The organism is Streptomyces sp. So13.3, assembly GCF_005860785.2.
Classification (GTDB): Bacteria; Actinomycetota; Actinomycetes; order Streptomycetales; family Streptomycetaceae; genus Actinacidiphila; species Actinacidiphila fildesensis.
Genome location: NZ_CP048835.1, coordinates 5,563,032 through 5,618,892 on the forward strand (window position 1 = coordinate 5,563,032; position 55,861 = coordinate 5,618,892).

At 70.3% G+C, this 55,861-nt stretch carries 53 protein-coding genes, 3 tRNA genes and 1 pseudogene (2 of these 57 only partly in view); 36 read left to right on the top strand and 21 right to left on the bottom strand.

Going from position 1 to position 55,861, the window contains the following annotated elements; genetic code table 11:
* The 10 genes in view from nuoE to nuoN are tightly spaced (at most 26 nt apart) and all read left to right on the top strand, a layout consistent with a single transcriptional unit that may run on beyond the window.
* On the top strand, positions 1 to 178 hold the end of the coding sequence (nuoE, locus tag C8250_RS25125) for an NADH-quinone oxidoreductase subunit NuoE (protein ID WP_138357559.1). Its footprint begins 698 nt before the window's first position; only the last 178 of its 876 coding nucleotides appear in the window; its start codon lies beyond the left edge, outside the window; the stop codon is at positions 176 to 178.
* Positions 175 to 1,515 carry an NADH-quinone oxidoreductase subunit NuoF gene (nuoF, locus tag C8250_RS25130; RefSeq protein WP_138357558.1) on the top strand — a complete coding sequence of 447 codons (1,341 nt, stop codon included), beginning with the start codon at positions 175 to 177 and terminating at the stop codon, positions 1,513 to 1,515. The genes nuoE and nuoF overlap by 4 nt, the downstream gene beginning before the upstream one ends.
* Positions 1,512 to 4,001 carry an NADH-quinone oxidoreductase subunit G gene (locus tag C8250_RS25135; RefSeq protein WP_138357557.1) on the top strand — a complete coding sequence of 830 codons (2,490 nt, stop codon included), beginning with the start codon at positions 1,512 to 1,514 and terminating at the stop codon, positions 3,999 to 4,001. Before nuoF ends, C8250_RS25135 begins: the two co-directional genes overlap by 4 nt.
* 26 nt (positions 4,002 to 4,027) lie before the next feature.
* Entirely contained in the window at positions 4,028 to 5,356 is a 1,329-nt protein-coding gene (nuoH, locus tag C8250_RS25140; RefSeq protein WP_138357576.1) for an NADH-quinone oxidoreductase subunit NuoH, read from the top strand.
* Positions 5,349 to 5,912, top strand: coding sequence for an NADH-quinone oxidoreductase subunit NuoI (gene nuoI, locus C8250_RS25145; RefSeq protein ID WP_164296565.1), 564 nt, complete (start codon positions 5,349 to 5,351; stop codon positions 5,910 to 5,912). Before nuoH (C8250_RS25140) ends, nuoI begins: the two co-directional genes overlap by 8 nt.
* Complete coding sequence (locus C8250_RS25150) at positions 5,909 to 6,745, top strand: NADH-quinone oxidoreductase subunit J (RefSeq protein WP_138357555.1); 837 nt, start codon at positions 5,909 to 5,911, stop codon at positions 6,743 to 6,745. Before nuoI ends, C8250_RS25150 begins: the two co-directional genes overlap by 4 nt.
* Entirely contained in the window at positions 6,742 to 7,041 is a 300-nt protein-coding gene (gene nuoK, locus C8250_RS25155; RefSeq protein ID WP_138357554.1) for an NADH-quinone oxidoreductase subunit NuoK, read from the top strand. Before C8250_RS25150 ends, nuoK (C8250_RS25155) begins: the two co-directional genes overlap by 4 nt.
* Positions 7,042 to 7,053: 12 nt before the next feature.
* Entirely contained in the window at positions 7,054 to 8,949 is a 1,896-nt protein-coding gene (nuoL, locus tag C8250_RS25160; RefSeq protein WP_138357553.1) for an NADH-quinone oxidoreductase subunit L, read from the top strand.
* A gap of 6 nt (positions 8,950 to 8,955) precedes the next feature.
* A complete protein-coding gene (locus C8250_RS25165; protein WP_138357552.1) occupies positions 8,956 to 10,551 on the top strand; it encodes an NADH-quinone oxidoreductase subunit M in 1,596 nt (531 codons plus the stop codon).
* On the top strand, positions 10,548 to 12,194 hold the full coding sequence (nuoN, locus tag C8250_RS25170) for an NADH-quinone oxidoreductase subunit NuoN (protein WP_138357551.1): 1,647 nt from the start codon (positions 10,548 to 10,550) through the stop codon (positions 12,192 to 12,194). The genes C8250_RS25165 and nuoN overlap by 4 nt, the downstream gene beginning before the upstream one ends.
* A gap of 60 nt (positions 12,195 to 12,254) precedes the next feature.
* Here nuoN and C8250_RS25175 read toward each other — a convergent pair whose 3' ends face one another.
* The gene (locus C8250_RS25175; protein ID WP_138357550.1) at positions 12,255 to 14,255 is read right to left on the bottom strand and encodes a CocE/NonD family hydrolase; all 2,001 of its coding nucleotides are present in this window, start codon (positions 14,253 to 14,255) and stop codon (positions 12,255 to 12,257) included.
* 307 nt (positions 14,256 to 14,562) lie between these two features.
* On the opposite strand from C8250_RS25175, the gene C8250_RS25180 reads away from it, so the two are divergent.
* Entirely contained in the window at positions 14,563 to 15,582 is a 1,020-nt protein-coding gene (locus C8250_RS25180; protein WP_138357549.1) for a polyprenyl synthetase family protein, read from the top strand.
* 93 nt (positions 15,583 to 15,675) lie between these two features.
* Here C8250_RS25180 and C8250_RS25185 read toward each other — a convergent pair whose 3' ends face one another.
* The 3 genes from C8250_RS25185 to C8250_RS25195 all read right to left on the bottom strand — a co-directional run bounded on the left by C8250_RS25185 (position 15,676) and on the right by C8250_RS25195 (position 17,621).
* A complete protein-coding gene (locus tag C8250_RS25185) occupies positions 15,676 to 16,434 on the bottom strand; it encodes a zf-HC2 domain-containing protein (protein WP_138357548.1) in 759 nt (252 codons plus the stop codon).
* Entirely contained in the window at positions 16,431 to 16,949 is a 519-nt protein-coding gene (locus C8250_RS25190) for a sigma-70 family RNA polymerase sigma factor (RefSeq protein ID WP_274599403.1), read from the bottom strand. Before C8250_RS25190 ends, C8250_RS25185 begins: the two co-directional genes overlap by 4 nt.
* A gap of 75 nt (positions 16,950 to 17,024) precedes the next feature.
* Positions 17,025 to 17,621: a hypothetical protein gene (locus tag C8250_RS25195; RefSeq protein ID WP_138357547.1), complete on the bottom strand. Its 597-nt coding sequence runs from the start codon at positions 17,619 to 17,621 to the stop codon at positions 17,025 to 17,027.
* A gap of 288 nt (positions 17,622 to 17,909) precedes the next feature.
* On the opposite strand from C8250_RS25195, the gene C8250_RS25200 reads away from it, so the two are divergent.
* The 4 genes from C8250_RS25200 to C8250_RS25215 all read left to right on the top strand — a co-directional run bounded on the left by C8250_RS25200 (position 17,910) and on the right by C8250_RS25215 (position 22,600).
* The gene (locus C8250_RS25200) at positions 17,910 to 18,989 is read left to right on the top strand and encodes a CHRD domain-containing protein (RefSeq protein ID WP_138357546.1); all 1,080 of its coding nucleotides are present in this window, start codon (positions 17,910 to 17,912) and stop codon (positions 18,987 to 18,989) included.
* Positions 18,990 to 19,296: 307 nt separating this feature from the next.
* The gene (locus C8250_RS25205) at positions 19,297 to 20,586 is read left to right on the top strand and encodes a DUF2092 domain-containing protein (RefSeq protein ID WP_138357545.1); all 1,290 of its coding nucleotides are present in this window, start codon (positions 19,297 to 19,299) and stop codon (positions 20,584 to 20,586) included.
* 66 nt (positions 20,587 to 20,652) lie between these two features.
* Entirely contained in the window at positions 20,653 to 21,714 is a 1,062-nt protein-coding gene (locus tag C8250_RS25210) for an ABC transporter ATP-binding protein (RefSeq protein WP_138357544.1), read from the top strand.
* Entirely contained in the window at positions 21,701 to 22,600 is a 900-nt protein-coding gene (locus C8250_RS25215; protein WP_187144978.1) for an ABC transporter permease, read from the top strand. Before C8250_RS25210 ends, C8250_RS25215 begins: the two co-directional genes overlap by 14 nt.
* A 57-nt stretch (positions 22,601 to 22,657) precedes the next feature.
* Here C8250_RS25215 and C8250_RS25220 read toward each other — a convergent pair whose 3' ends face one another.
* The 5 genes from C8250_RS25220 to C8250_RS25240 all read right to left on the bottom strand — a co-directional run bounded on the left by C8250_RS25220 (position 22,658) and on the right by C8250_RS25240 (position 27,218).
* Positions 22,658 to 23,215 (bottom strand): NAD(P)H-dependent oxidoreductase, encoded by a 558-nt coding sequence (locus tag C8250_RS25220; protein WP_138357543.1) that lies wholly within the window; start codon positions 23,213 to 23,215, stop codon positions 22,658 to 22,660.
* A gap of 473 nt (positions 23,216 to 23,688) precedes the next feature.
* On the bottom strand, positions 23,689 to 24,363 hold the full coding sequence (locus C8250_RS25225; protein ID WP_138357542.1) for a hypothetical protein: 675 nt from the start codon (positions 24,361 to 24,363) through the stop codon (positions 23,689 to 23,691).
* A 75-nt stretch (positions 24,364 to 24,438) separates the two neighbouring features.
* Positions 24,439 to 25,200 carry a class I SAM-dependent methyltransferase gene (locus tag C8250_RS25230; protein WP_138357541.1) on the bottom strand — a complete coding sequence of 254 codons (762 nt, stop codon included), beginning with the start codon at positions 25,198 to 25,200 and terminating at the stop codon, positions 24,439 to 24,441.
* A gap of 62 nt (positions 25,201 to 25,262) precedes the next feature.
* Complete coding sequence (gene rarD / locus C8250_RS25235; RefSeq protein ID WP_232484681.1) at positions 25,263 to 26,210, bottom strand: EamA family transporter RarD; 948 nt, start codon at positions 26,208 to 26,210, stop codon at positions 25,263 to 25,265.
* Between the two features lie 150 nt (positions 26,211 to 26,360).
* On the bottom strand, positions 26,361 to 27,218 hold the full coding sequence (locus C8250_RS25240) for an SDR family oxidoreductase (protein WP_138357540.1): 858 nt from the start codon (positions 27,216 to 27,218) through the stop codon (positions 26,361 to 26,363).
* A gap of 117 nt (positions 27,219 to 27,335) precedes the next feature.
* On the opposite strand from C8250_RS25240, the gene C8250_RS25245 reads away from it, so the two are divergent.
* Positions 27,336 to 27,752: a helix-turn-helix domain-containing protein gene (locus C8250_RS25245; protein WP_138357539.1), complete on the top strand. Its 417-nt coding sequence runs from the start codon at positions 27,336 to 27,338 to the stop codon at positions 27,750 to 27,752.
* A gap of 200 nt (positions 27,753 to 27,952) precedes the next feature.
* Here C8250_RS25245 and C8250_RS25250 read toward each other — a convergent pair whose 3' ends face one another.
* The 5 genes from C8250_RS25250 to C8250_RS25270 all read right to left on the bottom strand — a co-directional run bounded on the left by C8250_RS25250 (position 27,953) and on the right by C8250_RS25270 (position 34,839).
* Complete coding sequence (locus C8250_RS25250) at positions 27,953 to 29,053, bottom strand: 2-oxoacid:ferredoxin oxidoreductase subunit beta (RefSeq protein ID WP_187144979.1); 1,101 nt, start codon at positions 29,051 to 29,053, stop codon at positions 27,953 to 27,955.
* A complete protein-coding gene (locus C8250_RS25255) occupies positions 29,046 to 30,983 on the bottom strand; it encodes a 2-oxoacid:acceptor oxidoreductase subunit alpha (protein WP_164296594.1) in 1,938 nt (645 codons plus the stop codon). The genes C8250_RS25250 and C8250_RS25255 overlap by 8 nt, the downstream gene beginning before the upstream one ends.
* Before the next feature lie 325 nt (positions 30,984 to 31,308).
* Positions 31,309 to 31,968, bottom strand: coding sequence for a response regulator transcription factor (locus C8250_RS25260; protein ID WP_275946681.1), 660 nt, complete (start codon positions 31,966 to 31,968; stop codon positions 31,309 to 31,311).
* 231 nt (positions 31,969 to 32,199) lie between these two features.
* Complete coding sequence (locus C8250_RS25265) at positions 32,200 to 33,513, bottom strand: sensor histidine kinase (RefSeq protein ID WP_138359469.1); 1,314 nt, start codon at positions 33,511 to 33,513, stop codon at positions 32,200 to 32,202.
* Positions 33,514 to 33,618: 105 nt separating this feature from the next.
* Entirely contained in the window at positions 33,619 to 34,839 is a 1,221-nt protein-coding gene (locus C8250_RS25270) for a sensor domain-containing protein (RefSeq protein WP_138359467.1), read from the bottom strand.
* Between the two features lie 190 nt (positions 34,840 to 35,029).
* On the opposite strand from C8250_RS25270, the gene C8250_RS25275 reads away from it, so the two are divergent.
* The 12 genes and pseudogenes from C8250_RS25275 to C8250_RS25330 all read left to right on the top strand — a co-directional run bounded on the left by C8250_RS25275 (position 35,030) and on the right by C8250_RS25330 (position 46,368).
* Positions 35,030 to 35,398 (top strand): NADH-quinone oxidoreductase subunit A, encoded by a 369-nt coding sequence (locus C8250_RS25275; protein WP_138359465.1) that lies wholly within the window; start codon positions 35,030 to 35,032, stop codon positions 35,396 to 35,398.
* Positions 35,389 to 36,057 carry an NADH-quinone oxidoreductase subunit B gene (locus C8250_RS25280; protein WP_138359463.1) on the top strand — a complete coding sequence of 223 codons (669 nt, stop codon included), beginning with the start codon at positions 35,389 to 35,391 and terminating at the stop codon, positions 36,055 to 36,057. Before C8250_RS25275 ends, C8250_RS25280 begins: the two co-directional genes overlap by 10 nt.
* 263 nt (positions 36,058 to 36,320) lie before the next feature.
* Positions 36,321 to 36,884 (top strand): annotated as a pseudogene (locus C8250_RS25285) (NADH-quinone oxidoreductase subunit C); the annotation flags it as partial.
* Between the two features lie 340 nt (positions 36,885 to 37,224).
* Positions 37,225 to 38,187 (top strand): NADH-quinone oxidoreductase subunit NuoH, encoded by a 963-nt coding sequence (nuoH, locus tag C8250_RS25290; protein WP_138352859.1) that lies wholly within the window; start codon positions 37,225 to 37,227, stop codon positions 38,185 to 38,187.
* 107 nt (positions 38,188 to 38,294) lie between these two features.
* Positions 38,295 to 38,861, top strand: a complete 567-nt coding sequence (locus C8250_RS25295; protein WP_138352860.1) for a 4Fe-4S binding protein — start codon at positions 38,295 to 38,297, stop codon at positions 38,859 to 38,861.
* The gene (locus tag C8250_RS25300; protein ID WP_138352861.1) at positions 38,858 to 39,421 is read left to right on the top strand and encodes an NADH-quinone oxidoreductase subunit J; all 564 of its coding nucleotides are present in this window, start codon (positions 38,858 to 38,860) and stop codon (positions 39,419 to 39,421) included. Before C8250_RS25295 ends, C8250_RS25300 begins: the two co-directional genes overlap by 4 nt.
* Positions 39,421 to 39,807 carry an NADH-quinone oxidoreductase subunit NuoK gene (gene nuoK, locus C8250_RS25305; protein WP_138352862.1) on the top strand — a complete coding sequence of 129 codons (387 nt, stop codon included), beginning with the start codon at positions 39,421 to 39,423 and terminating at the stop codon, positions 39,805 to 39,807. The genes C8250_RS25300 and nuoK (C8250_RS25305) overlap by 1 nt, the downstream gene beginning before the upstream one ends.
* A complete protein-coding gene (locus C8250_RS25310; RefSeq protein ID WP_138352863.1) occupies positions 39,804 to 41,801 on the top strand; it encodes an NADH-quinone oxidoreductase subunit L in 1,998 nt (665 codons plus the stop codon). The genes nuoK (C8250_RS25305) and C8250_RS25310 overlap by 4 nt, the downstream gene beginning before the upstream one ends.
* A 3-nt stretch (positions 41,802 to 41,804) precedes the next feature.
* Entirely contained in the window at positions 41,805 to 43,373 is a 1,569-nt protein-coding gene (locus C8250_RS25315; protein ID WP_138352864.1) for an NADH-quinone oxidoreductase subunit M, read from the top strand.
* Positions 43,373 to 45,001: an NADH-quinone oxidoreductase subunit N gene (locus C8250_RS25320; RefSeq protein ID WP_138352865.1), complete on the top strand. Its 1,629-nt coding sequence runs from the start codon at positions 43,373 to 43,375 to the stop codon at positions 44,999 to 45,001. Before C8250_RS25315 ends, C8250_RS25320 begins: the two co-directional genes overlap by 1 nt.
* 117 nt (positions 45,002 to 45,118) lie before the next feature.
* Positions 45,119 to 45,979, top strand: coding sequence for a zinc metalloprotease HtpX (gene htpX, locus C8250_RS25325; protein WP_138352866.1), 861 nt, complete (start codon positions 45,119 to 45,121; stop codon positions 45,977 to 45,979).
* Positions 45,976 to 46,368 (top strand): YccF domain-containing protein, encoded by a 393-nt coding sequence (locus C8250_RS25330; RefSeq protein WP_138352867.1) that lies wholly within the window; start codon positions 45,976 to 45,978, stop codon positions 46,366 to 46,368. Before htpX ends, C8250_RS25330 begins: the two co-directional genes overlap by 4 nt.
* A gap of 26 nt (positions 46,369 to 46,394) precedes the next feature.
* Here C8250_RS25330 and C8250_RS25335 read toward each other — a convergent pair whose 3' ends face one another.
* Positions 46,395 to 46,694, bottom strand: a complete 300-nt coding sequence (locus tag C8250_RS25335; RefSeq protein ID WP_138352985.1) for a hypothetical protein — start codon at positions 46,692 to 46,694, stop codon at positions 46,395 to 46,397.
* 32 nt (positions 46,695 to 46,726) lie between these two features.
* Positions 46,727 to 47,584, bottom strand: coding sequence for a phytanoyl-CoA dioxygenase family protein (locus tag C8250_RS25340; protein ID WP_187144980.1), 858 nt, complete (start codon positions 47,582 to 47,584; stop codon positions 46,727 to 46,729).
* Between the two features lie 70 nt (positions 47,585 to 47,654).
* Between C8250_RS25340 and C8250_RS25345 the strand changes: the two genes are divergently transcribed.
* Positions 47,655 to 48,449: an AraC family transcriptional regulator gene (locus tag C8250_RS25345; protein ID WP_138352868.1), complete on the top strand. Its 795-nt coding sequence runs from the start codon at positions 47,655 to 47,657 to the stop codon at positions 48,447 to 48,449.
* Positions 48,450 to 48,543: 94 nt separating this feature from the next.
* On the opposite strand, the gene C8250_RS25350 is transcribed toward C8250_RS25345, so the two are convergent.
* Positions 48,544 to 49,032, bottom strand: coding sequence for a YajQ family cyclic di-GMP-binding protein (locus tag C8250_RS25350; RefSeq protein ID WP_138352869.1), 489 nt, complete (start codon positions 49,030 to 49,032; stop codon positions 48,544 to 48,546).
* Between the two features lie 185 nt (positions 49,033 to 49,217).
* On the opposite strand from C8250_RS25350, the gene C8250_RS25355 reads away from it, so the two are divergent.
* The 3 genes from C8250_RS25355 (at position 49,218) to C8250_RS25365 (ending at position 50,584) form a co-directional block, all read left to right on the top strand.
* A tRNA-Tyr gene (locus C8250_RS25355) sits at positions 49,218 to 49,299 on the top strand.
* A 453-nt stretch (positions 49,300 to 49,752) separates the two neighbouring features.
* Complete coding sequence (locus C8250_RS25360; RefSeq protein WP_187144981.1) at positions 49,753 to 50,184, top strand: hypothetical protein; 432 nt, start codon at positions 49,753 to 49,755, stop codon at positions 50,182 to 50,184.
* A 160-nt stretch (positions 50,185 to 50,344) separates the two neighbouring features.
* Positions 50,345 to 50,584, top strand: coding sequence for a hypothetical protein (locus C8250_RS25365; protein ID WP_232484679.1), 240 nt, complete (start codon positions 50,345 to 50,347; stop codon positions 50,582 to 50,584).
* Positions 50,585 to 50,596: 12 nt separating this feature from the next.
* Here the strand turns inward: C8250_RS25365 and C8250_RS25370 are convergent, their stop codons facing one another.
* From C8250_RS25370 to C8250_RS25385, 4 genes are all read right to left on the bottom strand, one after another.
* Entirely contained in the window at positions 50,597 to 51,397 is an 801-nt protein-coding gene (locus C8250_RS25370; protein WP_138352870.1) for a hypothetical protein, read from the bottom strand.
* 166 nt (positions 51,398 to 51,563) lie between these two features.
* Positions 51,564 to 52,268: a hypothetical protein gene (locus tag C8250_RS25375; RefSeq protein ID WP_244809350.1), complete on the bottom strand. Its 705-nt coding sequence runs from the start codon at positions 52,266 to 52,268 to the stop codon at positions 51,564 to 51,566.
* Positions 52,269 to 52,522: 254 nt separating this feature from the next.
* Positions 52,523 to 53,185 (bottom strand): NAD(P)H-binding protein, encoded by a 663-nt coding sequence (locus tag C8250_RS25380; RefSeq protein ID WP_138352871.1) that lies wholly within the window; start codon positions 53,183 to 53,185, stop codon positions 52,523 to 52,525.
* 137 nt (positions 53,186 to 53,322) lie between these two features.
* Positions 53,323 to 54,594, bottom strand: coding sequence for an amidohydrolase family protein (locus tag C8250_RS25385; RefSeq protein WP_138352872.1), 1,272 nt, complete (start codon positions 54,592 to 54,594; stop codon positions 53,323 to 53,325).
* A 284-nt stretch (positions 54,595 to 54,878) separates the two neighbouring features.
* On the opposite strand from C8250_RS25385, the gene C8250_RS25390 reads away from it, so the two are divergent.
* From C8250_RS25390 to C8250_RS25405, 4 genes are all read left to right on the top strand, one after another.
* Positions 54,879 to 54,951: transfer RNA gene (locus tag C8250_RS25390), tRNA-Thr, on the top strand.
* Positions 54,952 to 54,996: 45 nt separating this feature from the next.
* Positions 54,997 to 55,069 (top strand) — tRNA-Met (locus C8250_RS25395).
* A 93-nt stretch (positions 55,070 to 55,162) separates the two neighbouring features.
* Positions 55,163 to 55,327 carry a 50S ribosomal protein L33 gene (gene rpmG, locus C8250_RS25400; protein ID WP_004571794.1) on the top strand — a complete coding sequence of 55 codons (165 nt, stop codon included), beginning with the start codon at positions 55,163 to 55,165 and terminating at the stop codon, positions 55,325 to 55,327.
* 279 nt (positions 55,328 to 55,606) lie between these two features.
* Positions 55,607 to 55,861: the 5' portion of a MaoC family dehydratase N-terminal domain-containing protein gene (locus tag C8250_RS25405; protein ID WP_138352873.1), read on the top strand. 198 nt of this gene lie beyond the right edge of the window; the window shows 255 of its 453 coding nt (coding positions 1-255); it begins with the start codon at positions 55,607 to 55,609; the stop codon falls past the right edge of the window.

Consider the following 55,861-nt stretch of genomic DNA (forward strand, 5'->3'; position numbering starts at 1 on the left):
CGGACAGCCGGCCCGCCGGTCGTCCGTACCGCCGCAGGGCGAGACGCCGGCCGCGCCGTCGGGCACCCCCGGGCAGCCCAGCCCCGCCGAGCACGCCAGCTCGCACGACGCACCGCAGGAGACCGCCGTGTCGGACCCCGCCAACCCGGCAGGACCTGAGAGCGAGGAGGGCAAATGATGACCGTGTCGCCCGAGAAGCTGCTCACCCCTGTCCTGTCGGCCTTCTGGGACGACCCGCAGTCGTGGACGCTCGACACCTACCGCCGTCATGAGGGCTACGAGGGCCTGCGCAAGGCCCTCGCGATGCCGCCGGACGACGTCATCGCGTATGTGAAGGACGCCGGACTGCGCGGCCGTGGCGGCGCCGGCTTCCCGACCGGTATGAAGTGGCAGTTCATCCCGCAGGGTGACGGCAAGCCGCACTACCTGGTCGTCAACGCCGACGAGTCGGAACCGGGTACCTGCAAGGACATCCCGCTGCTGTTCGCGAACCCGCACTCGCTCATCGAGGGCATGGTGATCGCCTGCCACGCGATCCGCTCCAACCACGCCTTCATCTATCTGCGCGGCGAGGTCGTCCCGGTGCTGCGCCGGCTGCACGAGGCGGTGCGCGAGGCGTACGAGGCCGGCTACCTCGGCAAGAACATCCAGGGCAGCGGCTTCGATCTGGAGCTGACCGTTCACGCCGGGGCCGGCGCGTACATCTGCGGCGAGGAGACGGCGCTGCTGGACTCGCTCGAAGGACGCCGCGGCCAGCCCCGGCTGCGCCCGCCGTTCCCGGCGGTCGAGGGCCTGTACGCCTGCCCGACCGTCGTCAACAACGTCGAGTCCATCGCCTCGGTGCCCGCGATCATGCAGCGCGGCAAGGACTGGTTCAAGTCGATGGGCAGCGAGAAGTCCCCGGGCTTCACGCTGTACTCGCTGTCCGGGCACGTCGTCAGCCCCGGCCAGTACGAGGCCCCGCTCGGCATCACGCTGCGCCAGCTGCTCGACATGAGCGGCGGTATCCGGCCGGGCCACCGGCTGAAGTTCTGGACCCCCGGCGGCTCGTCGACCCCGATGTTCACCGACGAGCACCTGGACGTACCGCTCGACTACGAGGGCGTGGGCGCCGCCGGCTCCATGCTCGGCACCAAGGCGCTGCAGTGCTTCGACGAGACGACGTGCGTGGTGCGGGCGGTGACGCGCTGGACGGAGTTCTACGCCCACGAGTCCTGCGGCAAGTGCACGCCGTGCCGTGAGGGCACGTACTGGCTGGTCCAGTTGCTGCGGGACATCGAGGCCGGCAAGGGCAAGCTGTCCGACCTCGACAAGCTCAACGACATCGCCGACAACATCAACGGCAAGTCCTTCTGTGCGCTCGGCGACGGCGCCGCCAGCCCGATCTTCTCCTCCCTCAAGTACTTCCGCGAGGAGTACGAGGAGCACATCGAGCGCAAGGGCTGCCCCTTCGACCCGGCCGCCTCGACCGTATGGGCCGACGCCGGAACGTCTCACCTGGAGGTGAACGCATGACAGTCACCACGTCTGCCCCCTCCGGAGGGGGAGAGGCGGCGGTTCCGCCGGAGGATCTCGTCGCCGTCACGATCGACGGCGTCGCGCTCTCGGTCCCCAAGGGGACCCTGGTGATCCGTGCGGCGGAGCTGCTGGGCATCGAGATCCCGCGGTTCTGCGACCACCCGCTCCTCGACCCGGCCGGCGCCTGCCGGCAGTGCATCGTCGAGGTCGAGGGCCAGCGCAAGCCGATGGCGTCCTGCACGATCACGTGCACCGACGGCATGGTCGTCAAGACCCATCTCACCTCGCCGGTCGCCGAGAAGGCGCAGCGCGGGGTGATGGAGCTGCTGCTCATCAACCACCCGCTGGACTGCCCGGTCTGCGACAAGGGCGGCGAGTGCCCGCTGCAGAACCAGGCGATGAGCACCGGCCAGGCGGACACCCGCTTCGAGGGCAAGAAGCGCACGTACGAGAAGCCGGTGCCGATCTCCACGCAGGTGCTGCTGGACCGGGAGCGCTGTGTGCTGTGCGCGCGCTGCACCCGGTTCTCGGAGCAGATCGCGGGCGACCCGTTCATCGAGCTCATCGAGCGCGGCGCCCTCCAGCAGGTCGGAATCGGCGACGGCGACCCGTTCGCCTCGTACTTCTCCGGCAACACCATCCAGATCTGTCCGGTGGGCGCGCTGACCTCGGCGGCGTACCGCTTCCGGTCCCGGCCGTTCGACCTGGTGTCGTCGCCGTCGGTCTGCGAGCACTGCGCGGGCGGCTGCGCGACGCGCACCGACCACCGACGCGGCAAGGTCATGCGGCGGCTGGCCGCCGACGACCCCCAGGTCAACGAGGAATGGGTGTGCGACAAGGGGCGCTTCGGCTTCCGCTACGCACAGCGCCCCGACCGCCTCAAGCACCCGCTGCTCCGTAACAAGGAGACCGGTGAGCTGGAGCCGGCGAGCTGGCCCGAGGCACTGGCGGCCGCGGCCGCCGGGATCGCGGCGGCCGGCGGCCGCACCGCGGTACTGGCCGGCGGCCGGCTGACCGTCGAGGACGCCTACGCCTACGCCAAGTTCGCGCGGGTCGCCCTCGACACCAACGACGTCGACTTCCGGGCCCGCGTGCACAGCGCCGAGGAGGCCGACTTCCTGGCCTCGCAGGTGGCGGGACGCGGCCGGGACCTGGACGGCGACGGCATCACGTACACGACGCTGGAGAAGGCGCCGGCCGTCCTGCTCGTCGGTCTCGAGGCCGAGGAGGAGGCTCCGGGGATCTTCCTCCGGCTTCGCAAAGCGAACCAGAAGCGGCGCCAGCGGACCTTCGCACTGGCGCCGTTCGCGACCCGTGGCCTGACGAAGGCGGGCGGCACGCTGCTGCCCGCCGCACCCGGCACCGAGCCCGAGTGGCTGGACGCGCTCGCCGGCGGTGTCGGTCTCGACGAGGCGGGCGAGAAGGCCGCCGAGGCGCTGCGTGCCGAAGGGTCGGTGATCCTGGTCGGCGAACGGCTGGCCGCCGTACCCGGCGCGCTGACCGCGGCGATCCGCTTCGCCACGGCGAGCGGCGCGAAGCTCGCGTGGATCCCGCGCCGCGCGGGTGAGCGCGGAGCGGTCGAGGCGGGCGCGCTGCCGGGGCTGCTGCCCGGTGGCCGGCCGGTCACCGACCCGCGGGCCCGCGACGAGGTCGCCCGGGTCTGGGGACTGGCCGAACTCCCGCACCGCTTCGGGCGCGACACCGGCCAGATCGTCGAGGCGGCCGCGAGCGGCGAGCTGGCGGCGCTGGTCGTCGGCGGCGTCGAGGTCGCGGACCTGCCGGACCCGGCCCGCGCCCGGCTCGCGCTGGACGCGGTCGGCTTCGTCGTCAGCCTGGAACTGCGGCCCTCCGAGGTCACCGACCGGGCGGATGTCGTCCTGCCGGTGGCCGCGGTCGCCGAGAAGGCCGGCACCTTCCTCAACTGGGAGGGCAGGGCTCGGCTGTTCGACGCGGCCATCAAGCCGGACCAGGTCGTCAACCGGCACCAGCTGCCGGACGCCCGGGTCCTGACGATGCTCGCCGACGCGCTCGGCGTCAGCCTCGGACTGGGCGACGTCCGCGCCGCCCGCACCGAACTGAACCGGCTCTCCCCCTGGGACGGGCCGCACGCCTCCCAGCCGCTGGAGACGTCCCGGACGCTGCCCGTGCCCGCCGCGGGCGAGGCGGTGCTCGCCGGGCACCGGCTGCTGCTCGACCAGGGCAAGCTCCAGGAGGGCGACGACGCGCTGGCCGGCACCCGGCACGAGGCGGTGGTGCGGCTGTCGGCCGCGACCGCCGCGGAGGCCGGGCTCGCCAACGGCGACCTCACCGAGGTCTCCGGGCCCGCCGGTTCGGTACGGCTGCCGCTGCGCATCACTCCGATGCCCGACCGGGTGGTGTGGCTGCCGCTGAACTCCACGGGCGGGGGCGTCGCCAGCGATACCGGCGCGCTGCCCGGCCAGGTCGTCAAGGTCGGCGCCGCTGCCACGGAGGTGGCCCAGTGAACAACCTCTCCGCCGAAGATCTGTCGATGTTCGGCACCGATCCGTGGTGGCTGATCCTCCTCAAGGCGGTCTTCTGCTTCGCCTTCGCCATGCTGACCGTGCTGTTCTCGATCGTCTGGGAGCGCAAGGTCGTGGCGTGGATGCAGCTGCGCATCGGCCCCAACCGGCACGGCCCGTGGGGCATGCTCCAGTCGCTCGCCGACGGCATCAAGCTGATGCTGAAGGAAGACATCATCGTCAAGCGCGCGGACAAGGTGGTGTACATCCTCGCGCCGATCGTCGCGGCGATCCCCGCCTTCATGTCCTTCGCGGTGATCCCCTTCGGCCCGGCCGACAACGAGGTGTCGATCTTCGGCACCCGCACCGCGCTGCAGCTCACCGATCTCCCGATCGGCGTCCTGTACATCCTGGCCACCGCGTCCGTCGGCATCTACGGCATCGTGCTCGCGGGCTGGTCCTCCGGCTCGACGTACCCGCTGCTCGGCGGATTGCGCGCCTCGGCCCAGATGATCTCCTACGAGATCGCGATGGGGCTGTCCTTCGCGGCGGTCTTCCTCTACTCCGGGTCGATGTCCACCTCGGCGATCGTCGAGGCGCAGCACGACCGCTGGTTCGCGGTGCTGCTGCCGGTCTCGCTGCTGATCTACATCGTGGCGATGGTCGGTGAGACCAACCGCGCACCGTTCGACATGCCGGAGTCGGAGGGCGACCTGGTCGGCGGCTTCAACACCGAGTACTCGTCGATCAAGTTCGCGCTCTTCATGCTCGCCGAGTACGTGAACATGGTGACGGTCTCGGCGGTGGCGACCACCCTCTTCCTGGGCGGCTGGCGGGCCCCGTGGCCGATCAGCACCTTCTGGGAGGGCGCGAACCACGGCTGGTGGCCGATGCTCTGGTTCACGGTCAAGGTCCAGCTGCTGCTGTTCTTCTTCATCTGGCTGCGCGGCACGCTGCCGCGGGTGCGTTACGACCAGTTCATGAAGCTGGGCTGGAAGGTCCTCATCCCGGTCTCGATGGTCTGGCTGATGCTGGTCGCGACCGTCCGGGCGATGCGGAACGAGAACTACGGCCTGCGCGACATCGTGCTGTACGTCGGCGGGGCCGTCGTCGGCCTGCTGCTGATCTCCCTCGTGGTCGATGTGTTCCGCGACCGCGGGCGGAAGAAGGACGAGGCGGAAGCCGCCGCGGCACCGCCGGAACCGTTCGATCCGATGGCGGGCGGCTTCCCCGTACCGCCGTTGCCGGGGCAGACGCTGCCACCGGTGCCGCGCCGTCGCAGCCGCAGCCTTGGCGAGCCGCAGCTCGTCGGTGCCCCGGACACCCCGGACAATGACAAGGAGGCCGACGATGCCTGAGTTCCTGGGCCCGGTCGCGGGCTTCGGCGTGACCTTCAAGGCCATGTTCAAGAAGCGGCTGACCGAGCAGTACCCCGAGGAGAAGAAGCCGACCGCGCCGCGCTTCCACGGCCGGCACCAGCTCAACCGGCACCCGGACGGGCTGGAGAAGTGCGTCGGCTGCGAACTGTGCGCCTGGGCCTGCCCGGCCGACGCGATCTACGTGGAGGGCGCGGACAACACCGAGGAGGAGCGCTACTCCCCGGGTGAGCGCTACGGCCGCGTCTACCAGATCAACTACGCCCGCTGCATCCTGTGCGGGCTGTGCATCGAGGCGTGCCCCACCCGGGCGCTGACGATGACCAACGAGTACGAACTCGCCGACAGCAGCCGTGAGTCGCTGATCTTCACCAAGGAGCAGCTGCTCGCCGGCCTGGAGGAGGGCATGGTCGAGGCACCGCACTCGATCTTCCCCGGCACCGACGAGCAGGACTACTACCGGGGACTGGTCAGTGAGGCCGCGCCCGGCACCGTCACCCAGGAGCGCACTCCTGCGGAGAAGGAGGTGGAGGCGTGAGCACGTTCGCCGCCGCCGCTTCCACCACCTCGACGGGTGAGGCGTTCCAGTTCTGGGTGCTCGCCGTCGTCGCCGTGCTGGGTGCGCTGGGCACCGTACTGAGCAAGAAGACGGTGCACAGCGCGCTCTGTCTGGCCGGGACCATGATCATCCTGGCTGTCTTCTACCTGGCGCAGGGCGCGTACTTCCTCGGGGTCGTCCAGATCGTCGTCTACACCGGCGCGATCATGATGCTCTTCCTCTTCGTCGTCATGCTGGTCGGCATCACCGCCGCCGACTCGCTGAAGGAGACGCTGAAGGGCCAGCGCTGGCTGGCCGCGGGATGCGGTCTCGGCTTCGGGATCCTGCTGATCGCGGGCATCGGCAACGCCTCGCTCGACACCTTCGCCGGCCTCGGCCAGGCGAACGCGGGCGGCAACGTCGAGGGCCTGGCGCGGCTCATCTTCACCAAGTACGTCTGGGCCTTCGAGATCACCGGCGCGCTGCTGATCACGGCGGTCGTCGGCGCGATGGTGCTGACGCACCGCGAGCGGACCGAGGAGCGCAGCACGCAGCGCGAGCTGTCGATCGCGCGGGTCCGCGCGGGCACCCAGGTGCCGCCGCTGCCCGCACCCGGCGTCTACGCCCGGCACAACGCGGTGGACGTCCCCGGCCTGCTGCCGGACGGCACCACCTCGGACCTGTCGGTCAGCGCCACGCTGCGGGACCGCGGCCAGATCCGTGATGTGTCGAACGAGGCCCTGGCCGATCTCGCCGAGCTGGAACAGCGCTCGGAGAGCTGGCTGGAACGGTCCGCGCCCGAGGTCACAGCGCCAGAGGAGGCGAGCAAGTGAATCCGGTCAACTACCTGTACCTGGCCGCGCTGCTGTTCACCATCGGCGCCGCCGGGGTGCTGATCCGGCGCAACGCGATCATCGTCTTCATGTGCGTCGAGCTGATGCTGAACGCCTGCAACCTGGCGTTCGTCACCTTCTCCCGGATGCACGGCAACCTCGACGGCCAGATCATCGCCTTCTTCACGATGGTGGTCGCCGCCGCCGAGGTCGTGGTCGGGCTCGCGATCATCGTGACGATGTTCCGCTCCCGGCACTCGGCCTCGGTCGACGACGCCAATCTGATGAAGCTGTAAGGGGTAGCGACAGTGGAGAACCTCATCGGATTGCTCGTCGCGGTACCGCTGCTCGGCGCGGCGATCCTGCTGACCGGCGGCCGCCGGCTGGACCGTATCGGCCACTGGCTCGGCACGATCCTCGCGGCGGTGTCCTTCGGTATCGGCGCCGTGCTCTTCTTCGACATGCTCGGCAAGAGCGGCGAAGACCGCGCGATGTACTCGCACCTGTTCAGCTGGGTGCCGGTCGGCGGCTTCCAGGCCGACATCGGCTTCCAGCTCGACCAGTTGTCGATGACCTTCGTGCTGCTGATCAGCGGTGTGGGCACGTTGATCCACATCTACTCGATCGGGTACATGGAGCACGACGAGCGGCGCCGCCGCTTCTTCGGCTATCTCAACCTGTTCGTGGCGGCGATGCTGCTGCTGGTCATCGCGGACAACTACTTCCTGCTGTACGTCGGCTGGGAGGGCGTCGGCCTCGCCTCGTACCTGCTGATCGGCTTCTGGCAGAACAAGCCGAGCGCGGCCACGGCGGCGAAGAAGGCGTTCCTCGTCAACCGTGTCGGTGACGTCGGTCTGTCCATCGCGATCATGCTGATGTTCACGACCTTCGGGACGTTCAGCTTCCAGCCGGTGCTGGCGCACGCGGGCGACGCGAGCGAGGGCAAGCTGACGGCCATCGGCCTGATGCTGCTGCTCGCCGCGTGCGGCAAGTCCGCCCAGGTGCCGCTGCAGTCCTGGCTCGGCGACGCGATGGAGGGCCCGACCCCGGTCTCGGCCCTGATCCACGCGGCGACGATGGTGACGGCGGGCGTGTATCTCATCACCCGGTCCGGCGCGATCTTCAACGGTGCCCCGGACGCGCAGGTAGCGGTGGTCACGGTCGGCGCGGTCACGCTGCTGTTCGGTGCGATCGTCGGTTGCGCGAAGGACGACATCAAGAAGGCCCTGGCGGGCTCGACGATGTCGCAGATCGGCTACATGATCATGGCGGCCGGGCTCGGCCCGATCGGCTATGTCTTCGCGATCATGCACTTGGTCACCCACGGCTTCTTCAAGGCCGGGCTCTTCCTCGGCGCCGGATCGGTCATGCACGGCATGAACGACGAGGTCGACATGCGGAAGTACGGGGGCCTGCGCACGTACATGCCGGTCACGTTCATCACGTTCGGCCTCGGCTATCTGGCGATCATCGGCTTCCCGGGTCTGTCCGGCTTCTTCTCCAAGGACAAGATCATCGAGGCGGCCTTCGCCAAGGGCGGCACCGAGGGCTGGATCCTCGGCGGCGCGGCCCTGCTGGGTGCCGCGATCACCGCGTTCTACATGACGCGCGTGATGCTGATGACGTTCTTCGGCGAGAAGCGCTGGGAGGCCGACGCGGAAGGCCACGAGCCGCACCCGCACGAGTCGCCCAAGTCGATGACCATCCCGATGATCGTGCTGGCCTTCGGCTCGGTCTTCGCGGGCGGGCTGTTCAGTCTGAACAGCTCCTTCCTGAAGTGGCTGGAGCCGGTCACCGGACACGAGGAGGGGCACTCGCCCCTCAGCGCCACGACGGTGACGGCCGGCACGATGGTCGTGCTGGTCATCGGGGTCGCGCTGGCCTGGCTGATGTACGGGCGCAGGGCCGTACCGGCCGTCGCTCCGCGCGGCTCGCTGCTGACCCGCGCCGCCCGGCGCGATCTGCTCCAGGACGACTTCAACCACGTCGTGCTGGTCCGGGGCGGCGAACACCTCACCCGCAGCCTGGTCTACCTGGACCACTCCCTGGTGGACGGTGCGGTCAACGGCACCGCCGCCGGGGTCGGCGGCCTCTCCGGCCGCATGCGCAAGCTGCAGAACGGCTACGTCCGCTCGTACGCGGTGTCGATGCTGGGTGGCACGGCGGTCCTGATCGCCGCGACTCTCCTGATGAGGGCGGTCTGATAACTCATGTCCTTTCCCCTCCTTACCGTCACGGCCGCCCTTCCGGCGGTCGGCGCGATCGCCACCGCCGCCGTACCGGCCGCGAAGCGCACCGTCGCCAAGTGGTCGGCGCTGGGCTTCTCGGTCGCGACGTTCGTACTGGCCGTGATCGTCCTCGTCCGGTTCGAACCGGGCGGTGAGCGCTACCAGCTCACCGAGTCCCACGCGTGGATCAAGGACTTCGGGGTCCGCTACGAACTCGGCGTGGACGGCATCGGCGTTTCGCTGGTCGCGCTGACCGCGCTCCTGATCCCGTTCATCATCGCGGCGGGCTGGCACGACGCCGACCCCCTCGAAGACAAGAACCCCAACCGCCGCTGGCGGCCCACCCAGGGCTTCTTCGCCCTGATCCTGGCCGTCGAGGCGATGGTGGTGGTCTCGTTCGAGGCCACCGACGTCTTCCTCTTCTACATCTTCTTCGAAGCCATGCTCATCCCGATGTACTTCCTCATCGGCGGCTTCGGGGACCAGGCGCACGAGCACGGCGACGACGAGGCGGCCAAGCAGCGCTCGTACGCCGCCGTGAAGTTCCTGCTCTACAACCTGGTCGGCGGCCTCGTCATGCTGGCCGCCGTCATCGGGCTGTACGCGGCCAGTGCCGACCAGCTCGGGCACGGCACGTTCTCGCTCCAGGAGATCCTCCAGGCGCGCGCGGCCGGCAAGTTCGACCTGGCCTCCTCCACCGAGCGGTGGCTCTTCCTCGGCTTCTTCTTCGCCTTCGCGGTGAAGGCGCCGCTGTGGCCGCTGCACACCTGGCTGCCGAACGCGATGGGGGAGTCGACCGCGCCGGTCGCGGTGCTCATCACCGCGGTCGTCGACAAGGTCGGCACCTTCGCGATGCTGCGCTACTGCCTCCAGCTCTTCCCGGAGGCCAGCAAGTGGGCGACGCCGGTGATCCTGGTGCTCGCGGTGATCAGCATCATCTACGGTGCCCTGCTGGCCGTCGGCCAGCGCGACATCAAGCGGCTGATCGCCTACGCGTCCATCTCGCACTTCGGCTTCATCATCATGGGCATCTTCGCGATGACCACCCAGGGACAGAGCGGCGCCGCGCTCTACATGGTCAACCACGGGATCTCGACCGCCGCGCTGCTGCTGGTGGCCGGCTTCCTGATCAGCCGGCGCGGCTCGCGGCTCATCGCCGACTTCGGCGGTGTGCAGAAGGTGGCGCCGGTGCTCGCGGGCACCTTCCTGATCGGCGGACTGGCGACGCTGTCGCTGCCGGGGCTCGCCCCGTTCGTCTCCGAGTTCCTGGTGCTCGTCGGCACGTTCAGCCGCTACCCGGCGCTCGGCATCATCGCGACCGTCGGCATCGTGCTCGCCGCGCTCTACGTCCTCGTCCTGTACCAGCGGACGATGACCGGGCCGGTGAAGGCGGGCGTCGAGGGGATGAAGGACCTCAAGGTCCGTGAGATCGCCGTGGTGGCTCCGCTGATCGCGCTGCTGCTCTTCCTCGGCGTGTACCCGAAGCCGCTCACGGACATCGTCAATCCGGCGGTCGGCCAGACGCTCTCCGACGTGCACAAGACCGACCCCAAGCCCGCGCTGGAGGCGACCAAGTGAGCGGAACAGCCGTCCACAGCCTGTGGACAATGGCGGCCCCCGCCGCAGACAAGATCCCCGCCCCGAAGATCGAGTACACCCAGCTGTCGCCGGTCCTGATCGTCTTCGGGGCAGCCGTCGTCGGGATCCTCGTCGAGGCGTTCCTGCCCCGTAAGTCCCGCTACCTGGGACAGATCGCGGTCAGCGTCATCGGCCTCGCCGCCGCCTTCGCCGCCGTGGTGGCGCTGGCGGCCAGGGGCTACGGCACCACCAAGGCGCATGTCGCGGCCATGGGAGCCGTCGCCGTCGACGGCCCCGCGCTCTTCCTGCAGGGCACGATCCTGCTGGTCGGGCTGGTCGCGGTGTTCACCTTCGCGGAACGCCGGCTCGACCCGAAGGCGCACGGTCGCAAGGTCGACTCCTTCGCCGCCCAGGGCTCCGCCGTTCCCGGCGGCGACGCCGAGAAGGCCGCGGTCAAGGCCGGGTTCACCACCACCGAGGTCTTCCCGCTGCTGCTCTTCGCGGTCGGCGGCATGCTGATCTTCCCGGCCGCGTCCGACCTGCTGACGCTCTTCGTCGCGCTCGAGGTCTTCTCGCTGCCGCTGTACCTGCTCTGCGCGCTGGCCCGCCGCCGGCGCTTCATGTCGCAGGAAGCCGCGATGAAGTACTTCCTGCTGGGAGCCTTCTCGTCGGCCTTCCTGCTGTTCGGCATCGCGCTGCTCTACGGCTACGCGGGCACCGTCTCGTACTCCGGCATCGCCGCCGTCGTCGACGGCACCGCCAAGATGACCCCGGCGCTCGCCGCCACCACCGGCAACGACGCGCTGCTGCTCATCGGCACCGCGATGGTCGCGATGGGGCTGCTGTTCAAGGTCGGCGCCGTGCCGTTCCACATGTGGACCCCGGACGTCTATCAGGGCGCCCCGACCCCGGTGACCGGCTTCATGGCCGCCGCCACCAAGGTCGCCGCCTTCGGCGCGCTGCTGCGGCTGCTGTACGTGGTCCTGCCGGGCATGCGCTGGGACTGGCGGCCGGTGATGTGGGGCGTCGCGATCCTGACGATGCTGGTCGGCGCGATCGTCGCCGTCACCCAGACCGATGTGAAGCGACTGCTGGCGTACTCGTCGATCGCGCACGCCGGGTTCATCCTCGCGGGTGTCATCGCCACCACGCCGGACGGCGTCTCGTCGGTGCTCTTCTACCTCGCGGCGTACTCCTTCGTGACGCTCGGCGCCTTCGCCGTCGTCACCCTGGTCCGCGACGCGGGCGGCGAAGCCACCCACCTGTCCCACTGGGCCGGCCTCGGCCGCCGCTCGCCGCTGGTCGCGGCGGTCTTCGCGGTGTTCCTGCTGGCCTTCGCGGGCATCCCGCTGACCTCCGGCTTCGCCGGAAAGTTCGCGGTCTTCAAGGCGGCGGCCCAGGGCGGCGCGATGCCGCTGGTCATCGTGGGTGTGCTCTCCTCGGCCATCGCCGCGTTCTTCTACATCCGCGTGATCGTGCTGATGTTCTTCAGCGAACCGAAGCCCGACGGCCCCACCGTCGCCGTCCCGAGCGCCTGGACCTCCACGGCCATCGGCATCGGCGTGGCGGTGACGCTCGCGCTGGGCGTCATGCCGCAGTACTTCCTGGACCTCGCCGACAAGGCGGGCGTCTTCGTCCGCTGAACAACGACACCACGGGAACGGCCGTCGAACGCTTCAGGCGTTCGGCGGCCGTTCCTCGTTTCAGCCCGCCGTGCGCGGGATGCGGCGGTTCCAGGTGCGGTGGAAGACGGTCTCGTCGCCGGAGTGGCAGGTGACCTCGTTGAAGGTGACGAAGTGCGTCGCGTCCGCCTGGATCTCGGATCTGGTGTCGACGCTGACGTCCCAGCCGAGGTCCGGGCGGCGCAGCCGGACGTGCCACAGGGAGCGGGTGGCGGCGGAGAGCGGGTCACCGGACTCGATGCGGTAGGTCTCCAGGGCGTCCTCGGTGAATTCGAGGCCGTCGGGGTAGATCCGGGTACCGCCGTGGCGCGGGTCGACGTCCAGCTGCCAGGCACCGGTCGCGACATCGCGGGTGACGAGCCGTTCGGGGCGCGGCTCGGGTGCGCCGGGGAAGATCACGGGGAGCGGTGGAGCCTGTTCCGGTTCCTCGAAGTACAGCGGGATCGCGGACGGCGACGGGGCGCGGACCGGCAGGTCGAGGGCGCTGTCGGCAGCCTCGATGGTGAAGCCGGAGGCGTGCTCGGGCTGCGGGTGCGGCCAGATCCACGGCCAGTAGGCGGAGGACAGGGCGAGCCGGATGCGGTGGCCGTGCGGGAACGCGTGGCCGATGCCGTTGAGCTCGAACGCGATGTCCTCGGTGTGGCCCGGGGTCCACTCCACCGCCCGGTCCCGGCCGTGCCGCGCCAGCAGGTTGAGGGCGCCACGGGTGACGAGCGTGGAGGAGCCGTCCGGGGCCACGTCGCAGACCCGGGCGATGACCTGGCCGCGCGGCGCGTCGCAGCGCAGCCGCAGCCGGACCCGGGGGCGGCCGAGGACCTCGACACGGTCGGTGAGCGGCGCGGAGTCGAAGCAGACCGAGCGGCCGTCCTCCTCGCGCTGCTCCGGCGGCAGGTCGGCGTCGTTGCCGAACGGGAAGAAGCGGCCGGCGTCGATCCCGGTGTGCTGCGGGGAGTCGACCCGCACCGGGCCGCCGGGCAGCGCGTACGGGGTGTAGGTGACGGCGGGCGACGGCCAGCTGTCCTCGCCGACCCAGCGGCCCGGCAGTTCGTCGTAGACCGTGGCCGGCGGGTGCGACTCGCTGATCCAGGCGCGCAGCAGGGGATCGTCCATCACCCCCGTGGCCTTGTCCTTCAGCCAGTGGTCCCACCAGCGCAGTGTCTCCTGGAGGAAGCCGATGGCGGGCCCGGGCGGCCGCCCCCGGTCGGGGTACTGGTGGGACCAGGGGCCGATCAACCCGCGGACGGGTGCGTCCAGATGTTCGACAAGGCGCAGCACGGTGTCCCGGTACGGGTCGTGCCAGCCGCCGACGGTGAGGACGGCCGCCTTGACGGCGGAGTAGTCCTCGCACACGCTGCCGTGCTGCCAGTACGCGTCACGGCTCTGGTGGCCGAGCCACGTATGGATGAACGGATCGACGGCTTCGAGCCGTTCGAGCCACATCTGCCGCCAGCTGTCGCCGACCGCCGTGGGATCGGGCGGCCGGCAGACGAAGGCGAGCATCGTCGCGGCCCAGGCGTGCATGTCGACGGCGAGGACCGAGCCGCCCATGTAGTGCACATCGTTGTCGTAGCGGTCGTCGGTGGAGCAGACGGTGACGACGGCCTGGAGGGCCGGTGGCGCGAGCGCGGCGATCTGCAGGCTGTTGAAGCCGCCCCAGGAGATGCCGAACATTCCGACCCGGCCGGTGCACCAGGACTGCGCGGCCAGCCATTCGACGACCGCGACGCCGTCCGCGAGCTCCGCGGCGTCGTACTCGTCGCCCGGCAGCCCCTCGGAGTTGCCGTGGCCCCGTACATCCACCCGCACGGAGGCGTAGCCGTGACCCGCGTACCAGGGGTGCCGCTGCGAATCGCGCGGCGCCGTCCAGTCGTACAGCCGGTACGGGAGGTACTCCAGCAGCGCGGGCACCGGTTCGTCGGCGTACGGCCGCCAGATGCGCGCGTACAGCCGGGTGCCGTCGGGCAGCGGGATCCGGACGTCCTCGACGAAGGTCGTGTAGGGGAAATCGGTACGGATGCGCATCGGCGGGGCTCCCTTCGACGTCGGCGGCGGATCGGTGGACGGGGTCGGTGTGCGGGTCAGCGGGCGGTTTCCGTGGGACGGGGTGCCTCGTGCGGCGCAGCCAGGGCGAGATAGGCCTCCCGATCGGTCGGAATAAATGGCATCAATACGGATCATATGAGGCAAGATCCCGAACGGCCTGATGTGTATGACCTGTCCCGGCCATATAGGGGCGATGCCCCGGCAAAGATCGAGAGGGGACCGGCTACGCTGCCCGTGTAAGCAGTGCCACCCCTCAGACGCCATCTCAGCGAATGGAGTACCCCTCGTGAACGTCGTCGGGCCGTTCGGGTTGAGCGTGCGGGACGAGGCTCTCGAAGCCGACGTCCGGGCCGGGCTGTTTGCCGTGGAGGAGGGCCTCCTGGAGGCCACCAAGAGCGACGTCCCCTTCATCACCGGCGCCGCGCGCCATCTGGCCCGTGCGGGGGGCAAGCGGTTCCGGCCGCTGCTGGTCATGCTGGGCGCCCAGTTCGGCGACCCGAACGCGCCGGGCATCGTGCCGGCCGCGGTGGTCGTGGAGCTCACCCACCTCGCGACGCTCTACCACGACGACGTCATGGACGAGGCGGACGTACGCCGCGGCGTCCCCAGTGCCAACGCCCGCTGGGACAACTCGGTGGCCGTTCTCACCGGGGACTTCCTGTTCGCCCGCGCCTCGCACATACTGGCCGACCTCGGCCCCGAGGCCGTCCGCGTCCAGGCCGAGGCCTTCGAGCGGCTGGTGACCGGCCAGATCCTGGAGACCGCGGGACCGGCCGACGACCGCGACCCGATCGACCACTACCTCGACGTGATCGGCGGGAAGACCGGCTCGCTCATCGCCGTCTCCTGCCGCTTCGGGGCCATGATGTCCGGCGCGGACGAGTCGGTCGTCGACATCCTCACCCAGTACGGCGAGCGCATCGGCACCGCCTTCCAGCTCGCCGACGACGTCCTCGACATCGCCAGCGACAGCCACGAGTCGGGCAAGACCCCCGGCACCGACCTGCGCGAAGGCATCCCCACCCTCCCGGTGCTGCATCTGCGCACCCGGGTCGCCGCGGCCAACGGCTCGGCCTCCCCGGCCGACCGCCACCTCGTCGACCTCCTCGCGGGCGACCTCACCGACGACCACCGGCACGCCGAGGCACTGCGCCTGCTGCGCGCCCACCCGGCGCTGGAGCAGGCCCGCCGCGACACCGTCCGGTACGCCGACGAAGCCCGCGCCACCCTCGCCCCGCTCCCGGACTGTGCCGCGAAGCAGGCCCTGGAGGGCCTGTGCGACGCGGTGGTGTACCGCGCGGGCTGACCCCCGCCCTCGCTTCAGCCGCGGACACCCGAACGGCCGTCGAACGCCTGAGGCGCTCGACGGCCGTTCTCGCACCGGCCCCGCGAGGGGATCTCACGCCTTGACGTCCACCAGCGTTCTGCCGTCCAGGGTCCGCACCTCGTAGTGGTCGACCTCGTTCGGCTGCATGGCCGCGCCGCCGTGCATGTAGAGCGGGGTGCGCGCGGTTTCGTGCGGGCTGTCGGGGATGCCGTATCCCCAGGGGCCGACCGCCCAGGTGGTGACGGTCTGCTGGTCGCCGTTCTTGCCGACGGCGACGAGGCTGCAGCGCAGCGGGCCCTTCACGTTGCCGAGTTGGAGGACGACGTGGCTGCCCCAGGCCTTCTTCTCGACGCCGATCGTGGCGCTGACCTTGGTGGCGGGGTCGGTGCCGGAGACCTTGGCGGAGGCCGGTATCAGGTTGAAGGCGTCCTCGGCGGGCCCGCCGTGGGCATGTTCGGCGACCGCCGAGGTCCTGTCGCCGGAGGTGGCCTGGACGGCGATCAGCGGGCCGCCGATGATCAGGACGGCGGCGGCCGCGACCAGGAACATCCGGCGGCGCCGCGTCCTGGCGCGGACCTCGGCGACCTCGTCGAGCAGCCGGCCCAGCAGGGCGTCGTCGGTACTGCCGGGAACGGGAAGGAACGCGCCGGGGCCGGGGGTCGCCGCCGCGTACTCGGCGAGCAGGGGTTCGAGGCCCGCGAGCGAGTCGAGTTCCGCCATGCAGAGCTCGCAGCCGGCCAGATGTGTCTCGAACCGGGTGGCGTCCGCGTCGTCGAGGAGCCCGAGGGCGTACGCCCCCACGTCCGCGTGCTGCTCCTGCGGCGACGTCATGATGTCGTCACTCCTCGTTCCTCGAGCGCCAGTTTGAGCGAGCGCAGCGCGTAGAAGATCCTCGACCGCACTGTTCCGGCGGGTATGCCGAGCACCGCGGCGGCGTCCTCGACGGTGCGCCCCCGCAGATAGGTCTCGGCGAGCACCTGCCGGTGGGCGGCCGTCAGATCGGCCATCGCGTCGGAGATGGTCATGAACCGGAGCACCTTGTCCATCTCGTCCTGGGCAGGCAGCAGCTCCAGGGGGCCGGGATCGACCTCCTGGGGGCGGGCCTGCCGGCTGCGATGGCCGTCGATGACCAGCCGGCGCGCCACCGTCACCAGCCAGGGACGGACGGATCCGGTGGCGCGCTCCAACTGGTCGCTGTTGCGCCAGGCGCGCAACAGCGTTTCCTGCACGACGTCCTCGGCCCGGTGCCGGTCCCCCGCGACCAGCCGCAGTACATAGGCGAGCAGGGGTCCTGCGTGCTCCTTGTAGAGCGTCCGCATCAGCTCTTCGCTCGGTTCCGTGGCCACGGGCGAATCCTTCCGCACCCGATCCTCCAGGTCGAGACCGTCTGGGGATTGATCAACAGCGGATGAGTATCCGGATCAGTATCCGGAGGTGTCGCCGCCGGTGCTCATGCCGGCGCTGCTCGCCGCCTTCTTGCCCTGCGGGCTGCTCACGAACCACGTCCCGCCGACCCCCTGACCGAGGGTGTCGCCGGCCTTGGTGTCCTTGGCGAAGCGGTAGAGCGGCCAGCCGCCGAGGGTGAGCTGCTTGCTGCCGTCGGCGCGGGTGACGGTGGAGACCAGGCTCTTGTCGATGCCGGTCACGGTCACGCTGTCCTTGGCGAGGGCCGGCGGCCACTTCACGGCGCAGTCGCCCGAGCAGTTCGACGCCGACGGGTGCGCGGTGTCCTTGTCGAAGCGGTAGAGCGTGCGGCCCTGGTCGTCGGTGACCATCGCGGCGAAGGACGGGGTCTTCGCGGCGATCAGGGCGCCGGTGGGCGCGGGCTGCTGCGCTGCGGGCTTGCCCGCGGGCTGCTGCGAGCCCGGCTGCGAGGTGGCCGGCGGCGTCGAGGGCTGGTCCTGCGCACCCGACGCGTCGGAGTCCGTCGGGCCGCAGGCGGTGACGGCGAGCGCGAGAACCGCGATTCCGGAAGCGGCGAAGAGACGGATACGGCTGGTGCGAATGGACTTGGACATGGCGGTTCCCCCTGGTGGCAGTGCGTGGATGCTGCGACGTTCGCCTCCATCCATACGCAGCGGCCGCGCCCGCCCACTCAACGATCCGCGAAAAAAGTTTTGGGAGATTCGCTCAACAACCCATCCTGGCCCGGCGATTGTGCGGTATACGCAAACGGCTCCCGTCCGACTCAACGCCGGAGCCGTGATTCTCACCGCACTTCCGCGTTGAGCGACGGCCGCCGGAGGGCGCGTATGAACCCCTGAGACGCCGGGGCGTGGGGCACCGGCCACAGGGGAGGACTTTTCATGAACGGCATCAGGAACCGCATCGGGAACCGTCGCACCGCGATCGCGCTCGCCGTCACCGCCGCCGCGGTCGCGGGCGGCGTCTCGCTGGCCGTGCTGCCCGCCTCCGCGGACGGCAACGCGGCCGGGAACGGGAACGCGGGCCACGACATGAGCTCCATGGCGTCGATGGCGATGCCCGGGTCGGCCGGATGGGGCGACGACAGCATCAGCACGCAGAGCGGCAGCGGCGGGAGCAGCGGCGGTGCCGACCGCGGCAAGGCCGTCTACTTCGTGGCGAGTCTGACCGGTGCCAACGAGGTGCCGGTGGCGAACGGCCCCGCGGTCGGCGACAAGGACGGCAAGGCCGTGGAGTTCCTGAAGATCCAGGGCAACCAGGTCTCGTTCGCCATGAAGTGGAAGGGCATCGCCCCGCCCACCGCCGCGCACATCCATCAGGGCGCCGCCGGTAGCAACGGCGGTGTGAAGATCCCGTTCTTCGCCGAGAAGCTGCCCGGCAGCGTCTACTCGGTGACCGGCTCGGTCACCGTCGACGACGCGAAGCTCCTCTCCGACCTGCGGACGAACCCGGGCGGCTTCTACGCCAATCTGCACACCGCCGAGTTCCCGGGAGGTGCGGTCCGCGGCCAGCTGCACGCGCTCAGCTCGTCGATCGACTTCTCCAAGGCGCTCTCCGACCTGCAGGCTTCCGTGGTCAAGGGCCAGCAGATCTACGCGTGCACCAAGCAGCCGGGTGGCGGGTACGCGTTCACCCAGGACAACGTGAAGGCGCACCTCGGCGCCGGTATCGAACACTCCTTCGTGCGGCCCGCGGCCGGTCCGCCGCAGTGGATCGCCCCCGACGGCAGCGCGGTCACCGGCGCGGTCCTGACCAGGACGCCGAACGGCCAGGGCAACATCCCCGAGCTGGACCTGCGGGCCACCCAGTCGGGCAAGCGGGACGGCGTGCTCGCCGGCACCCAGGAGATCCTGCGGCTCAACACGGCCGGCGGCGTGGCCCCGGCCGGCAGCTGCGACCCGTACAAGACCCCCAGGGTCGGGGTGGACTACCGCGCCGACTACCTCTTCATCGGCAAGTGAGGGTTGCCCCTGAGCTCCTGGGCGCCGGAGGGCCGGCCGAACCCGGCTGAACGGGTGCGAATGCCTCCGAACGGGGCCCCCGCCGGGCTCTCCGGTACCTCCGGGCGTTCCACCGACCCGTGTACGCCCTCGGGGTTCGTCATCCCGGGGGCGTACACAGGGTTGCTCCCGGCGGCTGATGTGCTGGGGCTTCCGGTTTGGTGGGATTGGTATCACCACCTCAGGGGCGGATCGGGTGACAATGGACCCGAGAGGTGGACGAGTGCACGGCATCGTGGCCGCCGCTGACGACGGAGGTAGGAACGCAATGGCACGGATCCAACCGACGCAGGTCCCGGAAGCGGGAGACACCGGAGGCACCGGGGGAGAGGGCAGAGGTCCAGGTCGCCGCAAGGCGATGCGGTACGCGGTCCCTGTCGCGGTGGCGGGGGTGGCGGCGGCGACCATCAGCCTCGTCCCGGCTCTCGCCGACTCCGGTAACCCCGATCTGCCGAAGATCACGGCAGAGCAGTTGCTGACGAAGATAGCCGCGTCCGACACCCAGACGGTCTCGGGCTCGGTCAAGATCACCACAGACCTCGGACTGCCGTCCTTCCTCGGCGGCGCCACCGGCGGCGGCAGCCCCTTCGGCGGTGCGGGCGGGGACGACAGCGGCAAGGGCCGCAAGGGCAGCGGTTCCGCCGCCGACCCCAAGGCGCAGCTCACCCAGCTGCTGGCCGGCAGCCACACGCTGCACATCGCGGCCGACGGACCGGACAAGCAGCGCGTCTCGATCATCGAGAAGGCCGCCGAGTACAGCGTCATCCACAACGGTGACCAGGTCTGGGCGTACGACAGTTCGTCCAACCAGGCGTACCACTCGACGCTGCCGAAGTCCGCGGGCAAGGCCGGCACCGATCACGCCAAGCAGCTGCCCGACGACTTCCCGAGCACCCCGCAGGCCGCGGCCCAGCAGGCGCTCAAGGCGGCGGGCCCCCACACGTCCGTCTCCGTCGACGGCACGGCGAAGGTCGCCGGGCGCAACGCCTACCAGCTTCTCGTCCAGCCCAAGGGCGGCGACTCCACGGTCGGCACGATCCGTGTCGCGGTGGACGCGTCGACCGGGGTGCCGCTGAAGTTCACGCTGACGCCGAAGACCGGTGGCAAGGCCGCGATCGACATCGGCTTCACCAAGGTGGACTTCGGCAAGCCCGAGGCCGGCACCTTCCAGTTCACCCCGCCCAAGGGCGCCAAGGTGACGGAGGACAAGGCCGACGGGGCCGCGCTGAACGACAAGCGGGCGGGCAAGGACGGCGCGTCCGCCCTCGAAGGCCTGAACGTCCTGGGCGCGGACTGGAATGCGGTCGCCGAGATCAAGGCGCCCAAGGGCGCCCTGCCCGGGTCCGACTCCGGATCGCAGTCCGGGCGCGGCCGGAACGACAAGAACGTGCAGGGGCTGATCGACAGCTTCGGCAAGCACGTCACCGGAAGGTTCGGTTCCGGCACGGTCTTCTCCACCCGGCTCGTCAACGCCCTGATCACCGACAACGGCACCGTGTACGTCGGTGCTGTCAACCAGGACGCTCTGCTCAAGGCCGCCAACGCGGCTGCCAAGTAAGCCCCTTCGTCCGCCCGGCCGTGTCACCGGCCGGGCGGGCTCTTGTCCTCCTGCAGAGGAAGTGCGATGGAAGAGCCGTCCGCCGGGACCGGTACCGGGAGGCCCGGGACCGCGGCCGATGCCGAGGCCGTGATCGAGACCCGTGGTCTGACGAAGCAGTACCGGGGGACGCTCGCCGTGGACGGCCTGGACCTCACGGTGCCGCGCGGCAGCGTCTTCGGCTTTCTCGGGCCCAACGGCTCGGGCAAGACGACCACCATCCGGATGCTGATGGGCCTGATCGAGCCGACGGCCGGGACGGCCGCGGTGCTGGGCCGCCCGATGCCGCGCGCCGGGCGCACGGTGCTCCCGAAGGTCGGCGCGCTGATCGAGGGACCGGCGCTCTACGGCTTTCTGTCCGGCCGCGACAACCTGGTGCGGTACGACTCCGCCGATCCCACGGCGGACCCCCGCACGCGCACCGCGCGGGTCGGGGACGCGCTCGACCGGGTCGGCCTGGCGGCCGCCGCGGGCAAGAAGGCGCGGGCGTACTCGCTCGGCATGAAGCAGCGGCTCGGCCTCGCGTCCGCGCTGCTGCAACCGCGCGAGCTGCTGGTGCTGGACGAGCCGACGAACGGCCTCGACCCGCAGGGAATGCGCGAGATCCGGTCCCTGATCAGGGAGTTGGCGGCAGACGGCACGACCGTGTTCCTCTCCTCGCATCTGCTCGACGAGATCGAGCAGGTGTGCTCGCACGTCGCCGTCATGGCACGCGGCCGGCTCATCACCCAGGGGACCGTCGCGGAACTGGCGGCCGGCACGCGCGGCCGGCTCGCCGTGACGACCCCCGATCCGGCGGACGCGGTACGGATTCTCAAGGAGCACGGCGTGACAGATCTGATCGTCCTGGACGACAAGGTCACCGGCGAGCTGCCGCCCGACCCGCCGGACGCCCCCGATCCGTCCGATCCGTCCGATCCGTCAGCGCCGTCCGAAGCGGCGGCACCGGCCGGACCGCTGGACCTCGCGGACCTCAACGCGGCCCTGGTGGCCGCCGGGGTGCGGGTCCGCGGCTTCGGAGTCGAACGGGCCTCGCTGGAGGACGCGTTCGTGGCACTGACCGGGGAGGGCTTCGATGTCGCGGGCTGAGGCCGGAACGGTCCCCGTCGTCCGCCCGCTGAGCAGCGCCCTCTGGTCGCTGGGGCTGTTCCGCAGCGAGCTGACGATCGTCTTCCGCCGCTGGCGGACCGTGGCGCTGCTGGCGGTGCTCGCCGGCGTGCCGCTGCTGGTCGGTATCGCGGTGAAGATCGAGACCCGCAACGGCGGTTCGGCCGGCAGAGGCGGCGGCGGGGGAGACGGCGCCGGTCCTGCGTTCATCTCGCAGGTCAGCAACAACGGCCTGTTCCTGAGCTTCGCCTCGCTCGCCGCGACCCTCCCGGTCTTCCTCCCGATGGCGGTCGGCGTGATCGCCGGTGACTCCGTCGCCGGCGAGGCGAACTCCGGCACGCTGCGCTATCTGCTGGTGGCCCCCGCCGGCCGGACCCGGCTGCTGCTCGCCAAGTTCACCGCCGTGGCCGCCTTCTGCGCGGTGGCGACGCTGGTCGTGGCGGGCGCGGCACTGGCGGTCGGCGCGGCGCTCTTCCCGCTGGGGGACGTGACGCTGCTGTCGGGCACGACCATCTCGTTCTCCGACGGCCTGGTGCGCGCCCTGATGATCGCGGCGCTGGTCGCGGCCTCGCTGGTGGGCGTCGCCGCGATCGGGCTGTTCATCTCGACCCTCACCAACAGCGGTATCGGCGCGATGGCGGCGACGGTGGGCCTGGTGATCACCGTGCAGATCGTGGACACGATCCCGCAGCTGCACGTCGTCCAGCCGTATCTCTTCCCGCACTACTGGCTGAGCTTCGCGGATGTCCTGCGGGCCCCGGTCTACTGGGACGACATCGTCAAGAATCTCGGTCTGCAGGCGCTGTACGCGGCGGTGTTCGGCTCCGCCGCGTGGGCGCGGTTCACCTCGCGGGACATCAGCGCGTGAACCTCGGCGCGTGAAGCGGGCCGCCCCGTGCGGCATCCGCTTCCCGCCGAAGCACCGTCATTCCGCGAAGAACTCCTTCGCCCGGCCGAGCGCCGCGGTGTCCTTCAGTACGTCGCCGGGCTCGCTGCCGTTGCCCGTCAGCACGCCGCCCCACTCCATCCTCAGGTAGTTCGCCGTCTTCTCCAGCGTGCCCGCGAGGGCGTCGGCGTCGGCGGGGTCCTGCCCCGCCAGGGCCGTGATGCCCCAGAGCTTCCGTCCGGCCATCCGGGGCTTGAAGTCCACGCCCGGTACGCGCATCCAGCCCGACCAGTGGTCGAGGTAGCGCTTGGTGGCGGTCGAGACGCTGTACCAGTAGAGCGGCGAGGCGATCACGAGGTCGGTCGCGCCGAGGGTGGCGTCCAGCAGGACCTTGCCGTGGCCGGTGGGCGCGGGGTAGCGGCCGTCGCCCTCGTGGCGCAGATCCTCGAAGTCCGACAGCGGCAGATCCGTCAGCCGCAGCCACTGCTGCTCGGCGCCGGGGGGCAGTTGCTCTGCGGCGTGCCGCGCCAGGAGCTCGGTGTTGCCGTCCGCGCGAGGGCTGCCGAGAAGGAAGAGGAACGTCCGCTGAGTGTGCATACGCATTTATTGCACGCGCATGTAATTCTCGTCAAGGCCGTTCGGTCGTAGCGCGTCGAGGCCGGTCGGGATGGGTCGGCGCGGAGGCGGAACGAGGCGGGAAGGGGTGAGGCGTTGGGCTGCGGCCCGCAGATGCTGTCATCTGCGGGCCGCTGAACGTGACCCTGCCGCTGAGTTGCGGTGGTCTTCGTGGCGACCCGGAGTCGGCGGACTGGACAGGTAGTGATCAATCGCCCGGGAGGCGCATCCATTCCTTCACATGCTAGTGGGATGTACCAGACATTTGTAACCAATCGCCATGTCGCTGACGACGGTATCCGGTTGATGGCCACTCGACTGGCTCAGCACGCCGAAGGTGCCGGAATCCGGTGGGAAGCGTCAGCGGGTTCGCCGGGCCGCCAGCGAGCGCAGCGCGTCGTACGCGCGCTGGATGAATGTGCTGTTCATGGCGGGAGCGGTGTATCGCCATCGCGTCACGGCCGGGCCGGAGCGCCGTCGGCCTCGGGAGAACCGCCGCCGGAACCGCCGTCGAGGGTGCGGGAGGGTGCCAGGGTGCCGGCGATCGCGGCGACGACCGCCGTGTGCTGCTGGTCCGCGAACCCGTCGTCGGGGTCGTCGGAGACGGCGGACGTGTCGCGTGGCGCCAGGCCGTCCTCGTGCTGGATGCCGGCCATCAGCTCCCAGGTCCCCGGATCGAGGTACGGCTCCTTCGGACAGCTGCCGACGATCATCAGCTCGCCCATCAGGTCCCACTCGCCGACCTCGGCCCAGATGTCGATCCAGGCCGGGAGCCACGCGGCGAGATAGTCGCCGATGTCGTCCGGGAGGTCCTCCGGCCGGCGGCCCCGGTCGGTCGCATGGAAGACCGTGTGCGTCATGCTGTAGCCGGTCATCCAGTCGATGAGCCAGGGTTCCGGAGTGTTCCCGAGCCAGGTGGCGCGGATCAACTCCTCCCGGTCGCCCGCCCGTCCGGTGCCTTCGAGGCCGGCGACGCGCACCGCGTTGGCGACGGCGAGGGCGCGGTTGGGATGGTGCTCCACGTTGCGCACCGACCGCAATCCGGTGACGTGCCGGAGCAGTTGCTGCATCGGCTCATGGCGGTAGCCGCCGCGGGCGAGGTGCGCGTACGTCTCCAGCGAGTCCGTCATGAGCGGGTAGCGCAGCAACCGCGCGTAGAGCGGGTCTCCCTCGCCGAACTGCCCCCAGGCGTGGAGGCGTCGGCGTCAGGAGCTTTTGCGTGCTTCGATGAGGAAACGAGTGGTATGAGCGACGAATGAACCGTCCGTCCGGATCTGCTCGTCCAGGGCCTTCAGCTCGGTCCGGTACTGCTCGACGGTGAAGCCCGGGACCATCCAGATGACCTTCCGGAGGAAGTAGATCACCGCGCCGATGTCGTGGAACTCGGTGCGCAGCGTCTCCATCCGCAGATCGAGGACCTCCAGCCCGGCGGCCTCGGCCGCGGTCCGGGCGTCGTCCGGATGCCGCCCGCGCTTTACCTCGGCGGGCAGCGGGCCCAGGAAGTACTCGACGAGCTCGAACACGCTCGCGGGGCCGACCTGCTGCGAGAAGTACGTTCCGCCGGGCCGCAGTACCCGCGCGATCTCGGTCCACCACGTGGTCACCGGATGGCGGCTCACCACCAGGTCGAACGCCGCGTCGCCGAACGGCAGCGGCGGCTCGTCCTCGTCGGCGACGACGACCGCCCCGAGCGGATGCAGCAGCGCGGTGGCCTTGGCGACGTTCGGCGGCCAGGACTCCGTGGCGACGGTCAGCGCCGGAAGCCGCGGCACCCCGGCGAGCACTTCTCCGCCCCCGGTCTGGATGTCCAGCGCCGCGGTGGACCGTGCCATCCGCTCGCCCATGGCCCGCGCGTAGCCCCAGGAGGGCCGTTCCTCGCTCGCCCGCCCGTCGAGCCAGGAGAAGTCCCAGCCGTCGACGGACACGGTCTCGGCCTCGGCCACCAGTTCCTCGAAGCTGCGCATCATGCCCCCAACCCTGGCATCGCGTCCCGGCCCGGGCCAGCGGATTTCCGGGGGCGCAGGGCGGCTTACGCCGGGGCTGTTGCCTTCGCGGCCATCGCCGTCGCGGCGTCGCGGGCCGCGGTGCGGGTGCGGTGGGCGTTGTGTAGGGCGTCCCAGGTGAGGAGGGCGAGGGCACCCCAGACGAGGGCGAACCCGGCCCAGCGCTCGGGGGGCATGGCCTCGTGGAAGTAGACCAGCCCGAGGAGGAACTGGAAGACCGGAGCGAGGTACTGCAGCAGCCCGATGGTGCTGAGCGGGAGGCGGATGGCGGCGGCGCCGAAGGCGATGAGGGGGCCGGCGGTGACGAGGCCGCAGGCCATGAGAAGAGCGGCGTGGCCGGGGCCCTCGCCGGTGAAAGTGGCGTTGCCCTGGGCGCCGAGGAAGATCAGATAGCCGAGCGCGGGCAGGAACTGCACGGAGGTCTCGGCGGCCAGCGACTCCAGCCCGCCCATGCCGACCTTCTTCTTGATGAAGCCGTAGGTGGCGAACGAGAAGGCGAGGGTGAGGGCGATCCACGGCAGCCGCCCGTACCCGATGGCCAGGACGAGGACGGCGGCGACGCCGATGCCGACCGCGGTCCACTGCAGCGGCCGCAGCCGTTCGCGCAGCACCAGGACGCCGATGGCGATGGTGACCAGCGGATTGATGAAGTAGCCGAGCGAGGTCTCGACGACATGGCCGGAGTTGACGCCCCAGATGTACAGGCCCCAGTTGACGGAGACCACGGTGGCGGCGACCGCGAGCAGGCCGAGCCGTTTGGGCTGCCGCAGCAGCTCGGGTATCCAGGCCCAGCGGCGCATGACCAGCAGGATCACCGCGACGACGGCGAGCGACCAGACCATCCGGTGGGCGAGGATCTCCAGCGCTCCGGCGGGCTTGAGGAGCGGCCAGAAGAGCGGGAAGGTGCCCCAGAGCCCGTAGGCGCCGAATCCGTACGCAAGGCCCGCGCGGTGCTCGTTCACTGGTGGCGACAACGGATGCTCCTCGGGCAGATGCCAATGCTCGAAGGTAGCGCCGTCGAGCCCCACCTGTCATGGCCGTCTTGCTTAACGGTCATGACAGGTGGGGCTTAACGGATGCCGGACCAGGATCCGCAGGTCGGAGCGGTAGGGCCGGCGGGCGGGTCAGACCTTCAGTGCCTCGGCGAGCGTCACCGTGAACGGGGTGGTCGGGCGGCCGATCAGCCGGGCCAGGTCGCCGGTGGCGATGGCGAGCCGGCCGCGCGCGATCGCGTCGTCCACGTCGGCGAAGATCTCGGCGAAGTCCGCGGGCATGCCCGTGCCGGTCAGCAGCGCGCGGAAGTCCTCGGTGGGCAGGTCGGTGTAGACGACCTCCTTGCCGGAGTGCTTCGCCACTTCGGCGGCGTACTCGCCCAGCGTCCAGGCGGTGTCGCCGCTCAGCTCGTAGGCGGTGTTCTCGTGGCCGTCCCCGGCCAGCACGACAGCGGCCGCGGCGGCGTAGTCCTGGCGGGCCGCGCTGGCGACCCGGCCCTCGCGGGCGCTGCCGACGACGGCGCCGTGCTCCAGCACCGTGGCGAGCCGGCTCGTGTAGTTCTCGGTGTACCAACCGTTGCGCAGGAACGTGTACGGCAGCCCGGACGCGAGGATCAGCTGCTCCGTCTCACGGTGGGCGGAGGCGAGCAGGAAGTCCGCCTCGGGCCCGCCGAGTATGCCGGTGTAGGCGAGCCGGGCCACCCCGGCCTCCTTGGCGGCATCGATCACCGCGGTGTGCTGCGCCACCCGGCCGTGCAGATCGTTGCTGGAGATCAGCAGCACCGTGTCACCGGGGTGGAGGGCGGCCTTGAGCGTCTCCGGGCTGCTGTAGTCGGCGATCCGCAGCTCCACGCCGCGGGCGGCGAGGTCGGCGGCCTTGTCCGCGTCGCGCACCACGGCGGCGATGCGGTCGGCGGGCACGCGCTCCAGCAGCTCGTCGATGACGAGGCGGCCGAGCTGTCCGGTGGCTCCGGTGACAACGATGCTCATGGTGAGTGCTCCCTGTAGTAACGACGTGGCCGGTGACTGCGCCGGACCGGCTGATGCACTCACCCTAGGACCTGCACTAACCAATCGAAAGTACCCACTTTGAGGTAAGGTACTGGTATGAGCGTAAGTATCGAGCCCAGTGCACTGGAGCAGCTGGTCGCCAGTGGGCCCCCACGGGACGTTCCCGACGTCTTCTCGGCGGACTGCCCCTCGCGGGTGGTCCTGGAGCACGTCACCAGCCGCTGGGGCGTGCTCGTCCTCGCCGCGCTGATCGACGGGACGCACCGGTTCAGCGCCCTGCGCCGGCAGGTCGGCGGGGTGAGCGAGAAGATGCTCGCCCAGACGCTCCAGGCGCTGGAGCGTGACGGCTTCGTGCACCGCGAGGCGTACCCCGTGATCCCGCCGCGCGTCGAGTACTCCCTCACCCCGCTCGGTGAGGGCGCCGCGCGGCGCGTCTGGGAGCTCGCCTGCTGGATCGGCGGCTCACTGCCGGACGTGTTCGAGGCGCGCGCGACGTACGACGCCGCGCGCTGAACGGACCGGACCGCGAAAGGACGCCGACGAACCGGACCGCGAACGACCCCTGAACGCACCGGATCGCTGAACGCACCGGACCGCTGAACGGCGATGCCCGCCGGGGGAGTTGTCGAACTCCCCCGGGCGGGCATCCGCGTGGACCGCTCCGTCGATGTGCCGGTGTGGCGATGTGCCGCTGTGCGGTGGTGTGCCGGTCGTCAGCCGACGACCGTCCAGGTGTCCTGGCCGGCGAGCAGTGCGGCGAGGTCGCCCTTGCCCTTCTCCTCGACGGCGCGTTCCAGCTGGTCGGACATGTCGGCGTCGTAGACCGGCCGTTCGACGCTGCGCAGCACCCCGATGGGGGTGTGGTGCAGCGTGTCCGGGTCGGCGAGGCGGGACAGGGCGAAGGCGGTGGTGGGCGACGCGGCGTGGGAGTCGTGGACGAGCACCCCTGCCGTCCCTTCCACGGTCACGTCGATCACCTTGAGTTCGCCGGTGGCCAGGTCCCTGACGACGCCCTTGGAGCCCAGACCGTCCTCGGCCGGCGCGCCGAACCGGATCGGCTGCCCGTGCTCCAGCCGGATCAGGGCGTCCTGCGCCGTCTGCTGGTCCTTGAGCGCGTCGAAGGCGCCGTCGTTGAAGATGTTGCAGTTCTGGTAGATCTCCACCAGCGCGGTGCCCGGGTGGGCGGCGGCCTCGCGCAGCACCGACTGCAGGTGCTTGCGGTCGGAGTCGATGGTGCGCGCCACGAAGCTGGCCTCGGCGCCGATGGCGAGCGAGACCGGGTTGAACGGCGCGTCCAGCGAGCCCATCGGGGTCGACTTGGTGATCTTGCCGACCTCGGAGGTGGGCGAGTACTGACCCTTCGTCAGGCCGTAGATCCGGTTGTTGAACAGCAGGATCTTGAGGTTGACGTTACGGCGCAGCGCGTGGATGAGGTGGTTGCCCCCGATGGACAGCGCGTCCCCGTCGCCGGTGACCACCCAGACGCTCAAGTCCCGCCGGGAGGAGGCGAGTCCGGTGGCGATGGCCGGGGCGCGGCCGTGGATGGAGTGCATCCCGTAGGTGTTCATGTAGTACGGGAAGCGCGACGAGCAGCCGATGCCGGAGACGAAGACGACGTTCTCGCGGGCGAGTCCCAGCTCGGGCATGAAGGACTGGACGGCGGCCAGGACCGCGTAATCACCGCAGCCGGGGCACCAGCGCACCTCCTGGTCCGTCTTGAAGTCCTTCATCGACTGCTTGGTGTCGGACTTGGGGACCAACGACAGGGCCGCAAACCCCGGCGTGGGGTGGTCGGCGATGGTTGCCTCAGACATCTGCGCCCTCCTCCATGATGGCGTGAGCGAGCTGTTCGGCCTTGAACGGGAGGCCGGTGACCTGGTTGTACGAGCGGGCGTCCACCAGGTACTTCGCCCGCAGCAGGTGGGCGAGCTGGCCGAGGTTCATCTCGGGGACCACCACCTTGTCGTAACGCTTCAGAACCTCTCCGAGATTCCTCGGGAACGGGTTGAGGTGGCGCAGATGGGCCTGCGCGACCTGGCCGCCGCCGGCCCGGATCCGCCGTACCGCGGCGGTGATCGGACCGTACGTCGAGCCCCAGCCGATCACCAGGGTGCGGGCGTGCGGCTGTCCGTCGACGACGCTCGGGTCGTCGACCTCCAGGTCCGGTACGTCGATGCCGTCGATCTTCGCCTGGCGGGTGCGGACCATGAAGTCGTGGTTGGCCGGGTCGTAGGAGATGTTGCCCGTGCCGTCCTGCTTCTCGATACCGCCGATCCGGTGTTCGAGACCGGGGGTGCCGGGTACCGCCCAGGGGCGGGCCAGCGTCTGCGGGTCGCGCTTGTACGGCCAGAACGCCTCGTCGCCGTTGTCCAGCGTGTGGTTCGGGCCGGTGGCGAACTGCACCCGCAGGTCCGGCAGTTCGTCGATGTCGGGGATCCGCCACGGCTCGCTGCCGTTGGCCAGGTAGCCGTCGGAGAGCAGGAACACCGGGGTGCGGTAGGTGAGCGCGATCCGGGCCGCCTCGATGGCGGCGTCGAAGCAGTCGGCGGCGGTGGCCGGGGCCACGATCGGCACCGGCGCCTCGCCGTTGCGCCCGTACATCGCCTGCAGCAGGTCGGCCTGCTCGGTCTTGGTCGGCAGCCCGGTGGACGGGCCGCCGCGCTGGATCGCCACCACCAGCAGCGGCAGTTCCAGCGACACCGCCAGCCCGATGGTCTCCGACTTCAGCGCCACACCGGGCCCCGAGGTGGTGGTGACGGCCAGCGCCCCGCCGAACGCGGCGCCCAGCGCGGCGCCGATGGCCGCGATCTCGTCCTCGGCCTGGAACGTCCGCACACCGAAGTTCTTGTGCTTCGACAGCTCGTGCAGGATGTCGGAGGCCGGGGTGATCGGGTACGAGCCCAGGTACAGCGGCAGGTCGGCCTGCTTGCTCGCGGCGACCAGGCCGTACGACAGCGCCAGGTTCCCCGAGATGTTGCGGTAGGTGCCGGCCGGGAAGGCGGCGGAGGCCGGGGCGATCTCGTAGGAGACCGCGAAGTCCTCGGTGGTCTCCCCGAAGTTCCAGCCGGCCCGGAACGCCGCGACGTTCGCCTCGGCGATGTCGGGCTTCGTCGCGAACTTCTTCCGCAGGAACTTCTCGGTTCCCTCGGTCGGCCGGTGGTACATCCACGACAGCAGGCCCAGCGCGAACATGTTCTTCGCGCGCTCCGCGTCCTTGCGCGCCAGCCCCGAGTCCTTCAGGGCCTCCACGGTCAGGCTCGTCAGCGGCACCGGGTGGATCGCGTACGCCTCCAGCGAGCCGTCCTCCAGCGGGCTGGCCGCGTAACCGACCTTCGCCATCGCCCGCTTGGTGAACTCGTCCGTGTTGACGATGATCTCCGCGCCGCGCGGCAGATCGGCGATGTTCGCCTTCAGCGCGGCCGGGTTCATCGCGACGAGCACGTTGGGCGCGTCGCCGGGCGTGAGGATGTCGTGATCGGCGAAGTGGAGCTGGAAACTGGACACGCCCGGCAGGGTTCCCGCGGGTGCCCGGATCTCGGCGGGGAAGTTCGGCAGCGTGGAAAGGTCGTTCCCGAACGACGCCGTTTCCGAGGTGAACCGGTCACCCGTGAGCTGCATTCCGTCACCCGAGTCCCCGGCGAACCGGATGATCACCCGGTCCAGCCGCTGGACCTCCTTGGCCGGTTTGCGCTGTTCACCGAGCAGCGGCTGTCCTACGGCTGGGCTGCTGACCTGGCTGGTCACTGAATCGGACCTCCTTCGAGGCGGCGGCTCACGGACACGGTCATGACCGTTGATCCCACCCACATGGTACGGGGGTAAGGGTCACCTTCCTGGGGTTTGACCGCATCCGGAACGTCGCGCTGAGCTTCCTGTGTGCCGCGTTGTGCCACGGTTCCATCGCCCCCCGAAGCCCTCACTCGTAAGACGCTGTCGCGTGCTGCTTCAGTTCTACGACCGCGCGCATGAGCGGGACTCAATGCCGGTGCGTGCTGCTCCGTACCGGTGTGTGGTGCGCCGCGCCGAATGCGGGGCGCACCATGCCAGCATCTGACACTTTGTCAGATGATCATGAATTGAGATAGGTGAGTACGGCCAGCACCCGGCGGTGATCCCCGCCACTCGGTGCCAGCCCCAGTTTCAGGAAGATATTGCTCACGTGCTTCTCCACCGCGCCGTCGCTCACCACCAGCTGAGCGGCCACCGCGGAGTTGGTCCGGCCCTCGGCCATCAGGCCCAGCACCTCGCGCTCGCGCGGAGTGAGCCCCGCCAGAACGTCCTGCTTCCGGCTCCGGCCCAGCAGCTGCGCCACGACCTCGGGGTCCAGCGCGGTACCGCCCTGGGCCACCCGGACCACGGCGTCCACGAATTCACGGACCTCCGCCACCCGGTCCTTGAGCAGATAGCCGACGCCGCGGCTGCTGCCGGCCAGCAGCTCCGTCGCGTACTGCTCCTCGACGTACTGCGACAGCACCAGCACACCCACCCCGGGATGCTCCCGGCGCAGCTGAACGGCGGCCCGCACACCTTCGTCCGTATGGGTGGGCGGCATCCTGACGTCCGCCACCACCACATCGGGGAGATTGCCCTCGTCCGCCATCTCTCCGATGACCTTGATCAGCGCCACGGCGTCGCCCACTCCCGCGACGACATCGTGACCCCGGTCGGTCAGCAGCCGGGTCAGGCCCTCCCGAAGCAGTACCGAATCCTCGGCGATGACGACCCGCACCCTGTCTCCCACGTGTTCCAGCCCCCCACATTCGATGTGACCACCCCAGCATTCCAGTATCGGGACCCGGGATGGGGAGCCTGCCGCCCCTAATCGCCGGACGGTCCCGGATTTCCGGGTCCGGCCGGCGATGAGGGGCGTGGGGTGGGGGCGGATTCAGCGGGCGGAGGCCGCGGGGAATCCGGGGAGTCCCAGGGGTGGCCCGGCCGCTGCCGGGGGTCCCGGCGGGTGTCACACCCGCCAGGGGAGCTCGGCGGTGATGCGCGTCGGGCCGCCGGGCGGGGAGTCGACGGCCAGCACACCGTCGACGGCGTCGAGCCGCTCCATCAGCCCCGCCAGCCCCGAACCGGCCGCGGTGTCGGCACCGCCGACGCCGTTGTCGGAGACGTACAGCATCATCCGGTCCGCCGACCGCCAGATGTCGACCTGGGCCTTCGAGGCCCCGCTGTGCTTGCTGATGTTCTGCAGCAGCTCGGAGACCGTGAAGTACGCGATGCCCTCGATCGCGGGCACCGGGCGGGCCGGCAGGTCCACGGTCACGCTCACCGGCACCGTGCAGCGCGTGGCGACCGCCGACAGGGCCGGGCCGAGACCGCGGTCGGTGAGGATCGCGGGGTGGATGCCGCGGGCCAGGTCGCGCAGCTCCTGGAGGGCGATCTTCACCTCGCCGTGTGCCTCGCCGACCATGACGGCCGCGGCCTGCGGGTCCTCCAGCAGCTTCTCCTTGGCCAGGCCGAGGTCCATCGCCAGTGCGACGAGCCGGGCTTGCGCGCCGTCGTGCAGATCGCGCTCGATGCGCCGCAGGTCGGCCGCCGCGTGGTCCACGACGACTCCTCGGTCGGACTCCAGCTCGGTGACCCGGGTGGCCAGCTTCGACGGGCCGAGCAGCCCCGACACCATCAGCCGGTCGACGTGCGCCATGCCGCGGAACATCCACGGGGCGGCGATGACGAGGACCAGGCCCACGCTGGAGGTGAGCACCATGTCGCCGGCGGTGTGCAGGTACCAGCCGCCACCGTTGTCGTCGCCGTCCAACTGCAGCCCCGCCTGGCCGAGGTAGACGGGGAAGATCCACCGCCACAGCGGGTAGGTCAGGAAGCCCCAGCCGTAGAAGAAGAACGAGATCGACACGCAGAAGCTGAAGACCGCCCACGGGAAGTGCAGGAAGCAGTAGAGGGCGTGCCGCCAGGAGACGCCGCTCTTGAGCTGGGCGCCCAGCCACCCCATGAAGCCGCCCTTGGCGGCGCGGACCGGGCCCGGCTCCGGCACGTCGTGACGCAGCAGCGCGCGCGCCCGGGCCCGCTCGATGATGCCGATGCCCCGGCAGCCCGCGAGGCCCGCGGCCAGGACCGGCAGGCCGAGGAAGGTGATGAGGAGGCCCGCACCGACCGAGAGCATCGTCACGACGTAGACGAAGCTGAAGATGCCCATGGGCAGGTTCAGCAGCAGGTATGCCAACTCACGCCAGGTCCTCGCCTCGAACGGCGCGCGAAGCACCGCTGGGACGCGGTGCTCGCGCGGTGCCGGCGAAAAATCGTAGGCCATGGTTCCGTCCGTCCTCTGGTTTCTGCTCCCTTATGACATACAGCCTGGTCGAACGGCGCCTCCCCGCCCATGGTGCGGATCGGCGTGTTCGGGAGGGGGATATCCCTACCCCGCGAGGTGGCCCTGGCGTGCGGACCCGCTCCGGGGCGGTGTCTGCTCGCGGTCGCGCCAGGGGAGTTCGGCGGTGATGGTCGTCGGGCCGCCGACGGGGGAGTCCACGACGAGCAGGCCGTCGACGGAGTCGAGCCGCTCGGTCAGCCCGGCAAGGCCCGTACCGCCGGTGGTGCCGGCGCCGCCGTTCCCGTCGTCCCTGACCTGGATCATCAGCCGCTCCTGCGAACGCCACAGGTCGACACTGGCGGTGCGCGCGCCGCTGTGCTTGCTGATGTTCTGCAGCAGCTCGGACACGGTGAAGTACGCGATGCCCTCGATCGCCGCCGCGGGCCGGGCGTCCAGGTCGACACCGACCTGGACCGGCACCGTGCAGCGCGCGGCGACCGACGACAGCGCGGCGTTCAGACCGCGGTCGGTGAGGATCGCCGGATGGATGCCGCGGGCCAGATCACGCAGCTCCTGAAGGGCGATCTTCACCTCGCCGTGCGCCTCGCCCACCATCTTGGCCGCCGCCTCCGGGTCCTCCAGCAGCTTCTCCTTGGCCAGCCCGAGGTCCATCGCCAGCGCGACGAGCCGGGCTTGCGCCCCGTCGTGCAGATCGCGCTCGATCCGCCGCAGATCGGCCGCCGCATGGTCCACGACCACCCCCCGGTCCGACTCCAGCTCGGCGATCCGCCGCTCCAGCTCGTCCGACGGCTGCAGCAGCCCCCGCACCATCACCCGGTCCACGGTGGTCAGCCCGCGCGCGATGAAGCCGAGCGCGGGCCAGGCGACGAAGAGCGAGGCGAAGGTGACGGTGAAGGTGAGGATGCCCCAGGGCAGCCGGATGGCGAAGTACAGCGCGTGCCGCCAGGCGACCGGGTCCTTGAGCGTCGCCCACAGCCACGGCAGGAAGCCGAAGGTGCTCGGCCGCATCGGCCGGGGATCGTCGATCACCACACCCAGCAGCTCCCGGGCGCGCGCCCGCTCGAGTTTGCCGAGCAGCCGGCAGCCGACGAGCCCGCCCGCGAGCAGGGGCAGTCCGATCACCGTGACCGACAGCCCGATACCGATCGCCAGCATCGTCACGACGAAGACGAAGCCGATGATCACGATCGGCAGGTTCAGCAGCAGATACCCGACTTCCTTCCAGGTCACCGCGCCGTACGCGAGCCGCGGTGGCGGCAGCGGGGCGGGTTCGGCGGAGGTCGGGACAGCAGGACTCGGGCTCATGCTCCCAGCCTGCCGGTAGGGGCGGCCGGAGCGCCATGGGGTTCATAGGGCGGGACAAGGTGGGGTTAACCCCCCTGACGCCTGCACGGCCGCTTCCCGCGCTCAAGTCAGGGCCTAGACTCCCTCCGTATAGATCGTCTAAAGATCCACTGGGATCGCTGGACAACGAGGGAACGAGGGGCGGACGGACGTGGACTACTTCCACGGCTACTCGGTCGTCGGTCTGGTCGCGGTGGTCGGGGTGCTCTTCGTGGCCGTGGCCTTCGGCGCCGGGCGGCTTTTGCGGCCGGTCGTGCCGACACAGGAAAAGATGCTCACGTACGAGTGCGGGGTCGACCCCGTCGGCGAGGGCTGGGCGCACACCCAGATCCGCTACTACGTGTACTCCTTCCTCTACGTCATCTTCGCGGTGGACACGATCTTCCTGTTCCCCTGGGCGACGGTCTTCGCCGCACCCGGATTCGGCGCGACCACGCTGGTGGAGATGTTCGTCTTCATCGGCTTCCTGGCCGTCGGCCTGCTCTACGCCTGGAAGAAGGGCGTCCTCGAATGGACGTGACCCCCGTGACTCCCGCGACGTCCGGTCCCGGTGCCTCCGGTGCCTCCGGTGCTTCCGGTCCGGACGGGAGCGAGGTCCAGTACCTGCCGGAACCGCGCCGGCTGGGCACGCTCGCCCGGCTCGCGCCGGAACCGATGAAGGTGATCCTGAACTGGGGCCGCCGCTACAGCCTGTGGGTCTTCAACTTCGGACTCGCCTGCTGTGCGATCGAGTTCATCGCGGCGTCGATGGCCCGGCACGACTTCATCCGGCTCGGCGTCATCCCGTTCGCCCCCGGCCCCCGGCAGGCCGACCTGATGATCGTCTCCGGCACCGTCACGGACAAGATGGCGCCGGCCGTGCGGCGGCTCTACGAGCAGATGCCCGAGCCGAAGTACGTCATCTCCTTCGGCGCCTGCTCCAACTGCGGCGGCCCGTACTGGGACTCCTACTCCGTCACCAAGGGCGTCGACCAGATCATCCCCGTCGACATCTACGTGCCCGGCTGCCCGCCGCGGCCCGAGGCGCTGCTCCAGGGGATCCTCAAGCTCCAGGAGAAGATCGCCCGCGAGTCCCTCGCCGACCGGTACGCCGACGGCCCGGTGGCCCGCCCGTCCGTGGCGGCCCTGAGCAGCAAGCTGATCGCCGCACCGCCGACGCCGGGGGAGGACCAGCGATGACGACCTCGGAACCGGGTGCGCCGGAGGCAGAGCCGGGCGCCGTGCCGGCGGCAGAGCGGGACGCCGAGGCGGCGTCGGAGCCGGGCACGACTCCTGACGCTGAAACCGGTGCTGAACGGCCGCCGTCGCCGGGTGTCGAGCCGGGCACGGCGCCGAGCGCTGAACCCGGCGCGAGTTCAGACGCTGCTCCGGCCGCCGTCGAGCCGGCCGCGGCCGAACCGCCGGCCGTCGCGCCGGTTCCCGCCGAGCCGGCCGTCGGGTGGCTGCCCGGTGCCGCGGCCGGGATCTTCGGGGCCGAGGCCACGGCCGTGGAGGCGTTCGGTCTGCTGACCGTGGACGTTCCGGTCGGCTCGTGGATCGCCGCGCTGGAGATCGCCAGGGACAAGCTCGGCTGCACCTACTTCGACTGGCTGAGCGCCGTCGACGAGGCCGCCGCGGGCTTCCGGGTCTGCGCGCACCTCGTGTCGCTGCCCGGTGCCGCGGCCGACGGCCGCATGGTGCGGCGGCTGCTCGTCCGCACCACCGTCCCGCACTCGGCGGCCGTGCTGCCGACTGCTATCGACGTCTTCGCGGGCGCCGGCTGGCACGAGCGCGAGACCCACGAGATGTTCGGCATCGACTTCACCGGCCACCCGCACCTGGTGCCGCTGCTGCTCCCCGACGAGTTCGAGGGCCATCCGCTGCGCAAGGACTTCGTCCTCGCGGCCCGCGTCGCCAAGGCATGGCCGGGCGCCAAGGAGCCGGGCGAATCGGAGCACGGCGGGCCCAAGCGCCGGACGATGCTCCCGCCGGGCGTCCCCGACCCGAACGAATGGGGCCCGCTCAGGGCCAGCCACGGCCTCGGCCCCGCCCCGCCCGCACCCCCGCGGGCGGCGGGCGCGGCCGGTGCCGCGCGCGGTGCGGCTGCTGCCGGTGCGGGTGCCGCCGCCGAGCGGCGGCCCGACGGCCCCGCCCGGCGAGCGACCAGCCCGACGCCCCGTGGCAGCAGGCCCCGGCGGAGAAACCCGCACCGGTGGCACCGCCGACCGAGAAACCCGCGCCTGTCGGGAAACCGGCTCCGGCTACGGAGACCGCTCCGCCTGCCGAACCCGCACCGCCCGCTGAACCTGCTCAACCCGCCCCGGCCACCCCGCCGGAGACCCCCGACACCGAGGGAGGACCGACCCCGTGAACGACATCCTCGATGTCGCGCTGCGGCTCGTCGCCGTTCTCGTCGTCTTCCTCACGTTCCCGCTCCTCGTCGGCCAGGCCGAGCACAAGGTGATGGCCCATATGCAGGGCCGGCTCGGCCCGATGTACGCGGGCGGCTTCCACGGGTGGGCCCAGTTGGTCGCCGACGGGGTGAAGTTCGCGCAGAAGGAGGACATCGTCCCGGCCGAGGCCGACCGGCGGATCTTCCAGCTGGCGCCGGCCGTCGCGCTGCTCCCCTATCTCCTGGTGCTCATCGCCATTCCGGTCGGCCCGAACGGTTTCGTGGGACAGGCCATCGACGCGGGGCTGTTCTTCGTGCTCGCGGTGATGGGCGTCGGGGTCCTGGGGTCGCTGATGGCCGGCTGGGCGTCGGCCAACAAGTTCTCGCTGCTCGGCGGGTTGCGTACGGCCGCGCAGCTGATGGCCTACGAACTGCCGATGCTGCTGGCGGCGGCCTCCGTCGCGATGGCGGCGGGCACACTCTCGCTCCCCGGGATCGTCGACGCGTACCAGTGGTGGTGGACGCCGTGGCAGATCGTCGGCGCCCTCGTCTTCTTCATCGCGGGCCTGGCCGAACTGCAGCGCCCGCCGTTCGACATGCCGGTCGCCGACTCGGAGATCATCTTCGGTGCGTACACCGAGTACACGGGTCTGCGCTTCGCGCTGTTCCTGCTCGCGGAGTACGCGGGCATCGTCGTGCTGTGCGGGCTGACCACCGTTCTCTTCCTCGGCGGTTGGCACGGCCCGTGGGCCGACAGCGTCGGCTGGGTGTGGACGCTGCTCAAGACCGCGGTGCTCGCCTTCGTCGTCATCTGGCTCCGGGTCACGTATCCGCGGCTGCGTGAGGACCAGCTGCAGAAGCTCGCCTGGACCGTCCTCATTCCGCTCGCCCTGGCGCAGATCGCGCTCACCGGCGTCGTCAAGGTGGTGATCTCGTAGTGGCCCACCCGTCTCCCACCCCCGCCCTTCCAACGACTCCCTCCGGGAGCTCCTCTCGATTTCCCGGCCACGGCTTGGCCAAAGGCCTTGCCGTCACCCTCAAGGCGATGACGCGCCGTTCCGTCACCGCGCAGTACCCCGACGTGCAGCCCGATCTGCCGCCGCGCAGCCGCGGCGTCATCGCGCTGTTCGAGGAGAACTGCACGGTCTGCATGCTGTGCGCGCGCGAGTGCCCCGACTGGTGCATCTACATCGACTCCCACAAGGAGACGACGCCCGCCACCGCGCCCGGCGGGCGGGAGCGCAGCCGCAATGTGCTCGACCGCTTCGCCATCGACTTCTCGCTCTGCATGTACTGCGGGATCTGCATCGAGGTGTGCCCCTTCGACGCGCTGTTCTGGACGCCGGAGTTCGAGTACGCCGAGACCGACATCCTCGAACTGACCCATGAGCGCGACAAGCTCCGCGACTGGATGTGGACGGTGCCGGCCCCGCCCGCGCTCGACCCCGGTGCCGAGGAGCCCAAGGAGATCGCCGCCGCCCGCAAGGCGGCGGACAAGCTCATCGCCGCGCAGCAGGCGGAGCAGGCGGCGCAGGCCCAGTCGGCCGGACAGGCCGGACAGGCCGGACAGGCCGGACAGGCCGGGCAGACACCACCGGAGAGCGGCGCATGAGCCTCGCAGCCGCCGCCGCGGCCCCTTCCGGATTCCTGTCCCCGACCGGGGTCGAGATCGCCTTCGTCCTCGTCGGTATCGCCACCCTCGGCGCCGCCCTGATCTCCGTCACCACCAAGCAGCTGGTGCACGCCGCGCTGTGGCTGGTGGTCGCGCTCGGCGGGCTCGCCGTCGAGTACCTGCTGCTGACGGCGGAGTTCATCGCCTGGGTGCAGGTGCTGATCTACGTCGGTTCCGTCGTGGTCCTGATCCTGTTCGGGCTGATGCTCACCCGGGCGCCCATCGGCCGCTCCCCGGACGCGGACTCCGACAACCGCTGGGTCGCGGTCACGGTGGCGGCCGCCTCCGCGATCACCCTGGTCTGGGTGGTCGTCGACGCGTTCCGCACCACGTGGATCGAGCTGGACGGTTCGGTCCAGGGCTCCACCAAGGTCACCGGGCAGACCCTCTTCCAGCACTGGGTGCTGCCGTTCGAGGCGCTGTCGGTGCTGCTGCTCGCCGCCCTGGTCGGTGCCATCGTGCTGTCCCGCAAGAACCAGGACCAGGACAAGGAGAGCTGATGCACCTCGCCTATCCCGCCGTGCTCGCGGTCCTCCTCTTCTCCATCGGGCTCTACGGCGTCCTCGGCCGCCGCAACGCGATCCTCGTCCTGATGTCCGTCGAGCTGATGCTGAACGCGGTCAACCTCAACCTCGTCGCGTTCGACGTCTGGCTCCGCGACACCCTGCACGCCGGCCAGGCGCTGACGCTCTTCACCATCACCATCGCCGCCGCCGAGATCGGCATCGGTCTGGCGATCGTGCTGCTCGTCTACCGCAACCGCGGCAGCTCCGACGTCGACAGGCTCACCGACCTCGCCGAGAACGGCCTCGCCGGAACCGGTCCGGCCGGCGCGGGCAGCACGCCGGACGCGGCGGCAGACGAGAAGGCAGAGGCCACCGCGTGACCCTCACGACCCTTGCCGCGCTGGTCCCCATCCTCCCGTTCCTCGGCGCGGCCGCCGGACTGCTGCTGGGCAGGCGGGCCCCCGGATTCGTCCGGCCGCTCGCCGTACTGCCGACCGCGGCGGCCTTCGTGCTGGCCGCGGTCGTCGCCGTGCGGCAGGGCAGCGGCGCGCCCACCGACGCCGCGACCCGGCTCACCCCGACCGGCTCGGTCCCCATCGACCTCGCCCTGCACCTGGACGGCTTCGCCGTCCTGATCGCGGTGCTCGTCGGCCTCGTGGCGACCTGCGTCCAGCTCTACTCGACGGCGTACCTGCGCGACGATCCCCGTTACCCCTCCTACGCCGCCCTGGTCTCCCTCTTCACCGCCGCCATGTTCCTGGTCGTCTACTCCGGCGACCTGATGGTGCTGCTGGTCGGCTGGGAGATCATGGGCATCTGCTCGTACTTCCTGGTCGGCCACTACTGGGAGACCGAGGTCGCCCGCGCGGCGTCCATGAAGGCGTTCCTCGTCACCAAGCTCGGCGACGTCCCCTTCATCATCGGCGTCTTCGCGCTCGCCACCGACGCGGGCACCTTCCGCATCAACGGGATCCTCACCGCCGCCACCCACGGCCAGCTCCAGCACCCGACGATCGTCGCGCTGCTGCTGCTCGCCGGAGTCGCGGGCAAGTCCGCCCAATTCCCGCTGCACACCTGGCTGCCCGACGCGATGGCCGGCCCGACGCCGGTCTCCGCGCTGATCCACGCCGCGACCATGGTCGCGGCCGGCATCTACCTCGTCGCCCGGCTGCTGCCCGTCTTCACCGCCAGCGCGGCCGCGCTCGTGGTCCTCGCCGTGATGGCCGCCGTCACCATGATCGGCTCGGGTCTCGCGGCCCTCGCCCAGGACGACATCAAACGGGTACTGGCCTATTCGACGATCGGCCAGCTCGGTTACATGGCCGGCGCGCTCGCCGTGGGCGACCGCAGCGCCGCCGTCTTCCACCTCCTGTCCCACGGCGCCTTCAAGGCGCTGCTCTTCCTCGGAGCGGGCGTGGTCATCCACGCGGCCGGCACCAACTCGCTCTCCGCGATGTCCCGTATGGGCGACCTCGGCAAGCGCGCCCCGGACGCCATGTGGACGATGGGCATCGCCCTGGCGGCGCTCGCCGCCCTGCCTCCCTTCTCCGGCTTCTTCTCCAAGGAATCGGTGCTGCGCGCCGCCGAGCACGCCTCCGGCGGCCACACCGACGGCGTGCCGTCGGCGGTCGGCTGGACCGTGCTGGCCGCCGGGCTGATCACCGCCGTGCTCACCGCCGGCTATGCCACCCGGCTCTTCCTGCTCGCCTTCCGGGGCAGCGGGCCGCGCGCCGCCGACCACGGCCGTGAGCCCGCGATCATGAACGCCGTCCTGTGGGTGCTCGCCGTCCCCAGCGTCGCGTTCGGCATGATCGCCCTCGTCCCGTCGGTCTTCGACCTCCCGAAGTGGTTCGACGGCACCGAGCTCACCCCGACCCTCCTCACCTCCGTCCTCGGCATCGGCCTCGCCCTCGTCGGCGTCCTCGTCACCTACGGCGCCTGGACGGCCGGTGCCGCCCGCCGGTCCGCCGCCCCGCTCGGCGCGATCGGCGCCGACTCGGGCGCCGAGCCTGCCGAGGCGGAAGCGACCGCCATCGCCGCGCACACCGCCGTCTACGGCGACATCGCGTCGTCCGACGACCCGGCCGACCCGGGCCGGCTGCTCCTCGGCCGCCTGCACCGCCACGCGGCGAGCGGCTTCCACCTCGACGCCGTCTACACGGCGCTCTTCGTCCGACCGGTGCTCGCCGCCGCGAACCTCGTCCGCTTCCTCGACCGCGAGGTCGTCGAGACCTACGTACGGGGAGCGGGCGCGGCGCCGCGCCTGCTCGGCGCGGCCGTCCGGCGCGCCCAGACCGGAAATGTCCAGACCTATCTCAGCGCGCTGCTGGCCGGTGCCGTCGTACTCGCCGTCCTCGTCGCCGTCGGAGCGTGAGCCGTGAACGACACCGCCCTCCAGTACGTGCTCGCAGGCATCGTGGTCCTGCCCCTGCTCGGTGCCGTCGGAGCCCTGCTCCCCGCGCCGCCCGGCCTCCGGGGACGCAACCCGGACCAGGCCGTGCTCCGCCACGGCGTCACGGTCACCGGCGCCGTACTGATCCTCGCGATCGTCCTCGCGGCCGGCTTCGACCACGACCACCCGGCGACGATGCAGGCCAGCACCGACCTCAAGTGGATCCCCGCCCTCAACATCCACATCCATCTCGGCGTCGACGGCATCTCGCTCCCCCTCCTCGTCCTGACCGCGCTGCTGACCTTCCTCTGCGCGCTCCACAGCTACTTCAAAAGGCCCGCGGGCCCGTCCCCCAAGGCCTTCGTCGCCCTGCTCCTCGTCCTCGAAGCGGGCACCCTCAGCACCTTCGCCGTGCTGGACCTGATGCTCTTCTTCCTGGCCTTCGAGACCGTCCTCATCCCGATGTACTTCCTCATCGCCCGCTGGGGCGGCGCCGGACGCGAGGCCGCCTCGCTGCGCTTCATCCTCTACACCCTCCTCGGCTCCGTGATCATGCTGCTCGGCCTGCTGCTCATCGGGGTGAAAGCGGGCACATTCGACATGGTGGCACTCGCCACTGACAACGGGTCGTCGCTCGGTCACTCCACGCAGTTGCTCGCCGTCCTCGCCATCGGCATCGGCTTCGCGATCAAGGCCCCGATGTGGCCGCTGCACAGCTGGCTCCCGGACGCCCACACCGCCGCGCCCACCGTCGGCTCCGTGCTGCTGGCCGGCGTCATGCTCAAGATGGGCACCTACGGATTCGTCCGTATCGCGCTGCCCGTCGCCCCGGACGGCATGCACACCTTCGCGCCCTACCTGGCCGCGTTCGCCGTCGTCGGCATCGTCTACGGGTCCCTCGCCTGCCTCGCACTGGCCCGCAAGGGAGCCGGCGGCGACCTGAAGCGCCTCATCGCCTACTCCTCCGTCGGCCACATGGGCTTCGTGCTGCTCGGCATCGCGACCCTCACCCCGACCGGTGTGAACGGGGCGCTCTTCGCGAACGTCGCCCACGGCCTCATCACCGGCCTGCTCTTCTTCCTGGTCGGCGCCATCAAGGACCGCTACGGAACGAGCGACCTCGACCGCCTCACCGGGGAGAACGGCGCGGCCCTGTACGGCAGGGCCCCCCGCCTCGGCGGCCTGCTCGCCTTCGCCGCCGTCGCCTCCCTCGGACTGCCGGGGCTGGCCGGCTTCTGGGGCGAGATGCTCGCCATGTTCGGCGCCTTCAAACCCGCCGACGGGCTCAGCCGCCCCACCTACCTGGTGTTCACGGCGGTCGCCGCGTTCGGCACCCTGCTCACCGCCGCGTACCTGCTGGCCGTCGTGCGCCGCGTCTGCATGGGGGACAAGGGCACCGCGGAGTCCGGGCAGCCGGTGCTGTCCGACGTCCACGGCTACGAGTTCGCCGCCTGGACCCCACTCGCCGCCCTCACCGTCCTCGCCGGCCTGTGGCCCGCGGCCCTCCTCGGCCTCACCGACCCGGCCGTGCGCTCGCTCCTCGGAGGCAGCTGATGAGCATCCCCGTCACCGGCTCCCACGCCTCCTCCCACGCGACCGGAACGCTCGCGGCGGACGCCGTCGGCTCCCTCGTGCAGTCCGTGGACTGGATCGCCATCGCCCCGGCGGCGATCCCCGCGGCCGTCGCGCTCGTCGTCCTGGTGGCCGACCTCTTCCTCCCCAAGGAGAAGAAGGCCCTGCTGGGCTGGGTCACCATCGCCGGCCTCGCCCTGGCCGGGCTGGCCCTGGGCCCGCTCCGGGCCGGCCACCGCAAGACGTTCTGCCTCACCACCGACCCCGGCGAATGCTCCTACGCGGCCGACCACTTCACCGTCGTCATCCAGCTCCTCGTCATCGGCGGCGCGCTGCTGACGGCGCTGCTGTCGATGCACGACATGGAGAAGTACCCGGCCGGCGAGTACTGGTTCCTGCTGCTGTCCTCGGCCGCCGGAGCCGCGCTGCTGCCCGCCTCCCGGGACCTGGCGACCCTGGTCGTCGCCCTGGAGGTCACGACGCTGCCCGCCTTCGCGCTCGTCGGCATCAAACGCGGCGACCGGCTCTCGTCCGAGGCCGCGCTCAAGTTCTTCCTCTCCTCCGTGGCGGCGACCGCCGTCACGCTGCTCGGCGTCAGCTTCGTGTACGCCGCCACCGGCACCCTCCACCTGGCGTCGATCGCGGACGGTCTGGGCGACGTACAGCCGCAGCTGGCGACGCTCGCCAAGGTCGGCGCGGTCCTCACCCTCGTGGGCTTCGCCTTCAAGCTCGCCGCCGCGCCCTTCCACTTCTGGGTACCCGACACCTACGTGGGCGCGCCGCTGCCGATCGCCGCGTACCTCTCGGTCGTCGGAAAGGCCGCGGGCTTCTCCGGCCTCATCCTCATCACCGTGATCGCGTTCGAGCCGTACGCCGACGTCTGGGGCCCGGTCGTCGCCGTACTGGCCGCCCTGACGATGACGGTCGGCAACGTCGCCGCGCTGCGCCAGCGCGCCGGGTTCGCGCACAGCGCGGTCCGGCTGCTGGCCTGGTCCTCCATCGGCCAGGCGGGCTATCTGCTGGTGCCGATCGCGGCCGCCGCGTACTCCGACGACCCGCAGCACCAGATCGGCACCACCGTGGCGTACGCCCTGATGTACGCGGCCGTGAACCTCGGTGCCTTCGCGGTGGCCGCCCTCGTCGCCCGAACGGCCCCCGCCAACCGCCTGACCGACTACCGGGGGCTCTACGCGAACCGCCCGCTGACGGCTCTCGCGCTGGCGTTCTTCCTGCTCTGCCTGGCCGGGCTGCCGCCGGGCGTCATCGGACTCTTCGCCAAGGTCGCGGTCTTCTCGTCGATCGTCGGTACGGGACCGGCCTGGCTGGCCGTCGTCATGGCCGTCAACGTGGTCATCGCGCTCGTCTACTACCTGCGCTGGACCGCGCTCCTGTTCGCGAAGCCGGAGGCCGGGCCGGCGGCGGCCACGGGCGCGGCGGACGGCACGGGAACGGTCTCCGGAGCGGTTGCCGGTGCGGTCGCCGTGGCGGTGCCCGCCACCCGGACGCCCGCCCCGCTCACCGCCGCCATCGCCCTCACCGCGGTCGCCGGCATCGTGCTCTCCGGCGTCCCGCAGCTGGTCCTCCGCTACGCCTCGGGGGCGCTGCTCTGACCCCGCCCGGGGCGTGTGCACAAGGGAACTAGCGGCCTTCCGGTGGCGTTGACCAGTACAGGAGGTTCTCCTAAGAGGGGAGAAGGTTCCCCCGCCGCACACCTTGGAGGGCGCACCGTGCACCGCCGGCACAATGGGCTGAAGACCGCCGTACTCCTCGGCGGTCTGTCCGCACTCATCCTCGTCATCGGCAGCTTCTTCGGCCGGACGGGGCTCATCGTCGCGCTCGTCATCGCGATCGGCACCAACGCCTACGCGTACTGGAACAGCGACAAGCTGGCTCTACGCGCGATGCGTGCCCGCCCCGTCAGCGAGTTCGAGGCCCCCGCGCTCTACCGCATGGTCCGCGAACTCTCCACGGAGGCGCGCCAGCCCATGCCGCGGCTGTACATCTCACCCACCGAAGCGCCCAACGCCTTCGCCACCGGGCGCAATCCGCGCAACGCGGCGGTCTGCTGCACCGACGGCATCCTGCAGATCCTCGACGAACGCGAGCTGCGCGGCGTGATCGGCCACGAGCTGAGCCATGTCTACAACCGCGACATCCTCATCTCGTCGGTCGCCGGCGCGCTCGCCTCCGTCGTCATGTTCCTCGTCAACTTCGCCTGGCTGATCCCCGTCGGCCGGTCCAACGACGACGAGGGCCCCGGCATCCTCGGCATGCTGCTGCTGATGATCCTCGGCCCGCTGGCCGCCTCCGTCATCCAGCTCGCCGTCAGCCGCTCCCGCGAGTACGAGGCCGACGCCTCCGGCGCCCGCCTCACCGGCGACCCCCTCGCCCTCGCCAGCGCGCTGCGCAAGCTGGACGCGGGCACCAAGCAGCTGCCGCTACCGCCTGAGCCGCGCCTCGAGACCGCCAGCCATATGATGATCGCGAACCCGTTCCGGCCCGGCACCACGTCGAAACTGTTCTCCACCCACCCCCCGATGGCCGAGCGCATCGCGCGCCTCGAACAGATGGCAGGACACCGCCCATGACGACGATCCTGAACATCATCTGGCTCGTGCTCTGCGGTATCTGGATGGCGATGGCCTATGCCGTCGCCGGCCTGGTCTGCTGCATCCTCATCATCACGATCCCGTGGGGCGTGGCCTCCTTCCGGATCGCCAACTACGCCCTGTGGCCCTTCGGCCGCACCACCGTCGAACGGCACGACGCCGGTGCGGGCTCCCTCATCGGCAACATCATCTGGATCGTCTTCGCCGGCTGGTGGCTGGCGCTGGGCCACATCGTGACCGGGATCGCCCTGTGCCTGACGATCATCGGCATCCCGTTCGGCATCGCGAACTTCAAGATGATCCCGCTCTCGCTGGTCCCGCTCGGCCGGGAGATCGTCCCCACCGACCGGCCGTTCGCCACACGCTGAGCGATCGCCCCCGGCCTCCTCAGCCCTCAGTCGCCCTGGCGGGCGGTGTCGACGAGCTTCTCGAAGAAGAACTCGTGCTTGAGGAACGAGGTGTCGTACTCGTGCCCGGGATACGGCGGGATCAGCTGCGCCGCCTGGAACAGCCGCCAGCCGTCGCACAGCGCGGCCACCCCCGTCCCGTACGGCGGTTCGTCGCTGTCCCCGGTCGTCGGCGACGTCGTGCCGGTCCCGTCGTAGGCGGACCACCCCACGACCTGGGAGTCCAGCGCCGACGTGGCCAGGTACAGCACCAGTACCCGCTGCCGCAGCGTGCTGGTGGCGCCCATGGTGGGGTCGAAGGTGGGGTCGAAGGTGGTGCTCATGCCTCGCTCCTCAGGTGCGCGGGGACGACGCGCTGCGGCCGGTTGGCGACCCGCGTCATCCAGTGGTCCAGGTCGTACGTGCTGTCGCCGGTCAGCGCCCGCCACAGCTTGATCCGGTTGTGGAACTCCAGCCGGGCGGCGGCCGCTTCGTACCAGGGGAAGCGCGTGCCCAGCTCGGCGGCGACCGCCGGGTCGGCGAGATCGCCGGTGTCCCACAGCCGCAGCTGCCGCACCGTCGGATTGAACCGGATCTTGAACATGTAGCGCGCGGCGTCGCTGTCGTTGCGCCGTCCGCCGTGCCAGATCCCGTGGTGCAGGAACACCACGGTCCCGGCCGGGCACACCAGCCGCGTCTGCCCGCGGAGGTTCTGGTAGCGGCCGGTGTCGCTCTCGTTGGTGCGCCGCAGATGGCTGCCGGGCACGCTCAGCGTGCCGCCCATCTCCAGCGTCACCGGCTGCGGGTAGTACATGAGCTGTACGTCGAACGCGTCCGGCCGTACGTCGATGATCGCGTCGGCGTGCAGCGGCTGCGCCTGCCCGTCCCGGGGCCGGCGGATGTGCACCGCGTGATGGTCGACGGTCGGCCCGGGCCCCACGAGGCTGCGCAACGCGCCCGCCACCACCGGGAGTTCGACGAGGTCGCGGGCGAACGACCCGCGCTCGTAAGCCTCCTCCAGCGGCGTCCCGTACGGCACCTCCGGTATCCCGGCCGCCAGGACGCCCATCGCCCGCTCGTTCATCTCCTCGGGTACGACCGCGTCCATGCGCAGCGAGCCGTGCGCCACGAAGTGCGCCATCTGGACGGAGCTCAACAGGCCCCTGTTCTCAGTGCTGGCTTCCGTGCTGGTTTCCATGCGCCAACGGTAGGAAGGAAACCCCTGGCAGCGCGTGGGTCACACTCACCACTACTGGTACGTTTTCACCATGGATGCCGTCGCCCTCCACCTCGACGAGCCACCTCGGGTGGTGAACCTCGGAGTCGGTGTCCACGGCCCCGCCGGCCACACCGATGTCTTCCGGCTCCCCGACCTGTGGCAGCTGCACCTCTACCGCTACACGGCCGATCTCACCGTCGACGGCACCCCGCACGCCATCCGGCCCGGCCGCGTCAGCCTCGTCCCGCCCGGCGCGACCGTCAGATACCGCTACCGCGGCCGCTCCGAGCACCTCTACGCCCATCTGCGCATCCCGGAGGCGGGCGAGCCCCGCAGCGTCCCCGTCATCCAGGACGCGGGCGCACAACTGCCCATGCTCTCCGCCCTGATGCTGCAGGCCGTGGCCGCCCAGCCCGGCAGCCCCGCCAGGACGGCGGCCGAGATCTGGGCCGTCCTGTGGCGCGTCGCCCACCTCACGGCCCCCGCCGCGTCCGACGGCCCGCACCCCGCCGTGGCCGCCGCCATCGCGCACATCGAGTCGCACCTCGCCGACCCGCTGACGGTCCCCGGCGTCGCCCGCGCGGCCGGCGTCTCGCACAACCACCTCACCCGGCTGTTCCGCGCCGCGACCGGCGACACGGTCGTCACCTACATCCGGCGACGCCGCCTGGAACGCGCCCGGCATCTGCTCGTGGAGTCGACGCTCTCCATCCCCGCCGTCGCCACCTCGGTCGGCATCGCGGACCTCCAGGCCTTCAACAAGGCCTGCCGCCGCGAACTCGGCGCCTCCCCGCGCGCCGTCCGGCAGGGCCCACCGGTGAACCGCGGCTCCGGAACGCGGTGAGGAACGCGGTGAGGAACGCGGTGAGGGCGGCAACCGGGGTTGTCCCGGCGGCCGCCCTCATCCACTTCACCACTCCACCGCTTCCCCCAACGGGTCAGCGGTAGTTCACGTACTGCAGAGCGAAGTCGAAGTCCTTGCCCTTCAGCAGCGCCTGAACGGCCTGCAGATCGTCCCGGCTCTTCGAGCTGACCCGCAGCTCGTCGCCCTGGACCTGCGCCTTGATGCCCTTCGGGCCCTCATCGCGGATGATCTTCGCGACCTTCTTGGCGTTGTCCTGCGAAATCCCCTCCTCGATTGAGGCGAAGATCTTGTACTCCTTGCCGGAGAGCTGCGGCTCGCCGGCGTCCAGCGACTTGAGCGAGATACCCCGCTTGACCAGCTTGGTCTCGAAAACGTCGAGGATCGCCTTGACGCGCTCCTCCGAGTTCGCCTGCATCAGAATCTTCTCGCCCGACCAGTCGATCGAGGCCCCGACGTTCTTGAAGTCGTAGCGCTGCGAGATTTCCTTCGCGGCCTGGTTGAGGGCGTTGTCGACCTCCTGCCGCTCGACCTTCGAGACGATGTCGAAACTGGAGTCGGCCATCTTGAGTTGGCTCCTTGGCTGTGATCCGTCAGTACCGCGACCCGTCCCCGGGCCGCCCTCCCAGCCTAGCCACCGCACCCGCCCCGAACACTGATCCATCAGGTGGCGAACCACCCCCGCGCATCAGGTATCGTTTACGTCGTTGCCACAGACCACCCTCAAAAGTGACCTGCGGCGGCTTCCCTGGCGGTGTGCCCGAGTGGCCAAAGGGAGCAGACTGTAAATCTGCCGGCTCAGCCTACCCAGGTTCGAACCCTGGCGCCGCCACGGTATTGGAACGGCCCCTGATCTGCGGAAACGCGGATCAGGGGCCGTTCGATTTTCTGCCCCTGGAGTGCCGGACTGTCTCACTCGGTCCCGTTCTCGCACGCTCTCTACCAGGGGTTCTGGACGGGCTGTGGACGGGATTCTCAGGCCTGACCAGCGGCTGTGGGGCATTCGTGGGACAGAGCTCAAGGCGGGTGGTCCCGCTCCTCAGGGCAGAGATCGACTGAGTGACCGGGATCACGTCGATGTGCATCGCTCGCCTCGTCAGATGGGTCCTCTCGGGCTGCCCTGCCGGCCTTCGCTGCACACCGTCAGCGCTTGGGCCTCGTCACGCTGAACCAAGGAACCGTCGAAAGGAACTGTCGACCGGAACGGTGCAGACCGGTCGGTCCTGGTGTCGAAATTGGGTTGGCCTTGAGGTACGGCGCACCGCGATACTCCGGCATGAGCAGAATGGCGCAGGTCATCGTGTTGGCGCTGTATGCGGACGAGGTCATGGAACCTCTGACGCGTCCGGACGAGTCGCGCAGTTGGAAGGGCACGTTCAAGCCGCTCGATTTGTTCGCCGGCGGGTGGGTCATCGAGTACTCCAGGGAACGGCCGCGCTCCGGGCTTCTGAAGCACCTGGCATCACTTCCCTGGCCCAACCCGGGGCAGGTACAGGTTCTGATCCATGACGAGGAGGACGACGTCTACGGCCTGTGGACGATGCAGGACGGCGCACTGGTCGAGGTTCCGCTCCCTGGCACCCAGCGATACCACAGCCCAGCTCCGCCGACAGATGAGTTCCCGCCCAGCCCCGGTTATTTGTGGCTGGCGGACACAGAACTTCGCCCCGGGGCCGACCTCTCGACGGAACGTCAGGACCCGCGACCGGCCTGGTGAGTGCCAGTTATTCGTGAATTCTGGGCGCCATTGGGGTTGGACGTTGGATGCGGGTCCCAACGGCGCCGAGAGCGCTACTCCTACGGCGAGGCCGGGTGGTGGTGTTCCGACAGGCGGCTTCTACGCGATGGATTGCTATCGGCTCCTCGGCGAAGACTGCATGGCGCGCAACCTCGCGGAGGAAGTCATCCGAGTCGGCACGGATTTCGACGACACCGAGCACTCGCCCATGCGCAACGCGGAAGCCCGCATCACGCTCGGCGTCGCGGCGGCCCGCGAGGGCGACCTCGAAGGGGCGGTTGCCTATGGGGAGCGCGCCCTTCGCGGGGACCGTCAGGCAGCCGCCGCACTGGTCGAGCGCCAGGTACACATGAACCGCAGGGGTCCCTCTGCCAGCTGATGTGGTGCCTGGCTAGCCCTGAACGCCGGGAGTGGTGCTGGAGAATCGAGGTTCTGGCAGCCGGATCTCGTTTTCCCGGGAGATCCAGTACGTGCGTCGGCGAGTCGGACGCGGGATGTATTCCAAGCTGCGTGATCCATCTCCTTCGGTGACGTGGTGACCCACTACCCTCCACACACTGCCGCGGGTCTCGTGCGGCTCGACGGGACACCCGGTGAGTTCCAGGTTCCAGGTGTCCGTGACGCCGTTGTCGCGATCGTCGTGCACCGTCACGGTGCCTTGGACGCGGTGTGGAAGAGGGTGTCCCTCCTCGCGTGCCGCGTAGTTCCCCGCTAGCTCCTTAATGGTGAAGTCCTTGTTCAGATACAGCCCAGACCGCTGACCAGGTTCAAGGGGGATGTGCGGGGCTGGGTGGAACCGGTTTTCCCGGTTAACAACCAGGTCTCCGCTGAATGTCACCCACACACTGCGACTACTCGGGTTGTCCAGCCACACGAGCGCCTGAAGGACGATCCGTTCGTGCTCCTTCTCCGGGAAGGGCCATTCATGGCCGGGAGGCCACGGATGTACGGGCACGCCTATGTGCGACCACGCCAGAGGAGGCCACGGAACGTCGTCGATGACGACGGTCACCTCAGGGGCCTGATCGTCCAGCCGCGCTCGGGCGGCATCCAGAGCCACAGCTTCGGAGACGGTGAGGGCGGTGTGCGCGACGCTCAGCGCACTACGGGTGAGGATTGACTGCCAGGCAACCACCAAGAAGGCGAGCGCCGTGGCGACAGCAGAGACCGCTGTCCAGACCGTGTCCCACATAGTGGTGATTGTTGACCTCAACTACCAGTGACCACCACTCCACTTGGCCTTGTGATGAAGTGAAACGGCCGCGTAACGTCCACCTGTGGTGCCGCGACGGCGACGTGGTCAGCGCTTCGACTGAGCGTAGGGAGTCGGCGGGGCTCAGCGTGCCGTCGGCCAGGGTTCACCTGGGGAGGCCGATCCACTTCCGCCAGACATGGAGAGAGTTTGGCAGTTCGGGGCGGTCGAGCAGCCAGAGGACATAGCCGGCATGGCGCCGCGCCCATGGGTTGTCCGACTCGGCAGCGGTGCCGAGCCTTTCGCGCAGATCCGCGCTGTCGACGGCCCGAGCCACGCGCACGTAATCGCGGTCCTTGCAGCGGTAGGGCCGCTGGATGACGATCTCAATCAGATCGGTGAGCTTCGCCCTGACGATTTTGTTATGGCCAGCGACCGCCATGTCCCGTAGGAGGTCCTCTTTCGTACCCCACTTCTTGGCATGTTGGGTCCATGCCTGCGGGTACCTTGCCTCCCACTCCAGGAAGAGCAGCGCATACGGCAGACCTGGCCATTCCCTGATGTCCGCACACCGGCGGTTCCACAACGCGTCCGGCAGCGAATGCCGTGCGGCATCGCGGTGCACCTCGATTGCCTGCTGGAGGGCTGGATCCCGGTAGTGCAACTGCCTGCCCGGCGACTGCGTGGATGACCACACATTGTTGAACTGCATGAGGGCATCGCCGACGTTCCTCTTGGCGATAGTCAGCCGGGCCAGCGCTGCGGTCCGCTCGGAAGGATCATCTGCTATCAGCCCGTACGCCCAGTCCAATCGCGCGTCCCATGTGTGGACTTCGTCCACACCCGCGCCAGAATCTGCTTCTTTTGTCACAAGGGAGATCATCCCCCGGCTACCACGCGCGGTGCTCCGAAACAAAGGGGCTACACACGCGACGTTGATCGGGTCTTCGGCCTGTATCGGCGCCAGCAGAGCACAAGGGGCGGGGCCACCAAGGGCCGCCCGCGCTGGACGAGCCGTGGACGACGGGCGTGGCGCCGCCGCCACGGTAAAGAAGGGTCCCCCGGACCGCGGAAACGCGGTCCGGGGGACCCTTCTTCGTTGGGGTGGGTGAGGGTCGCCCGGGGTCAGTTGCCGGAGATGTCTTTTACCGCGACCGGGACCGGGGTGGGGCCCGAGATGACTTCCAGGGTGAGGCCGGCCGTGGACGGCGTGTCCAGGAGTTCGGCGAGGACGGCGGCCACGTCGTCGCGGGGGATGGGGCCGCGGCCGGTCTTGGCGGCCAGCTGGAGACGGCCGGTGCCGGGGTCGTCGGTGAGGGCGCCCGGGCGCAGGATCGTCCAGTCGAGGTCCTTGCGGGCGCTCAGGTCGACGTCGGCCGCCGTTTTGGCGCGCAGGTACTCGGCGAAGACGGGGTCGGCGCCGGGGGCCGGTTCGGTTCCCGCGCCCATCGACGAGACGATGATGTAGCGGCGGGCCCCGGCCCGCTCGGCCGCGTCGGCGAAGAGCACGGCCGCGGCGTGGTCGACGGAGTGCTTGCGCTCCGGGCCGCTGCCCGGCCCCGCGCCCGCCGCGAAGACGGCCGCGTCCGCACCGCGCAGGGCCGCCGCGACCTCGTCGACGGTGGCCGACTCCAGATCGCAGACGATCGGCTCGGCGCCGGCCGCCCGCAGGTCGTCGGCCTGCTCGGGTTTGCGGATGATGCCCGCCACGTCGTCTCCGCGGGCGGCGAGCAGTCGCTCCAGCCGCAACGCGATCTTTCCATGTCCACCTGCGATCACAATGCGCATGATTGCGACGCTACGCCCGCCGGGCGTCCCGCGCGCGTGCACGGCGTGAACGGATCACCATCGGGTGACGCCCGGAATCGTCTGCCGCGCTCGCGACGGCGGCCTGCCCCGTGGGGCTGGCGCATCGTCAGAAGGCCTCAGGCGAGGCCGCCGTCGCTCCGTGACTGGCGGGGCAGGTCGAGGGCGGCGGTGGTCGCCGAGTCGCAGTACTCGCGGACGGCGCTGGTGCGGGAGACCACCCGGCCGCGGTGGATGATGATGCGGCTGTACGCGAGGGAGAGCACGCCCTCGATCCGTTCCCCGCGTACGGCGAGCAGTTCGGCGGGGAAGCCCGCCTCCACCCGGACCTCGGGCAGCCCCAGGACCGCCCGCGCCTGGCCGCTGACCGCGTCGTAGGCGTCCGCCGCGCCGCATTCGCCGTAGGAGGTGAGGAGGAAGGCGGCCTCCAGGGGGTCGCCGCGTCCGACGGGGTTGGCCAGGTCGCGCAGCGAGCCGCTGCCCGCCGCGACCCGTACGCCGGCCGCGCGCAGTTCGCGTACCGGGGCGAGCAGCCCCGCGGCGCCGCGCCGGGAGGACTCCAGCGCGCCGCAGCCGCCCTGCGGCAGGGCCACCACGGAGACGCCGGCCGCGGAGAGCTGGCCCGCGGCGCGGGCGGCGGCGGCCTGCGGGAGGCGGGCGAGGCCGTTGCAGGGGCCGATGACGACGCCGGGGCGCAGCCCGCCGGCCATGGCGGCGAGCCGGGCCAGCCGGGCCGGATCGTCACCCTGCGTGTGCAGATCCACGGGGAGGCCGAATTCGGCCGCGACGGCGAGGACGGCCTCTGCATAGCCGCTCGGGTCCGGGTCGAGGTCGGGGCAGCCGCCGACGACGCCGGCGCCCATCTTGAGTGCGTCGCGCAGCGCGGAGAGCCCGTCGGCGCCGGCCACGCCGGTGAGGAGGCGGGGGACGGCGACGGCGTGCAGATCGACGAGCCCGCGCAGCGCGCGGCGGGCCTGGAGCACGGCGGCGAGGGTGCCGAGTCCCTGGATGTCGCCGATCCGGACGTGGGTGCGGATCGCCGTTGCGCCATGGCCGAGTTGGAGGAGCGCGGCCTCGGTGACGCGCCGCTGCACGTCCTCGGGTTCGTACGAGGGCGGGCCCGAGGCGACGCTCGCGTCGGCGGTGAGGGCGCCGTCGAGGTGGGCGTGCGGTTCGGCGGGTGCGGGCAGCAGGAGGTAGCCGCGCAGGTCGATGCGGGTTCCGTCGGCGTCGCTGTGGTCGGGGGCGGCGGTGAGACTGCCGGCGGTGCCGACGGCTTCGATACGGGTGCCGCTCAGCCGCACGTCGACCGTGCGGCCGTCGGTGAGATGCGCACCACACAGCAGCAGCGTGGTGGTCTCGGCGGCGGTGCCGCGCTGGTTCTCGGTCATCGCGCTCCTCCGGTACTGCGGCTCTCGGGTGGGAGGCAAGATCACGCAGGGACGGGGCGAGCCTATGGGGCAGCTCACGCAGGGTCCGGGAGGAGGCCAATAGTCGTACTGGCGTGGTCGATCGAGGCTGTCTCGCTGGGTCCTCGGGGGAGCCTCGCGGCGCGCTCGGAAGGGGTCGGAAGGTGCTCCGGACGGGCTCCTGAAGAGCGACGGAAGAGCCCGAAGTGTGTCGTGAGATATGGATTTCACCTTCGGCTGCGGACCGTGTAATGTCTTCCTCGCTCGCCCCAATAGCTCAGTCGGTAGAGCGTCTCCATGGTAAGGAGAAGGTCTGCGGTTCGATTCCGCATTGGGGCTCTGATGGATCGGCCATCCACCGCTTGGTGGGGGTCAGTTCATCGCAGCGGTGTAGCTCAGTTGGTAGAGCAAGCGGCTCATAATCGCTGTGTCACCGGTTCAAGTCCGGTCACCGCTACCCTGCGTAGTCGTAGTCGATTGTGGGTTTAGTCCTTCAATCGGCTACTCTCGTTGTGTTCATATACCCATCCGTTCGTCAAGGAGCACTCACGTGGCCGCCACCGACGTCCGCCCGAAGATCACGCTGGCCTGCGTGGAGTGCAAGGAGCGGAACTACATCACCAAGAAGAACCGGCGTAACGACCCGGACCGTCTTGAGATGAAGAAGCACTGCCCGCGCTGCAACGCGCACACCGCGCACCGCGAAACGCGCTAACAACAGGCCGTAACACACCACGAGGCCGTCCCCATTCTTGGGGGCGGCCTCGTGGCGTTGATCCGCCCGCCCGCAGGCGGCATGATCACCTCGAGCGTCAGCACCCCTGATGTCAGCACGCCCCGAGCGTCAGCACCCCGAACGTCAGCACGCCCCGAACGTCAGCACCCCGAACGTCAGCACGCCCCGAACGTCAGCACCCCGAACGTCAGTGTCGTCATCATGGCCGCCATGATGATGACCGCCACCCCGATCAGCATCCCGTAGCCGGAGGTACCGATGGCACTGGACCAGTCCTTCGTCGGGCGGAGCTATCCGCCCACCGCCCCCTATGAGGTGGGCCGGGAGAAGATTCGCGAGTTCGCCGAAGCGGTGGGCGACCTCAATCCCGCGTACACCGACCCCGACGCCGCCAGGGCCCTCGGGCACCCGGATGTGATCGCGCCGCCGACGTTCGCGTTCTCGATCACGTTCAAGGCGGCCGGCCTGGTCGTGCAGGACCCCGAGTTGGGGCTGGACTACAGCCGGGTGGTC

Bases quoted from the DNA above. Each gene is read 5' to 3' on its own strand.
- C8250_RS25185 (WP_138357548.1), bottom strand. From the start codon at position 16,434: ATGACGTCGCCGCAGGAGCAGCACGCGGACGTGGGGGCGTACGCCCTC.
- nuoK (WP_138352862.1), top strand. From the start codon at position 39,421: ATGCACCTCGCCTATCCCGCCGTGCTCGCGGTCCTCCTCTTCTCCATC.
- C8250_RS25365 (WP_232484679.1), top strand. From the start codon at position 50,345: ATGGCGCGCAACCTCGCGGAGGAAGTCATCCGAGTCGGCACGGATTTC.
- C8250_RS25385 (WP_138352872.1), bottom strand. From the start codon at position 54,594: ATGACCGAGAACCAGCGCGGCACCGCCGCCGAGACCACCACGCTGCTG.
- C8250_RS25320 (WP_138352865.1), top strand. From the start codon at position 43,373: ATGAGCATCCCCGTCACCGGCTCCCACGCCTCCTCCCACGCGACCGGA.
- C8250_RS25295 (WP_138352860.1), top strand. From the start codon at position 38,295: ATGACGCGCCGTTCCGTCACCGCGCAGTACCCCGACGTGCAGCCCGAT.
- C8250_RS25300 (WP_138352861.1), top strand. From the start codon at position 38,858: ATGAGCCTCGCAGCCGCCGCCGCGGCCCCTTCCGGATTCCTGTCCCCG.
- C8250_RS25210 (WP_138357544.1), top strand. From the start codon at position 20,653: ATGGAAGAGCCGTCCGCCGGGACCGGTACCGGGAGGCCCGGGACCGCG.
- C8250_RS25280 (WP_138359463.1), top strand. From the start codon at position 35,389: ATGGACGTGACCCCCGTGACTCCCGCGACGTCCGGTCCCGGTGCCTCC.
- C8250_RS25215 (WP_187144978.1), top strand. From the start codon at position 21,701: ATGTCGCGGGCTGAGGCCGGAACGGTCCCCGTCGTCCGCCCGCTGAGC.
- C8250_RS25330 (WP_138352867.1), top strand. From the start codon at position 45,976: ATGACGACGATCCTGAACATCATCTGGCTCGTGCTCTGCGGTATCTGG.
- nuoI (WP_164296565.1), top strand. From the start codon at position 5,349: ATGCCTGAGTTCCTGGGCCCGGTCGCGGGCTTCGGCGTGACCTTCAAG.
- C8250_RS25245 (WP_138357539.1), top strand. From the start codon at position 27,336: ATGAGCGTAAGTATCGAGCCCAGTGCACTGGAGCAGCTGGTCGCCAGT.
- C8250_RS25230 (WP_138357541.1), bottom strand. From the start codon at position 25,200: ATGATGCGCAGCTTCGAGGAACTGGTGGCCGAGGCCGAGACCGTGTCC.
- C8250_RS25195 (WP_138357547.1), bottom strand. From the start codon at position 17,621: ATGTCCAAGTCCATTCGCACCAGCCGTATCCGTCTCTTCGCCGCTTCC.
- C8250_RS25250 (WP_187144979.1), bottom strand. From the start codon at position 29,053: ATGTCTGAGGCAACCATCGCCGACCACCCCACGCCGGGGTTTGCGGCC.
- C8250_RS25270 (WP_138359467.1), bottom strand. From the start codon at position 34,839: ATGAGCCCGAGTCCTGCTGTCCCGACCTCCGCCGAACCCGCCCCGCTG.
- C8250_RS25370 (WP_138352870.1), bottom strand. From the start codon at position 51,397: ATGTGGGACACGGTCTGGACAGCGGTCTCTGCTGTCGCCACGGCGCTC.
- C8250_RS25350 (WP_138352869.1), bottom strand. From the start codon at position 49,032: ATGGCCGACTCCAGTTTCGACATCGTCTCGAAGGTCGAGCGGCAGGAG.
- C8250_RS25220 (WP_138357543.1), bottom strand. From the start codon at position 23,215: ATGCACACTCAGCGGACGTTCCTCTTCCTTCTCGGCAGCCCTCGCGCG.
- C8250_RS25345 (WP_138352868.1), top strand. From the start codon at position 47,655: ATGGATGCCGTCGCCCTCCACCTCGACGAGCCACCTCGGGTGGTGAAC.
- C8250_RS25175 (WP_138357550.1), bottom strand. From the start codon at position 14,255: ATGCGCATCCGTACCGATTTCCCCTACACGACCTTCGTCGAGGACGTC.
- C8250_RS25360 (WP_187144981.1), top strand. From the start codon at position 49,753: ATGGCGCAGGTCATCGTGTTGGCGCTGTATGCGGACGAGGTCATGGAA.
- C8250_RS25380 (WP_138352871.1), bottom strand. From the start codon at position 53,185: ATGCGCATTGTGATCGCAGGTGGACATGGAAAGATCGCGTTGCGGCTG.
- C8250_RS25240 (WP_138357540.1), bottom strand. From the start codon at position 27,218: ATGAGCATCGTTGTCACCGGAGCCACCGGACAGCTCGGCCGCCTCGTC.
- C8250_RS25225 (WP_138357542.1), bottom strand. From the start codon at position 24,363: ATGACGGACTCGCTGGAGACGTACGCGCACCTCGCCCGCGGCGGCTAC.
- C8250_RS25340 (WP_187144980.1), bottom strand. From the start codon at position 47,584: ATGGAAACCAGCACGGAAGCCAGCACTGAGAACAGGGGCCTGTTGAGC.
- C8250_RS25135 (WP_138357557.1), top strand. From the start codon at position 1,512: ATGACAGTCACCACGTCTGCCCCCTCCGGAGGGGGAGAGGCGGCGGTT.
- nuoH (WP_138357576.1), top strand. From the start codon at position 4,028: ATGTTCGGCACCGATCCGTGGTGGCTGATCCTCCTCAAGGCGGTCTTC.
- C8250_RS25335 (WP_138352985.1), bottom strand. From the start codon at position 46,694: ATGGGCGCCACCAGCACGCTGCGGCAGCGGGTACTGGTGCTGTACCTG.
- C8250_RS25205 (WP_138357545.1), top strand. From the start codon at position 19,297: ATGGCACGGATCCAACCGACGCAGGTCCCGGAAGCGGGAGACACCGGA.
- nuoF (WP_138357558.1), top strand. From the start codon at position 175: ATGATGACCGTGTCGCCCGAGAAGCTGCTCACCCCTGTCCTGTCGGCC.
- C8250_RS25265 (WP_138359469.1), bottom strand. From the start codon at position 33,513: ATGGCCTACGATTTTTCGCCGGCACCGCGCGAGCACCGCGTCCCAGCG.
- C8250_RS25165 (WP_138357552.1), top strand. From the start codon at position 8,956: ATGTCCTTTCCCCTCCTTACCGTCACGGCCGCCCTTCCGGCGGTCGGC.
- C8250_RS25200 (WP_138357546.1), top strand. From the start codon at position 17,910: ATGAACGGCATCAGGAACCGCATCGGGAACCGTCGCACCGCGATCGCG.